This is a genomic window from Paracoccaceae bacterium, from assembly GCA_033344815.1.
GTDB lineage: Bacteria > Pseudomonadota > Alphaproteobacteria > Rhodobacterales > Rhodobacteraceae > Roseobacter.
In genome coordinates, this window is the sequence record JAWPMR010000001.1 from 519,045 (window position 1) to 576,715 (window position 57,671).

54 protein-coding genes and 1 pseudogene (2 of these 55 cut by a window edge) are annotated in these 57,671 nt (G+C 54.8%); 20 read left to right on the forward strand and 35 right to left on the reverse strand.

The genetic code is table 11. The annotated features are described in order from the left end of the window. The 3 genes from R8G34_02460 to R8G34_02470 all read right to left on the reverse strand — a co-directional run. Positions 1-253, reverse strand: partial view of a cytochrome c peroxidase gene (locus R8G34_02460; GenBank protein ID MDW3221742.1) — the 5' end (the start) only. It extends 875 nt beyond the left edge of the window; 253 of the gene's 1,128 nt are visible here — the first part of the coding sequence; its start codon is at positions 251-253; the stop codon falls past the left edge of the window. 11 nt (positions 254-264) lie between these two features. After that, positions 265-1,341: a cytochrome c peroxidase gene (locus R8G34_02465; protein MDW3221743.1), complete on the reverse strand. Its 1,077-nt coding sequence runs from the start codon at positions 1,339-1,341 to the stop codon at positions 265-267. 323 nt (positions 1,342-1,664) lie between these two features. Next, the gene (locus tag R8G34_02470) at positions 1,665-3,866 is read right to left on the reverse strand and encodes a PAS domain S-box protein (protein ID MDW3221744.1); all 2,202 of its coding nucleotides are present in this window, start codon (positions 3,864-3,866) and stop codon (positions 1,665-1,667) included. A gap of 78 nt (positions 3,867-3,944) precedes the next feature. On the opposite strand from R8G34_02470, the gene R8G34_02475 reads away from it, so the two are divergent. The 3 genes from R8G34_02475 to R8G34_02485 all read left to right on the forward strand — a co-directional run bounded on the left by R8G34_02475 (position 3,945) and on the right by R8G34_02485 (position 6,936). Then, positions 3,945-4,652 carry a response regulator transcription factor gene (locus R8G34_02475; protein ID MDW3221745.1) on the forward strand — a complete coding sequence of 236 codons (708 nt, stop codon included), beginning with the start codon at positions 3,945-3,947 and terminating at the stop codon, positions 4,650-4,652. Between the two features lie 170 nt (positions 4,653-4,822). Beyond that, on the forward strand, positions 4,823-6,013 hold the full coding sequence (locus R8G34_02480; GenBank protein ID MDW3221746.1) for an LLM class flavin-dependent oxidoreductase: 1,191 nt from the start codon (positions 4,823-4,825) through the stop codon (positions 6,011-6,013). A 668-nt stretch (positions 6,014-6,681) separates the two neighbouring features. Then, the gene (locus R8G34_02485; protein ID MDW3221747.1) at positions 6,682-6,936 is read left to right on the forward strand and encodes a hypothetical protein; all 255 of its coding nucleotides are present in this window, start codon (positions 6,682-6,684) and stop codon (positions 6,934-6,936) included. A 375-nt stretch (positions 6,937-7,311) separates the two neighbouring features. Here R8G34_02485 and R8G34_02490 read toward each other — a convergent pair. Continuing rightward, a pseudogene (locus tag R8G34_02490) lies at positions 7,312-8,468 on the reverse strand (IS5 family transposase). 303 nt (positions 8,469-8,771) lie between these two features. On the opposite strand from R8G34_02490, the gene R8G34_02495 reads away from it, so the two are divergent. Both R8G34_02495 and R8G34_02500 read left to right on the forward strand, forming a co-directional pair. Further along, on the forward strand, positions 8,772-9,014 hold the full coding sequence (locus R8G34_02495) for a hypothetical protein (GenBank protein MDW3221748.1): 243 nt from the start codon (positions 8,772-8,774) through the stop codon (positions 9,012-9,014). 127 nt (positions 9,015-9,141) lie between these two features. Next, complete coding sequence (locus R8G34_02500; protein ID MDW3221749.1) at positions 9,142-9,639, forward strand: hypothetical protein; 498 nt, start codon at positions 9,142-9,144, stop codon at positions 9,637-9,639. A 9-nt stretch (positions 9,640-9,648) separates the two neighbouring features. Here the strand turns inward: R8G34_02500 and R8G34_02505 are convergent, their stop codons facing one another. The 8 genes from R8G34_02505 to R8G34_02540 all read right to left on the reverse strand — a co-directional run bounded on the left by R8G34_02505 (position 9,649) and on the right by R8G34_02540 (position 18,813). Next, positions 9,649-12,438: an AsmA family protein gene (locus tag R8G34_02505; GenBank protein ID MDW3221750.1), complete on the reverse strand. Its 2,790-nt coding sequence runs from the start codon at positions 12,436-12,438 to the stop codon at positions 9,649-9,651. 383 nt (positions 12,439-12,821) lie between these two features. After that, positions 12,822-12,986, reverse strand: coding sequence for a hypothetical protein (locus R8G34_02510; GenBank protein ID MDW3221751.1), 165 nt, complete (start codon positions 12,984-12,986; stop codon positions 12,822-12,824). An 807-nt stretch (positions 12,987-13,793) separates the two neighbouring features. Beyond that, complete coding sequence (locus R8G34_02515; protein ID MDW3221752.1) at positions 13,794-14,048, reverse strand: cupin domain-containing protein; 255 nt, start codon at positions 14,046-14,048, stop codon at positions 13,794-13,796. A gap of 152 nt (positions 14,049-14,200) precedes the next feature. After that, positions 14,201-15,874: a mechanosensitive ion channel gene (locus tag R8G34_02520; GenBank protein MDW3221753.1), complete on the reverse strand. Its 1,674-nt coding sequence runs from the start codon at positions 15,872-15,874 to the stop codon at positions 14,201-14,203. Between the two features lie 44 nt (positions 15,875-15,918). Then, on the reverse strand, positions 15,919-17,232 hold the full coding sequence (locus R8G34_02525) for a mechanosensitive ion channel family protein (protein ID MDW3221754.1): 1,314 nt from the start codon (positions 17,230-17,232) through the stop codon (positions 15,919-15,921). A gap of 339 nt (positions 17,233-17,571) precedes the next feature. Further along, complete coding sequence (locus tag R8G34_02530) at positions 17,572-17,805, reverse strand: hypothetical protein (GenBank protein MDW3221755.1); 234 nt, start codon at positions 17,803-17,805, stop codon at positions 17,572-17,574. A 364-nt stretch (positions 17,806-18,169) separates the two neighbouring features. After that, entirely contained in the window at positions 18,170-18,577 is a 408-nt protein-coding gene (locus tag R8G34_02535) for a hypothetical protein (protein MDW3221756.1), read from the reverse strand. Positions 18,578-18,684: 107 nt separating this feature from the next. Then, positions 18,685-18,813 carry a hypothetical protein gene (locus tag R8G34_02540; protein ID MDW3221757.1) on the reverse strand — a complete coding sequence of 43 codons (129 nt, stop codon included), beginning with the start codon at positions 18,811-18,813 and terminating at the stop codon, positions 18,685-18,687. Positions 18,814-20,232: 1,419 nt separating this feature from the next. Here R8G34_02540 and R8G34_02545 point away from each other — a divergent pair. The 4 genes from R8G34_02545 to cls all read left to right on the forward strand — a co-directional run bounded on the left by R8G34_02545 (position 20,233) and on the right by cls (position 24,215). Continuing rightward, a complete protein-coding gene (locus R8G34_02545; GenBank protein MDW3221758.1) occupies positions 20,233-20,538 on the forward strand; it encodes a hypothetical protein in 306 nt (101 codons plus the stop codon). Positions 20,539-20,752: 214 nt separating this feature from the next. Continuing rightward, positions 20,753-21,193, forward strand: coding sequence for a hypothetical protein (locus tag R8G34_02550; protein ID MDW3221759.1), 441 nt, complete (start codon positions 20,753-20,755; stop codon positions 21,191-21,193). An 878-nt stretch (positions 21,194-22,071) separates the two neighbouring features. Then, positions 22,072-22,782, forward strand: coding sequence for an endonuclease/exonuclease/phosphatase family protein (locus tag R8G34_02555; GenBank protein MDW3221760.1), 711 nt, complete (start codon positions 22,072-22,074; stop codon positions 22,780-22,782). Beyond that, positions 22,779-24,215 (forward strand): cardiolipin synthase, encoded by a 1,437-nt coding sequence (gene cls, locus R8G34_02560; protein ID MDW3221761.1) that lies wholly within the window; start codon positions 22,779-22,781, stop codon positions 24,213-24,215. Before R8G34_02555 ends, cls begins: the two co-directional genes overlap by 4 nt. Before the next feature lie 259 nt (positions 24,216-24,474). Here cls and R8G34_02565 read toward each other — a convergent pair whose 3' ends face one another. After that, complete coding sequence (locus R8G34_02565) at positions 24,475-25,860, reverse strand: DUF3179 domain-containing (seleno)protein (GenBank protein MDW3221762.1); 1,386 nt, start codon at positions 25,858-25,860, stop codon at positions 24,475-24,477. Between the two features lie 656 nt (positions 25,861-26,516). Then, complete coding sequence (locus R8G34_02570; GenBank protein MDW3221763.1) at positions 26,517-26,819, reverse strand: hypothetical protein; 303 nt, start codon at positions 26,817-26,819, stop codon at positions 26,517-26,519. Between the two features lie 12 nt (positions 26,820-26,831). On the opposite strand from R8G34_02570, the gene R8G34_02575 reads away from it, so the two are divergent. The 6 genes from R8G34_02575 (at position 26,832) to R8G34_02600 (ending at position 32,662) form a co-directional block, all read left to right on the forward strand. Then, entirely contained in the window at positions 26,832-27,011 is a 180-nt protein-coding gene (locus R8G34_02575; GenBank protein MDW3221764.1) for a hypothetical protein, read from the forward strand. 265 nt (positions 27,012-27,276) lie between these two features. Further along, a complete protein-coding gene (locus tag R8G34_02580) occupies positions 27,277-27,543 on the forward strand; it encodes a hypothetical protein (protein MDW3221765.1) in 267 nt (88 codons plus the stop codon). A gap of 217 nt (positions 27,544-27,760) precedes the next feature. After that, positions 27,761-28,435: a hypothetical protein gene (locus R8G34_02585; GenBank protein MDW3221766.1), complete on the forward strand. Its 675-nt coding sequence runs from the start codon at positions 27,761-27,763 to the stop codon at positions 28,433-28,435. Between the two features lie 1,544 nt (positions 28,436-29,979). Next, positions 29,980-31,311, forward strand: a complete 1,332-nt coding sequence (locus R8G34_02590; GenBank protein ID MDW3221767.1) for a DUF5930 domain-containing protein — start codon at positions 29,980-29,982, stop codon at positions 31,309-31,311. After that, on the forward strand, positions 31,301-31,804 hold the full coding sequence (locus R8G34_02595; protein ID MDW3221768.1) for a polymer-forming cytoskeletal protein: 504 nt from the start codon (positions 31,301-31,303) through the stop codon (positions 31,802-31,804). The genes R8G34_02590 and R8G34_02595 overlap by 11 nt, the downstream gene beginning before the upstream one ends. Before the next feature lie 270 nt (positions 31,805-32,074). Then, the gene (locus R8G34_02600; GenBank protein MDW3221769.1) at positions 32,075-32,662 is read left to right on the forward strand and encodes a VPLPA-CTERM sorting domain-containing protein; all 588 of its coding nucleotides are present in this window, start codon (positions 32,075-32,077) and stop codon (positions 32,660-32,662) included. Between the two features lie 178 nt (positions 32,663-32,840). On the opposite strand, the gene R8G34_02605 is transcribed toward R8G34_02600, so the two are convergent. Both R8G34_02605 and R8G34_02610 read right to left on the reverse strand, forming a co-directional pair. Beyond that, complete coding sequence (locus R8G34_02605) at positions 32,841-33,386, reverse strand: peptidylprolyl isomerase (protein MDW3221770.1); 546 nt, start codon at positions 33,384-33,386, stop codon at positions 32,841-32,843. Further along, complete coding sequence (locus R8G34_02610; GenBank protein ID MDW3221771.1) at positions 33,379-33,885, reverse strand: peptidylprolyl isomerase; 507 nt, start codon at positions 33,883-33,885, stop codon at positions 33,379-33,381. Before R8G34_02610 ends, R8G34_02605 begins: the two co-directional genes overlap by 8 nt. A gap of 127 nt (positions 33,886-34,012) precedes the next feature. Between R8G34_02610 and R8G34_02615 the strand changes: the two genes are divergently transcribed. From R8G34_02615 to R8G34_02635, 5 genes are all read left to right on the forward strand, one after another. Next, a complete protein-coding gene (locus tag R8G34_02615; GenBank protein ID MDW3221772.1) occupies positions 34,013-35,200 on the forward strand; it encodes a phosphoglycerate kinase in 1,188 nt (395 codons plus the stop codon). A gap of 141 nt (positions 35,201-35,341) precedes the next feature. Beyond that, positions 35,342-35,641, forward strand: a complete 300-nt coding sequence (locus R8G34_02620; GenBank protein ID MDW3221773.1) for a septum formation initiator family protein — start codon at positions 35,342-35,344, stop codon at positions 35,639-35,641. Positions 35,642-35,788: 147 nt separating this feature from the next. Beyond that, positions 35,789-36,793 carry a pyruvate dehydrogenase (acetyl-transferring) E1 component subunit alpha gene (gene pdhA / locus R8G34_02625; GenBank protein MDW3221774.1) on the forward strand — a complete coding sequence of 335 codons (1,005 nt, stop codon included), beginning with the start codon at positions 35,789-35,791 and terminating at the stop codon, positions 36,791-36,793. A gap of 3 nt (positions 36,794-36,796) precedes the next feature. Then, the gene (locus R8G34_02630) at positions 36,797-38,179 is read left to right on the forward strand and encodes a pyruvate dehydrogenase complex E1 component subunit beta (protein ID MDW3221775.1); all 1,383 of its coding nucleotides are present in this window, start codon (positions 36,797-36,799) and stop codon (positions 38,177-38,179) included. Positions 38,180-38,191: 12 nt separating this feature from the next. Then, positions 38,192-39,508 carry a pyruvate dehydrogenase complex dihydrolipoamide acetyltransferase gene (locus R8G34_02635; GenBank protein ID MDW3221776.1) on the forward strand — a complete coding sequence of 439 codons (1,317 nt, stop codon included), beginning with the start codon at positions 38,192-38,194 and terminating at the stop codon, positions 39,506-39,508. A 72-nt stretch (positions 39,509-39,580) separates the two neighbouring features. Here R8G34_02635 and cysE read toward each other — a convergent pair whose 3' ends face one another. The 19 genes from cysE to fabF form a co-directional block, all read right to left on the reverse strand. After that, positions 39,581-40,390 carry a serine O-acetyltransferase gene (gene cysE, locus R8G34_02640; GenBank protein MDW3221777.1) on the reverse strand — a complete coding sequence of 270 codons (810 nt, stop codon included), beginning with the start codon at positions 40,388-40,390 and terminating at the stop codon, positions 39,581-39,583. A 769-nt stretch (positions 40,391-41,159) separates the two neighbouring features. Continuing rightward, on the reverse strand, positions 41,160-45,110 hold the full coding sequence (locus tag R8G34_02645) for a glycoside hydrolase TIM-barrel-like domain-containing protein (protein MDW3221778.1): 3,951 nt from the start codon (positions 45,108-45,110) through the stop codon (positions 41,160-41,162). Beyond that, complete coding sequence (locus R8G34_02650; GenBank protein ID MDW3221779.1) at positions 45,110-45,556, reverse strand: peptidase; 447 nt, start codon at positions 45,554-45,556, stop codon at positions 45,110-45,112. Before R8G34_02650 ends, R8G34_02645 begins: the two co-directional genes overlap by 1 nt. Continuing rightward, the gene (locus R8G34_02655; protein ID MDW3221780.1) at positions 45,553-46,440 is read right to left on the reverse strand and encodes a DUF2163 domain-containing protein; all 888 of its coding nucleotides are present in this window, start codon (positions 46,438-46,440) and stop codon (positions 45,553-45,555) included. The genes R8G34_02650 and R8G34_02655 overlap by 4 nt, the downstream gene beginning before the upstream one ends. Then, positions 46,440-47,072, reverse strand: a complete 633-nt coding sequence (locus R8G34_02660) for a DUF2460 domain-containing protein (protein MDW3221781.1) — start codon at positions 47,070-47,072, stop codon at positions 46,440-46,442. The genes R8G34_02655 and R8G34_02660 overlap by 1 nt, the downstream gene beginning before the upstream one ends. A gap of 18 nt (positions 47,073-47,090) precedes the next feature. Continuing rightward, a complete protein-coding gene (locus R8G34_02665; protein ID MDW3221782.1) occupies positions 47,091-47,747 on the reverse strand; it encodes a phage tail tape measure protein in 657 nt (218 codons plus the stop codon). Then, entirely contained in the window at positions 47,737-47,946 is a 210-nt protein-coding gene (locus R8G34_02670; GenBank protein ID MDW3221783.1) for a phage tail assembly chaperone, read from the reverse strand. Before R8G34_02670 ends, R8G34_02665 begins: the two co-directional genes overlap by 11 nt. Then, positions 47,943-48,260 (reverse strand): gene transfer agent family protein, encoded by a 318-nt coding sequence (locus R8G34_02675; GenBank protein ID MDW3221784.1) that lies wholly within the window; start codon positions 48,258-48,260, stop codon positions 47,943-47,945. Before R8G34_02675 ends, R8G34_02670 begins: the two co-directional genes overlap by 4 nt. Before the next feature lie 2 nt (positions 48,261-48,262). Beyond that, positions 48,263-48,676, reverse strand: coding sequence for a phage major tail protein, TP901-1 family (locus R8G34_02680; protein ID MDW3221785.1), 414 nt, complete (start codon positions 48,674-48,676; stop codon positions 48,263-48,265). Positions 48,677-48,704: 28 nt separating this feature from the next. Next, positions 48,705-49,115: a DUF3168 domain-containing protein gene (locus R8G34_02685; GenBank protein MDW3221786.1), complete on the reverse strand. Its 411-nt coding sequence runs from the start codon at positions 49,113-49,115 to the stop codon at positions 48,705-48,707. After that, positions 49,112-49,450 (reverse strand): phage head closure protein, encoded by a 339-nt coding sequence (locus tag R8G34_02690; protein MDW3221787.1) that lies wholly within the window; start codon positions 49,448-49,450, stop codon positions 49,112-49,114. The genes R8G34_02685 and R8G34_02690 overlap by 4 nt, the downstream gene beginning before the upstream one ends. Then, positions 49,447-50,046: a head-tail connector protein gene (locus tag R8G34_02695; protein ID MDW3221788.1), complete on the reverse strand. Its 600-nt coding sequence runs from the start codon at positions 50,044-50,046 to the stop codon at positions 49,447-49,449. Before R8G34_02695 ends, R8G34_02690 begins: the two co-directional genes overlap by 4 nt. Positions 50,047-50,206: 160 nt before the next feature. After that, positions 50,207-51,385, reverse strand: coding sequence for a phage major capsid protein (locus R8G34_02700; protein ID MDW3221789.1), 1,179 nt, complete (start codon positions 51,383-51,385; stop codon positions 50,207-50,209). A 67-nt stretch (positions 51,386-51,452) separates the two neighbouring features. Next, positions 51,453-52,010, reverse strand: coding sequence for an HK97 family phage prohead protease (locus R8G34_02705; protein ID MDW3221790.1), 558 nt, complete (start codon positions 52,008-52,010; stop codon positions 51,453-51,455). A 38-nt stretch (positions 52,011-52,048) separates the two neighbouring features. Further along, the gene (locus R8G34_02710; protein ID MDW3221791.1) at positions 52,049-52,270 is read right to left on the reverse strand and encodes a hypothetical protein; all 222 of its coding nucleotides are present in this window, start codon (positions 52,268-52,270) and stop codon (positions 52,049-52,051) included. Continuing rightward, positions 52,263-53,441, reverse strand: a complete 1,179-nt coding sequence (locus R8G34_02715; protein ID MDW3221792.1) for a phage portal protein — start codon at positions 53,439-53,441, stop codon at positions 52,263-52,265. The genes R8G34_02710 and R8G34_02715 overlap by 8 nt, the downstream gene beginning before the upstream one ends. 167 nt (positions 53,442-53,608) lie before the next feature. Continuing rightward, complete coding sequence (locus R8G34_02720) at positions 53,609-54,835, reverse strand: terminase family protein (protein ID MDW3221793.1); 1,227 nt, start codon at positions 54,833-54,835, stop codon at positions 53,609-53,611. A 656-nt stretch (positions 54,836-55,491) separates the two neighbouring features. Then, a complete protein-coding gene (gene mltG / locus R8G34_02725; GenBank protein MDW3221794.1) occupies positions 55,492-56,658 on the reverse strand; it encodes an endolytic transglycosylase MltG in 1,167 nt (388 codons plus the stop codon). Then, on the reverse strand, positions 56,658-57,671 hold the 3' portion of the coding sequence (gene fabF, locus R8G34_02730; GenBank protein MDW3221795.1) for a beta-ketoacyl-ACP synthase II. Its footprint extends 246 nt past the window's final position; only the last 1,014 of its 1,260 coding nucleotides appear in the window; its start codon lies off the right edge, out of view; its stop codon occupies positions 56,658-56,660. Before fabF ends, mltG begins: the two co-directional genes overlap by 1 nt.

The following is a 57,671-nucleotide window of genomic DNA, read 5'->3' on the forward strand; positions in this document are numbered from 1 at the left end:
TCTTGTCCTGCACGGCCCAACCCGCTTCGGGGCGGTGGCAAGAGGCGCAGGACATCTCACCATTGCCTGACAGGATCGGGTCAAAGAACAGTTTTTCCCCTAACGCGATTTTTGCAGGCGTTTGCGGGTTGTCCGCCGGGGCTGTTGGGGGGTCCAATGCGGCCAGTTCCGAGGGGCGATGCCCATCCGCCAGAGCCGCGCCGGAAATGCAGGTGGCCAGAAAAAGCGCGGAGATCCGAGTTTTATGTGTCATGATGACCTCCATCAGTTGGGTTGCTCACGCCAGTTTTCGATCACTTCGTAGTCAAAATCGTCTTCGCGCCACACGTAGGCATCGGTATCGAAACTCTCGCCAGACAGGCTTTCCAGAAACGCGATCAGATCGGCTTTTTCGCTGGGCACCAGGCCGATGGGTTTCAGGCGCGGATCTTTCAGAGTGTCATTGCCACCGCCCGCATCATAGAAATCAACCACATCGCCGAGCGTCGCCATCGAGCCGTTGTGCATGTAAGGTGCGGTCCATGTCAGTTCGCGCAGCGAGGGGGTGAGGAAAGTCCGCTTGGTGTCGGAACTATGGGTCCGGATATAGGCCCCCAGATCCTCACGCAGGTTCATATAATTCTCAACGCCCATGAATTTGGCATAGGTGACAAAGGCGGAATGGCGCATGGGATCCGCCCAGATATCTGGGCTTGTTGCCACACCCGTATTGTGCGGCTGGTCATCAGTGAAACGCGATCCGGAATGGCAGGCGATGCACCCGCCCTTGCCCTCAAAGATCCCCTGCCCGCGCGTTGCGGCCGCCGACATTTCGCCGGTGTCAAACGGCGCATTGCGCGACTGGATCGTCTTCATGAAATCCATCAACGCATTGCGAGCGCCGCCATTGGAAGGCTCCGACATGCCAGCGGCAGCGAACATTTCCACATAGATCGGATCCTGTTTCATGCGTTCCTGCATGATCCGCATGTCCATGTTCATCAGATAGGTTTCGGTGATCATCTCACGTGCGACATCGTTCAGGTTGGTCCCCAAACGACCATCATGCATCCAGGCGTCACGAAATCCGACATTCGCCAGGGTTGGCGCGTTTCTGAAATGACCCGCTCCGGTGTAGGCCTGTGACAGCGCCTCGCCGTCGGTAAACGCCTTGTCGGGTTGATGGCAGCTAGAGCAGGACAGGGATGTGTCGCCCGACAGGCGCGTATCATAAAACATGCGCTTGCCCAACTCGGCGCGCGCGGCGTCCACCTCTATGGCGGGGTCTGGTGTGACATCCTGTGCGTTTCCCGCACCCGCCCCCAAAACCAGCACGCAAACCGCTTGCAGTGTTCGTTTCATCGAGCTCTCCTTCTTACTGGGCATGTGTGGCCTAGCGACTGTGCAGCGACTGGATACGTGCCAGCCGCCATCATGCGGCGCACCAAAGCACCGACTTGAAAAAAGCTTGAAAGTTCAGACAGATATTGCCTTCACTTTTTATTTTTGAATTGGGTATTTGCGAAATGAACCCGCCACTGTGGCGAGAGCCAACCGTTCCCCTGAGCAAAGGTTAACAACCAAAACCGGGAAAGATGTTGCGCGCAGGATTGCGGTTTGTAACAAATTGCGACGATTTGTTGCGATGACCCGCTGCTTTTCGCAAACGATCCGCACTCAGGAAATCAATTCAATAAGATACGTATTTGCTGCGCAAGTGTTGCAGGTTGTACTGGTTTGTCGATCATCACGGGAGCCGGTCCCGGAACTGTAACCTTGCGCGGTTTGTAAGCAGAGCAATAAATCACCGGGATGTTTTGGTGTAACGCGCGCACCGCCCGCACCAGTTCTTCCCCGCTCAATCCCGGCATGACCATATCGGATATCACCAAATCAAACCGTTTTGGGTCTGCTCGAAACCTTTCCAGCGCCGTCAACGGCGAGGAAAATGCCTCGACCCTATAACCAAGCCGCGTCAGAAGACGGCGAAACGTGGCAAGGACCTCGGTTTCGTCATCCACAAGCAATATACGCTCGCTCCCCCGGGGCGTTGAATCGTCTGCAGAGACCGCGCTTTGATCTTCTGCCACAGCGCCCGGCAGAATGATCGAAAAACAGCTACCTGCGCCAAGGTCGCTGGTGAAAGAAATTTCGCCGCCCATCTCGTTGACCAGGCCGTAAACGACAGAAAGCCCCAGCCCCGAGCTTTTACCCAACGGTTTGGTCGTGAAAAACGGCTCAAACAAATGCCGTTGTGTTTCGGAGGACATGCCGGGCCCATCATCTTTTACCGTCAAACAGATCCATCCGTCCGCCCGTTCTGCCGCGTCCTTGGGGGCACTGCACGGGGCCACAGACAGATCAATCCGTCCCTCGGCCCCTTCCATGGCTTCGGCTGCATTTCGGCACAGGTTCATCACAATCTGGTGTAGATGGGTCTGATCCCCGCGCACAAAATGCGGCTCCCCCTTGGGGATGTATTCAATTGTGATCATCGGCGGCGTGGACGCTTTTAGAAGCCCCGTCACCTCCTCAATGATTGTGCCAAGATTCACCGCACGCATCTCACTGGGCTCGCGGCGCGCAAATGTCAGCAATTCGCGCACGAGACTCTGGGCGCGGCGCGCGGCGATATCAATCTGGGCAATCTCGCCGGCCAGATCGCTGCCCTCGGAGGCATCCAGCGACGCCAGATGGGCCGACCCGACGATGGTCGTCAGAATATTGTTGAAATCATGCGCGACCCCGCCAGCCAATTGTCCGACAGCCTCGAGCTTTTGGGCGCGCACCACCTGATCATGGGCTTGCCGCTTTTCGGTGATGTCTTCGCCGATTGCGATGTAATTCTGAATGCCGCCTTCGGGCGACACCAACGGCAGAATAGTAGTATCCGCCCAATAGTTCGTGCCATCCTTCTTGCGGTTCCGAAATATGCCGTGCCAGGCTTCGCCCTTGGCCAGCCCAACGCGAATGTCACGATATACATGGTCTTCCGTGTCACCGGATTGCAAGAACGCCGGAGTTTGCCCTTTCACATCCTCCAGCGCCCAGCCCGTCAATTCAGCAAACTTGCTGTTTACATATTGAATGCGGGCCTCGGTATCCGTGATGATAATCGTCGCCGGACTTTGCTCGACAGCTGTGGCCAGACGCCCTTCAGACGCTTCCAACCTTTTGCGTTCAGACAGCTCTTCAGCCAAATCCGCCACCGCATGCCGCAAATCACGAAATAATAAGAGCAAAAGCCATCCCACGACCATTGCAGCCATCACAAGCGCGGCAATTGACAGAAATCCGATCCAGATCAGCTGCTGTCCCTGCCCCACCGCAGCCAGCAGTCGTCGCGTACTGCTGGCCTGCAAACCTGCCCATATCCTTTCCAGATTGGCCAAACCCGCGATGGCCGCCTGATCGTCGACACGAACAAGTGCGTCGGTCGTTTCAGCCGACCACGCGGCCTCGGCAGCGCGAATGGCAATCGGCAGCTTTCGGGCATATTCATCGATGGTGCTTTCAATGGACTGAAGGGCGTCCTTTTCCGCGCTCGATAACTCGAGGTTGCGAAACCGGGATAAAATGGCGTCGAGTTCCGAGAGTTGTCTTTCCGTAATCTCCAGATACACCGGATCCTGGCGCAGCACGAAATTCTTGTAGTTGTGGATCACACCGCCATAGCCCAAAAGCTCGCGCACTTCGCTGAGCAGGATGCCTTTGCGCTCCGCCCCTTCCGAATATTCAAGCCAGCTTTGACGTATGTCATTGAACTGTGCCTGCGTCAGAACACCCAGTGCGCCGCCCAGTAAAACAGTCACCACAACAAGCGCCATCGCAGACAAGGCCGCCCTGAGCGGGTGTCGCATCGAGACGTTTGCTGCGGATTTGGTCATGCCGACAGCCTGTCGCGAGTTGCGGTGCACCACAAGTTAAAATACGGTTAGCGCGCAGGGTGCGGGAGTGCGACAGACATGGAACAGAAGATTCTGGTTGTTGATGACGACCAGCAGGTGACATCTTTTTTGGACCGGTTTCTTACCCGCCACGGTTACAGGGCCGCGACCGCGTCAACGGCAGCCGAACTGTTCAAAATCCTCGAGACGGAACAGTTCGATCTGATCGTTCTGGATCTGATCCTGCCGGATGAGGACGGATTTGACGTCGCAAAACGCATTCGCGGTGACACGGACACGCCCCTGATCATGCTCACCGCGCGCGATGAGGTGTTTGACCGTATCGTTGGGTTGGAACTGGGGGCGGATGACTATGTGACCAAACCCTATGAGCCGCGGGAATTGCTGGCGCGGATCCGCTCTGTCATGCGGCGTTACAACACTGCACATCCGCGGGGCGGCACCGCGACAAATGTACTGCGCTTTGACAATCTGGAAATTGACCTGATCCGCTCGGTTGTGCGCAACATCAGCGATCAAAAGGAACTGGGGCTGACAAGCACGGAATTTGCGCTTCTGCGGGCGCTTGCGGATGCTCAGGGAAACGTTCTGAGCCGCGAACAGATCCTGGCCAGCGTATATGGTAATTCCGTGCAGATCACGGATCGGGCAATAGATGCCCATATGGTGCGCTTGCGAAAAAAGCTGGGCGGCGCCAGCCAAAGTGACGATCTGATCCGCACCGTTCATGGGGTTGGCTACAAGCTGGCGGCTCTTGTGGTGTGAATATTTGCATGGATGCGCCCATCTTGCGCGCCAAGCCTGATCCTTGTGAGAAAAACGCCTTATTCTGGGTTTACGTTTCCACCCAGAATTGAATTGGCGTAAATGAAACGTTGCGTTAACCTTTCCGGAGCCGAGCGCAATCTGCCTTGGCCCAAAGGGAGGAAGACCGAATGACAGATCGTATGCGTTTTGGCATATTTCTGGCCCCGTTTCACAAGCCGGGCATCAACCCCACACTCGCTCTTGAACAAGACCTTGAACTGGTCGAATGGCTGGACCGATGTGATTACGACGAAGTCTGGTTTGGCGAACATCACTCAGCCGGATCCGAAATCTCGGCCAGCCCGGAACTGATGATTGCCACATCGGCACCGCGCACACGGCGCATCAAACTGGGCACCGGGGTTGTATCGGTCAGCTATCACAATCCCCTGTGGGTCGCCGAAAAGATCGTGCAACTCGATCATCTGACACGGGGCCGGGTCATGTTGGGCCTTGGGCCTGGCTCTCTGCCCACAGACGCCGCGATGATCGGATTGTCGCAAAAGGACACGCGCGGGCTGCTGGCGGATGGGCTTGATGTCATCACGCGGTTACTGCGCTCGGATGAACCCGTGAATTTTGAAAATGACCGCTGGACGTTGAAAGACGCGCGATTGCATCTGCGCCCCTATTCCAACTTCGATCTCGCAACAGCCGCTGTGGCCTCACCGACAGGGCCAAAACTGGCGGGTAAATACGGCACCGGGATGATCTCCATCGGGGCCACAACTGCTGCCGGCTTTGATGCGCTTGCCTTGCATTGGGATGTGATCGAGGAAGAGGCCAAACATTACGGTCACACGCCGGATCGCTCCAAATGGCGACTTGTCGGGCTGTGCCACATCGCGGAAACGATGGAACAGGCCAAACGTGACGTGGAATATGGCATTGAACACTGGTTCAACTATTTTCAGGAAATCGCCGCCTTCCCGCAAATGTCGATGCCCGGCCAAAACGCAAAGGAGATGATTGATTTCATAAACGACAGCGGATTTGGCGCCATTGGCACGCCAGAAATGTGCCGCGCACAAATTGACCGTCTGTGGACGCAAAGCAATGGCGGGTTCGGTGCCTATCTGATGCTCGCTCACAACTGGGCAAATTTTGATGCCACACGGCGCAGTTATGAACTCATTGCACGAGAGGTTTTCCCGCATTTTCAGGGTCAACATCTCTCGACAATGAATGCCGCCATGCGGGCGCAGAAAATGCGTCCGGAGCTCGCCGAAATTCATGCGAAAGCGGTCGAAACAGCGCAGAACAACTACGCCGTCGAAAAGGAAACACGTGCAAAATCGGTCAGCGAACCGGCTGAGTAACCATAGATGGTCGGCTTGGGTTTCCAAGCCGACCAGCGTTAGCGGTTTGTTTTTAGCAAACTATGCTTTCACGCTCCGCCGAGCATCCTGCAAACCGCCTGTGGATGCATCAGATGGCCCTCCTTAGACAGTGGCCCTGTTCCCAGACCTCCAACGCGATTGTGTAGATTTGCCCAATCTCTCGGAACACTTTCTATAAATTCACTGACTTGGGGTGGACGACGCTTTTTGTGACGAACGAAAAACGCGATAATCAACGCAAGTTCAGAATACCTCAGTACGCCGAGAAGTTCTGCAGTGCCCGCAACGCCTGTTGCTCTTTCGGAATGGGCGGGTCCAGCTTTTATGGTCGGCGGGATGCCTTCCAAACGTCTGGTGGCGCGGCCTGACGATTGCCAGGTCAGTTCCGAAGTACCCCGCCAATCAAACACCTGCTGAGATCTTCAAGACCTCCCGTAACTGCGCGACAGGTATTACCTGAGGTCCTTCCGGATCGTCTGGTACTGGGCGCACCATACCGACATCAAGATCGACCGGCAAAAGGTGAAGGGTATTGAAGCAGCATCGCGGTTTGCTCGCAACCGTGGCACTGAAGGTTCGCTGGAAAAACCGGAAAATGCAATCGGGATGCTCGGTATCCAGTGTTACCCATTCATCGACCTGAATGAGTGCATCGACGGCCAGCGACCAAACGAAGTCCGGCGGTCGAGGCCACCGCACGCACCACATCAAGCGGCGCTCTGGAAGCCTTTGCGCCGCCGCGCAGCCTAGTCGCGTTTCGCCAGATGCATTCCGGTATCAGCATCGAACTGGTTCTGTCCAATTGGAGGAATGACCTCACCGGGCGCAATGCGGAGATCGCAATCGGGCATGCCTACCCCGACCCGCCTGATCGGGCGGCAAACCGCATCGCCAATTTTTAACTAGTGTTCTTTGCATCTGAAACCTATCTGCATATACTTAGCCTGATTGAGGCACCGGCGGATTGAGCAGAGGCGTCTTTCATTTGTTACGAGGCGACCGAACGCCTCGTTTCGCGACCGCCCAACATGGGCCTCCCAGCAACGAAGAAGAGTTTTGGCATCACCACGACGACGGGAAGTGCGAAGTTGAATTTAACCCGCCACGGCGCAAACATTGCACATCTGCCAGTCGTTACTTCTAAGGCCCCTAACAGGCTGCTGAAAAAGTTGTGTTTTTGAGTAGTTTTGGACCCTCTTTGTTAGGGCGGTTGTGCGGTTTTCCATTGCTAGTGGGGCGCAGCACTATGATCTGTCACCGCATCCATTTTCTGGCTGTTATGCCACCAGCAGCCTTGGTAACCTCGCCAGATTGTTAGCCACCATCGTCATAGTGAACTTGGCGCGGACCTTTTCGATACCTCGATGAACAGTCTGGGTCATTCCGCCGACGGTCTTGGCCCAGTCGAACGGTTCTTCGATCTTCTTTAGTGCTTTTTGAGACAGAGTGTAGCCGGGGTGCCGGGTGGTTCGACCGTCGATAGCAGAATATCGAGCCTTCTGCACGATATGCGGTGTCACGCAAGCCTGCCGCAGTTCGGCGACAAAATCTGCGTTGTCGTATCCCTTATCCGCGCCAAGCGTGAGCTGCCGCATCAAACCAGGTGCATGGCGGTGGACCATGTCAAGCGCGGCTGTGCGCTCGGCGCGTCCGGTCGCGTCGATAGCTAAGCCTGCACGATCATTCCGTTTCGGTTTTCCATCAACGTATGCCCCATGAAGCACAGCACAGCGCCCGAGCCGGATGATTTCTTGTAGAACCGCGCGTCCTGATCTGTGACCGAGGCATGGGTGGCGTTTGATCGTTTCTCACCTTTGAAGCTAATGTCGGCGTTGCGGGATTTGCTGTGCATTGGCGGGGTCTCGGGCATGTAGGGTTTTTCGGATTTGGCTGGGGTTTTGTCAGATGGCGGCGGCGGGTCATGCGGATTGCTCCCTTCCGGCAGCGCTTTGGGTTGAAAGCTCTTCATAGAAGCCCGTGCCTTGATGAGGGTACCATCGACCGAGAAGTGCTCATCCGACAACGACGGCGCGACCTCGGGGTGGGCCAAAATCGCGGCCATCACCTTGCGGGACATATCTGTGGTCAGTAGCCAATCGCGGTTCTTGGTGAAGACCGTTGCGACCCAGACTGGATCGTCGATGCCAAGCCCGACAAACCAGCGAAACATCAGGTTGTAATTCATTTGTTCCATCATCTGCCGCTCAGAGCGGATCGAAAACAGAATTTGCAACAAGCTTGCCCGGATCAGCCTCTCCGGCGCGATGGAGGGGCGGCCTTCATCGGAATAATGCGCCGCGAAATCAGTATCCAGACCGCGAAGCGCGTCATTCACAATACGCCTGATCAAGCGCAGTGGGTGTTTTGCTGGTATCCGCTCTTCGAAATCAACATAACTGAATAAGGCACCCATCGTCTCGTCCGATCCACGCATTCGCAACTCCAGTATCCTCCAAAACATTTGAATCACGGGCGAAAAGCCATGTCGATAAGGGGTTTTTCAGCAGCCTGCTGAAGGCCCAAAAAACGAGTTCTACCAACGATCCCGGCTCTCAGCGTCCTGACCTGGCGTGTCACGTATCGGGGCATGCAAACAGGTCGCCGCATACGACTGAGCCTCGATCAACTCTGCTTTGATTTGGGGCAAGACGGCTGGCCAAGCCTTGTTGCCAAAATTAAATCGTATCCAGAGAGCCCGCACGTTTCTATGGCTCCACCGCCGAAAAGGCCGCGCGCCATGACTTATCTCATAGTTCATGAGCTTGAACTGCCGGGCTCCGGCTTCGTGTTCCCAAAGATCCACATGCGTTGGGATATCCCGTTCATTGAGCCATCTACCGATCTGGCTAATACCAAATTCATAAACGGTTTCACCGAGGTCGATGGTTTCATTCGCGCCTTCCTGAATGTCTTTTGTCTGATGTCAGACAGGTTCAAACTGCCGACCAAGCGCAAGCTCGCGTCTCGACAAGGACGTTGAAAGTGTTGTTGAACATCCCGAGATCGCACTTTAAATTCTGCGGAAACAATATACACTTTGCCTCTATGCTAGTTCTGGTTTCGAGTGAGAATCCGGATGAGCTCGCTCTTACGCTTCGGAGTTCCATTTGAGGTTTGTCTTTCCGATACTCTTTCTCTTGATCTTGCCAGAATTGGTCATCGCCAACCAGCTATGGAAGAGCCTTGGCGAGTGGACGATCCAAGTAAAGACTGATGATGCCAGTCGATGCTTTGCCTCCCGAAAACTCGGAGACGGTAGTGAAGTCCAATTGGGAGCCGAGCCGACTTTGGATGGCGGATTTTTTGCAATTTACAATTCCGATTGGACGCATATTTCTGACGGGGTGACGGGCGAAGTCGAATTTGACTTTGGTCGTTCTCGATTTGGCGGGGCAGCGCTCGGAAAAATCGAAAACGGCATGCCTGGCGGCTACGTCTTTTTCAACAATCCAGCCTTCGTTCAAGAATTTGCACGCAGGCAAACAGTCCGCATCATCGGCAGTGGCGGCGCGCAATTCGAGCTTGATCTGACAGGAACAAGCCGGGCTATCCGTGAGGTTCTCGCGTGTCAGGACGCCCAGCCCGTGCCAGTAAACAGCGAGTGACGCAAAATCCTAACGCAGTTGGAAAATATCCGGCCGACAAGGTTCGCGGTCAGCAGGCATTTCATCTGCACCGTCAGCGCGTACGCTCCGAGACCCACCAATATCAAGTTTGAAACGCGGATCCGACAGTTTTCCCGTTACGTCAAATGGCCAAGCCGACCGTGCGAGCGGTTTGCCTACAGGACGGGGCTCAGCTCTGACGGCAACGGTATCCCGTTTCAGGTCGACAGATCCCTTGGCGACCAGTTGGACACTTTCTGTTTCGGCAACAACCGCATCAAAAGATACACCTTCGCCGTTGATGTCGATGGGAATGTCTACGCAAACCACATTTGTGTAACCCTGCCTGAGTTCTTCCGAGAAAAGCCATGGAAAAACACCCAGACCGGCAAGCTCCAACAGGCTTGTGGCGACCTGACCGTTGCGCATCTCGATCTGGGCCGTGCCCACCATCGTCTCGAGAAAGACGGTCGCAGAAGAAAGGTTACCTGAAACATTGAACCGTCCGCTTAAATCTCCATCGGCGTCGAAGTCAACATTGACCTCTTTCAGTATTTCTCCAAGCGTCCAGCCCGAAGTTGATCCTGAAAGTGAAACATACTTTGGGTTTTCCATTGCGTCTGCATTGGCTTCAAATTCGAAAACTCCCCCACCATAAGAGAACTTAACAGGCCCGAGGCGCGCTTTGCCGCCCTCAGATACGAAATCACTCGACAGGCTGGTAATGCCTTGGACGCCTTGGATCTTCTTGAATTCCAACCGTCCATAAAGGTCCGTGTTTCGCAAAAAACTGTCGAAATCAGTGAGATCTCCCGCCGACGTGTCTGTCTTGTTCTCGCCGTCATCCGCAGCCGGGGTATCTTTGGTTACTTCGTCCGCTACGCTGGCTTCGGGAAGCACCAAAGGCTGTAACGCGACCTCGTTGGCGTCAGGCGTCGCAGCATTTTCTGAAGACCCGGATTGTTGCCCGATTTTGCCGAGTTCACGCAGCCCGGCCACGGCATTCTGCAAATCGCTTAACACCAAATCGTCGCTGACCATTGAAATTCGCAGCACCTGACGATCGTTTTCCTCTCTCGCCGTTACTGCGCTTTTAACTTCCGAGGTTCCGGCTGCAAGTCCCAAATCGCCGGACCAACCGCCCGCCTCACCCCGCGCTGAAACATCGAAAGCAAAAGCACCGGTGTCAACGGGTTCGAGGCCCAAGGCTCGCAGGAAATCCGCCCCGCTCGCAATCCCCAAACTGAAATCCGCCCGCAGATCGTCCAACGCTCTCACATCGCCGGTATGGATATTTGCCTGCATACGCCAAACGTCAGTATCAACAGCACGCGCCTGCAGTTTTGTCAGTGCCAGCGCCCCGGCCGAGTCATCCAGTGCGAATTCCGCCTCAACACCGCCAAATGCGTCCGCAGCGCTCGCATCCAGGCCCGTCAAAACCAGCGATGCCGGTGCGTCGATCCGACCCTCCAAGTCAAGATCCTGCAGGTCGAGAACATTATAGATGTTCCCATTCGCCACCAATATCGGGCTTTCTTCTGGTCCCGCTTGCAGAAAAATGTCCTCGAGAGCCAGTGTGCCTTCTTCCGTGCGGCGAATTTGACCGATGGAAACCGGCCCAACTTTCTCCAACCCCTGTTCAAAAGCGTTGGTCGAAAGAACCAAGCCGTCCAGTTCCAAAGCGTCTTCCCGCGTGATGATCCGGCTTGAAATTTGCGTGAGCTTCAACTCAGAAAGCTCTTTTGCACGCGGTGGCGCATTGTTTTCACCGTGTAGCCGTGCATCAAATGTCAAGTCAACGCCAAGCAGTTTGGTTGCATTTTCAATGCGCCCGTTGATCGATATCAGCTGTCCTTCCTCCAATTCCAATGCGGCACTCAGGTCAGAGAATTTGGTCCCACCCGAACTGTTGTCGATCTGTGCCTTCAAAGTGCCCGATCCGTCGAAAGACCGTTTGAGCTTCAAAACATCCAGCAAGTCTCCCGCGCCTGCCACGTTGATGTCGAGCTGGCCGGTGAAACCCGTTGCGTAATCTGACCCTGCCGGTGCGCCGTCAAAGGACAGAGAAACAGAACTGAATTCCGCATGCGTCTCAAAGGGGGCAGATTCCGGATAATTCCCTTCAAGCACAAAGGGTTGCCCATTTACCATACCGGTGCTCGAAACCTTTAAAGTCTTCCCGGCATCAAGCTGTTCAAGAGTAAAATCGTCGAGCAAAAATGCAAACTCGAAACCGGTAATCTCATCATCCACGACCAGGCCAACATTGCTCAACGAGACAGTCCGCGATTTCAAAAACGCAAGAAGCCCTTCTTGTCCCGCGTCTGTGTCCCGATTTTGCGTTGCCGATGTGTCCGGTGCGTCAGCCGACCCGGAAGGACCCGGGGCCATCGAGGTCATTTCACGCTCACTGAAGCTCGTTGCGCCATCCTCCCGCACAAACAGATTCACCTGCAGACCGTCGACAAAGAGATTGTTCAAATCCAGACGCCCGTCCAGAAGCGCCAACAGATCAATGTCAAAGTCCAGACTATCAAGCTTTGCAAGATCTACTTCAGTCAGGTTCTCACTGGGAATTTGCACGCCCTTTGCGCGAATACGGCTTGTCGGGCCTACGGCAACACTCACGTCTCCGTTTACGAGAAGCGGTTGGCCAATCTGTTCGGTCAACAAGTCGGAAACCAGAGCACTCCGAAACCCGCTAAAAAAGGGAACCGCGAGGACGGCCCACGCCAACCCGATCAGGATCAAGAGAAGAGCGATGGCGGCCAATGTTATGCGTGCGATCGGCTTCAGCATTCCGACCCTTCCTTGTTTTTAGCGTTCCGCGTCAGATCGCCAGCATGACATCCGCAATGGAAAAGGCAAACCCAAGATGCGTTGATTTTACGCCGTAACTACACCTATTTTTCGGTCAATTCCGGAATACGCAAAGACGTTTCAAGTACAGCCGGTTGCTCATGCGGATCGTCTCGCGATGATCGAAAGGTCGCTCGAAGTTCTCTACTGCATTGGGATCAGCTTTTGCGTCGTTCCGACCGCCGCAGTGATTGCGGCGTCAATCACGTGGCTGGCCGTTCGTGACTTGGGCGTTGTTTGACGCAAGGAGAGTTGCGTCCCGCGACCGACCAAGTGTCAATAATCTCTTCCAGTGCGGCACGCCTCATTTCAGATCGGCCCCATCACTCGCCACGCTTTTGTCGAGAAAATGCCGACGCCGCTGGCTTGTGTTGATCTCTTTGGAACATGAGCTTAGCGCCTCGGGTTTTTGACCCCGCCGGATTGCGCTTGATGCGCAGCATCGCCAGCCCGGCTTTTTCCAAACCTTTATGAAATCCTTTGTTCACTTTACCTTCCCTTGTGAAGCTGGGCCATGGATGGGCCGGTCGCATGTGTCGAGGATGCAGGACCTGATGTAAGAGATCGCGCGACTGACAAAGAATGCGCCTTTGTCCGCGATGGATTTGGAGACAACGGGCGACTGCCGAGCGCGCCGTCATGGTTCGACCCAGAATCGGAGTCGAGGACATCCCTGAAGCGGCTTGGCCGCGGCACCTGAAGCACGGCGCGCCAGAATATGTCCCGTGAAGCAAGGGCCCCGCGCATATCGTCGGGGCCGTGCAGAGCGGATTGAGAAAGCCCCGGCATCACGCTGACCCGCATCTGCCCAGGATGACGTCGGAAGATCGGACAGATTAAACATTTCAAAACGGCTCTCATCACGAAAACCTCAGTTTCGAAAGGTTCAGGACAACACAGCAAGCGCAAAGCGCAACCCATGGAAGGTTCAGAGCACCACCACTCGCCTTAGCTAGCCACTGCCCGACATGCTCCCAAGTGCGCCCCGAAACGCCACTCAGAAATGGCCCAGAATTTGCGGGTGCGGTGGCGGTATGAGACATCCCTTTCGCCCTGCACCGACGGCGCAACGATTGAGGAATAACGTCCCCCCACCCCCCCTCCAGAAACACCGAATTTCGCTTCCGATGACGAAATTGCATCCGCGTGGTGGATGTGCCGGTATCAACGTTTTTTAAGATCAGCGCTCTTCATGGTCTTATTTGACGGTGCATGCTTCAGGGCTTTTCAGGCGCCGTCAGCGCTTTCGCGGCCACCAAACCGAGTTGGGCGCGTAAGTGTTGACCCAGGAAAGTTTAAGCTTGCAAGACCATTAAACGCACGGGCACTTCGCCCACAACTTCCAACATATGACGGGAACCCGCCGCTTTCGGAACGGAAAAAATTTGCCCTGCTTCAAGGTGCCTTACATCATCCTCTCGCGCCATGATGCGTAGTGAACCACTCAGGACGACTGCTGTCTGATCGATGTCAGGGCTACGGTTTGCACTTTTAAATCCGACAGGTAATTCGACAAAGACCATGCGCCGGCAGTCCGTTGGCTCAGACATGCCAGACATGTTTTGCAAGAGAGCGTGATCGCCGAATTTAAACCCGACAGTCTTCGATCCAAGACTTGGGCTGCCGGCCTCATCTGAAAGGAGTTCCACTACTTCTAACACCTATTACTTTCCCTTCTTTTCCTGAACGTGAGGACGCTTTTTCAGTTTGGTTTTCGTACGGCAAGTTCTCCGTTCCAGTTTTCAGCGGGTATCTTTGCCTCTGCAGGGTCGGCTTCATAAGATGGGGTCATGATCTGCACACCGTTTTCATTAAACACATCTACAATATTGCGATGCAGATCAGACAGGATACGCGGCATGCTGGACCCTCTCGTCGTGAACGCATTGATCTGATAATTGATCGCATAATCCGCCAATTGCGACCACAGTACAAAAGGCGGCGGTGCTTTTTTGAGGTCGCGTGTGCGATGGGCGGCCTCGATCAACATCGCCTCCACCTTGTCCTGCGCCTCTTCGTACCCGATCCCGACGGTGGTGTGGACAAGCAATCCGCGCCCGTCAATCTTGCGGGAATAGTTCACGACTTCGGAATTCAGAAGCTGCGCGTTGGGTATGCTCACCATTTCGTTTTTGACTGATTTGATCAGGGTTTCCATCATTTTGATTTCCACCACATCCCCTACCTGATTGCCAACTTTGATACGGTCTCCGATATTTGTACTGCGTCGATAGATGACAAAGAGACCGGCCATCATGTTGCTGACAACGGTGTTGGACCCCAGAGAGACCATCAGACCTGCCAGAATGGTAAGACCCTGAAATGCTCTGCTGTCTGAACCTGGGATGTGAGGATAGGCAAAAACAATCGCAATCGCGATGATCACAACGCGCGCAATGTTGAACGTTGGCCTGATCCAACTCTTTTCAAAGTCTTTCCATTCGATTGTGCCGGCTTCGATATTGTCCATCAAGAGCCGCAAGCCTCTTATGAGGTACCTTGTCACGAACAGGATTATTACCAATGTGATCAAGTCAGGCAGATAGCCGGCAAAACCGACAATGACATCGATCAGGGGTTGCGACACATATGTCAGCAGCAATTGTGCGAAAGGTCGGGTCTGGGCGAAAGACAACAAAACAAAGGTCAAATAACCGTAAAGTATAAAGAAATATGCGATCCACATGAACAAGCTGACCGCAAACCCGATCAACTGAGCAACAGCCTTTCCTTTTACGACAGCGTTGGTCGCCTCTTCTACTTGAGTGAATTTTTTGATCGTAAGACGCTGAATCCATTCAATGGGTCGCAACCGCCCTTTCAGGAACAAGATCGTCAGCACCGCAAATCCAACTGTCCAGACCACTGCAACCAACGCGCTTTCGACCAGCGCCTCGTTCGATCTGCCTGATCGGTAAGTGGCAATTGAGGTTTTGATGGCCTCTAGATGTAGTTCTCCCAATATCTCAAGTTCAACTTGCTCATACTCTGCATCAGCTTGTGTGGTGATCGTCAGAAGACGCCCATTTGCCAGAACCGCAAAGCCCAGCTCGTTTGGGGTCAACTCATATTCAAGTTCGATGAATTCGGGCAGCTCAGCTGTTTCGAGTATCCGCCTTACGATAGCTGCCGCTCTTTCTTCGGCAGGCAACGCGCTGAAACCTCGCACCAAGAACAGCGTTTCCCCGTCAACGACCACAGGCGCTGCGAATACGTCGCTGGGAAGTTCGGTGCTCGCATCAGATGCATCGTCTTCCAAGGCACTTTCCTGCGCGGATAACCCAGCAGAAAACAGCGTGAATAGCATCAATACAGATGCTATGACAAATGCGGGTGCCTTGAGTTGAAAGCTTTTCTGACCAGTTGGTTTCGTCATCACAAACGCGTCCTATTTTGCTTGGGCATTGCAATGACCATCTGTTACGCCTTTGACGATGCCACAGTCGGGACCGGATCTTGGTGAAAAAGATGTACGTCGCGCTGTGGGAAAGGAATGGTAATCCCTTCTTGGTCAAATTGCTCTTTTGCCTGCCCCGTCAAATCCCAATAGACCGTCCAATAGTCATCTGATTTTGACCACGGGCGGCAAAAGATGTTGACGGAATTGTCGCCAAGTTCTCCTACAAATATCTCGGGTGCCGGATCTTTGAGACACTTCGGGTGGGCCGCGACCAGCTTCTGCAAAACGTCGATCGCCTGCATAGCACTGTCGGAGTAACCGATACCAAAAACCAGATCCACACGCCGCTCGGGCGAAGCGCTGACATTGGTTATGACGTCTCCCCAGATCTTCGAGTTCGGGACAACTATGATTTGATTGTCAAATGTACGGATCTGGGTTGAGACAACCGTCATTTCGTCCACAAAGCCGGATGCGCCGCTAACCTCAATGTAGTCGCCCGTGTCAAAGGGTTTCAAAATCATGATCATCAACCCGCTGGCCAGATTGCCCAGCGTATCCTGCATGGCAAACCCAAGGATGAATGTCAGGCCACCAAAAACCGCAAACAACGGGGTGACGTTAACGCCAAATACGCCCAGTACGATCAGAATTCCCAAGCCAAAGGTCGACCAGTAAACGGTATTGACAATAAACACCTGAAGCAGGCGAGAGAGATTATGTATCCGTGCCAGACCACGGCTCGCGCCACGGCGCAAAAGGCGCGCAATGAACATCATCGCCCACAGGGCTATGAGGAATCCAACAATCTTGAGCAAAAATGCGAGCCCGCCTTCCGCGGAGAGTAACCATCGCGTCCCCAATCGGAAAAGCGTGCGTGGATCGGTGGTGCGTACCGCTTCCAACTTCAGTGCATTGAGATAGGTTTCATGGATTTCAGTCTCTTCAACAGGCCCACCCTTTGAACGCCAGGCTTCGATCACCACGGCATAGCTGTCCTGAACTTCATTTTGTTGGTCCAGAGCATTTGTCAGCTCTTCACGTGCAACTGCACTGCGCGCCTCATCGGCCGTTTCCAGTTCCAGATTGAGAACGGCGATGTTTTGCAAGACAGATTTGATGTTGCCTTGCCAATCGTCTGCCAATTCTGCCAGTTCGCTGACTGTCATCGGTACTGTCAGGATCTCGAGTTGCCTGGCAGTCGTTGTGATTGCGGTGGGTTCCGGCGGCGTATATTTGGGAACAACCTGGTCCTGTGCCTCGGTTTTTTGGCCCAATCCGATGAACACGCCGACACAGAAAAATAGAACTGACGTGGCACGAAGAAGGGTCATTGAAAACTCATTTTTTGAAAAAATTCGATCAAACGCTGCCCCTTTTTGCCCCGAAGCGTCGATCAGCGAAGATGTAGAAACCCTCCGCATCGTTGTTTCTTGACACGAACATAACTCACTTTTTTGTGATAGGCGATAGCGAATGCCCTGAATGTCGTTGATACACCGGAGACCTTCCACAGGCCGCCGAACCCGGGTTGATCCACCGGATTCGTCGGTGCTGCAAGTCGATGCGTAACCCGATCCCAGGCATCACCGACTTGTCCTCAGACCCTCTCAGTTTCCTCAAGTCTTGAATCTCTGTGGTCAGTGCCGAAGTGTCTGAATGGTCCAAACGGTTTAATGCCCCCCCCCTGTCTTCTGCGTATCCGATGTGCGGTCGGCTGGGTCTGCGAAAGCAGTGCCAATTCCAAAGAGATCATCAGAGAACCCCGGTCGCCACCTCAATCCCGCATTCATTGCGCGCAGTGCAATGGGCGCCCCGGCATTTGCCCAGCCCAAGCGGCCAAACAACATCAAATTTCCGTTCAGGGTGACATTGCCTGGCAGCATCGCCCATGTCGTGCCTGGCACGCCCGCGTCATCACGGACGTCTACACGATAAAGCCCTAAACATGCATTGGTCAGATGCCGTTGGTCTTTTGCGCACGTCCAGGCCAATCCCGGCGTATTTGAGCAACCCTGCCACGCCCTGAAACCACTCAACGGCTGTCAATGAGCCATTTACATCACTCAAGGCACCAAGCGCATAGATCTGATCGGTGATTTACTCACCGGCAGCGCCCCTAAACCAGGATCGAGGATCTTCAGACCTGGGCTGAATACTATTGAAAACGTCGAGAAGCCTGTGCGCGGATTGACCTGACCAAGGGTGAACAACGAAACTCCGCTACCCTGTGATCGGCTTGATCTGGGACGCATCGCGCCCGAGGTTCGTTCACATGGCGTTGCGCATCTCGTCCGGTCCATCTGCGATAGTCGCAAATGCATAACGGTAAAGGTTTGCGTGCGTCTGGTCCGCAGCCCCCATGGCCATGAAGTCTGCTTGTCCGATGATCTGTGAGAAAGAAGCCCCCGCAGGATAGATGCGCGACCCTTCGACACAGCTTTCGTCAATGACTTGCTTGAGACCGCCGGCAATCGACCCAACACCCATTGCGCGCCCGGTTGGAAAGCCGTTCATCAGGTTTTCCTCGGCAGAGAGGCGCACCATCGCGCCAGTCCTCTGCCAGTTCGCAGTCTCAAAACCCGGAACGCCACGACCCTGCGGGCAGTGGTTGGAATGCGTGTGGCTTTCGATCAGACCGGGCATCAGCGTACGCCCTTCTGCGTCGATAACATCCACCTTGTCACTTTGTGTTCGACAATTTCTGTGCCAATGCCCTTGTTTTCAGCTCAAAACGTGAACCCACCCGAAAAATCGCCAGATGGGGTGAAAACACGAGTCGTTTCTTAGATTTCGGCTTCCACTTCCCACGTCCCCACTTCCTCGATGTCTTTGGCGACGCGGTGGATCTTGTTGCGCACGACGAGCACGTCGAGGTTCTGCAACGCGGCGGTGACACCCTCAAAAACTACCACATTTGTGAATAATGTGACCTCTCAAAGCGAGGTTCAGGTCTTGTGCAAGCCTAACACGCGCGGTTATCGAGAGCGCACCGGCGAATATCGTTGCTTTGATCAATTGCGTTACGGGTTTTATGTCTCGGATAATTTAGTACGCGGGGCACCGAGGCATGATCACCGCACGCGACGCTCAGTTGGGTGTATTCTTGCGGATAACGCTGTCTTTCCTGTTGATCTTGATGGACGCCACATTCTGGCCGCTTGGCGGGGCGTCAAACCACTGATACGCAACCCCAACAAAGTGGATATCTTCGAGAGGATTGCCATCCAAGATCAAAATGTCCGCTAAGCGCCTTCTTCCATGACGCGGAGTCTATCCTGAGGATGCAGATTGCCCCGCTCCATAAGTGCAGCCAAATCTTTATCGTTCTAAATCAGCAACTTGATAGCCGCGAAGTTTCCAGAACAATTGGCCACGACATACGTGCTGACATCTATCGACTGAAGCAAAACTCAAGTTTTGCAAACGCTCTCATCGCCTTTACGTTGGATACCCCATCCTGCCCAAAAAAAGTGTCCTAAGGAACAATCCAAACATCGTTTTTATTGATGGCCTGCGCAGGAACCTCGGTCATCACCAGCGGGTACTAAAGTTTTGCGGTGCCGCCTCGACAGGCCGAAGGATACCTGCGTCATTGCAAACATTTGCGAAAACAAAACTGTCCCGATTAGCGGCGATCTTGACCGAAGTTTCCAGTTCCTCGCGGAAAAATAAGCAGTGTGCAGCGGACTGGCCGATGAAGGTACGCCGCGGCCAGTCACAGCGTAGATCGTCGTTGCTCCCAGACGAAGGGCTGCGCGTGGCACCTGCGGAATTCTGTCGGCCAGATATTCGAGGTGCTGTTCGAAGAAGGAGGGTTTTGCGCCCTCAAAGTTTGGACGTGGTTCGTTGTAGAAGCCATGCTCACCAAGGTCCGGGGCCTTTGAAATTGTAGGCTCGGACGGCTAAGTTGGCGGTTGCGCGGCCGTGCCCCGGTTGATTTCTTCCCGTAGGCCCGCCGGCTTCGCGCATGTAGTGAAGCCGTGCAGTAGCATCCTATCGGCTTTTACTGTCTAGACTGCACCCCCGCACGCCCAATCACAATGGTCGTGTAAGTCCGCAGTTGGCTCTGCAATTGTCATATGAACAGGCGCATAGAAGAAATAAGGCATCAACGCCTTTGCGCCGCGTTGTAGTTCCGTGCATTGGCATCCTCAATGCGTGCCTCGTTCAAGCCATCAAAAACATTGACGTCGGCCAAAAGGATTGGAAAAGCGCCGTCCCGCGCGCAAGCAATTCATAAAAAAAGAATTGCAGCAGCGCAATTTCGCACCTGATGACCTAAAGACGACAAACAGCAAAAGTCCAACCCGAGCGGTTTTGCCAGGTGTTTCATGTGCGAGGGGGCCCGCCCGTTTTTATCGAATGGTTTGGATCATGAGGTGCCGGTTGCAAAACTACTTGAGCGAAACGAACTGGACGATAGCCAGATCCGGACAGGCGAAGAATTCATACGGGACCAACACTGCTATGATCTGATGCACGGTGTCGCCACAAAAGTGCGCGACCCTTGGCGAAGTTCTCAGCACATTGGTGACCGACGTGGGATGGATCTCAACAATGGCCAGGTATGTTTGCAAGCTGACGGGACAACGACGCAACTGACCACCACCTCGTCGGACGTCTCCGCTGCGGTATGAGGACGTTTGTTATGCGGGATTCCTCATGCGGCTGTGCCACGAGAGCTGTGGGGCGGATTGGCGACCCTATCAGTTCCGCATCCGGCGTTTTGATCCCTCCGAGGTCCCCATACAAATGTATGACCAGTCGAAAGCAACACAGTACAAAAGGCCTGGGGTGCATTTCATTCCCCCCGCGCGATGGTCGCTCTTGAGACATGACGCTGGACTGGCCATGCCACACGCCGCCGCCCACAAGGGTCATTTTCCGGAACAGTCAAAGCGTCTGATCGATAAGCACCTTGAAAAAACCGACGTGTCATTGGACCACTTCCGCGCGCTCACAAATCAGAACCCGGGCAGACAGAAGCGCGCCCTGCAAAAACATGAAACCGCGCTCTACAAACTGTTCGAAGAGCACCGCAGGAAAAGAGCACTTGCCTTGATTGTCCACAGCAACTTGCCGCAAAAGGAAATCGGCGCGCCCGTCGGCATCACAAAAGAGCAGGGTTTTTCCCGCAAGTGCAGGGCATTTACAGGCCAAATCGTTCCCGATAACGAACAGCAACACGGTGAGTTGGATTTGCTTTGGCTCCTTTTGGACGACTTTTCAAATGTCGCCGTGCTATGGCAGTGGAAGCCAAGAGAGAGGGCCCGCTCGATTATTGGTCCATGAACAGTTTTCTCTGTGATCGCACCATGGGCTGCTTTCTCAACTCTCCTAACGAGCGGCGGAACCGGGGACAGTGGAAGCAATCCAGAAAAGGAATTCCCCTGTGCAGCGCGACCGATCTGCAAGACGCGATTGGCTTCGTCAGAGGTTGGCCTGTCTAAACCGAGTTCAATCCCCAGAATGCACCAGACCTGCGTTCAGAGCCTGACACGGTGGATCTTTAAGCATACTGCTGTTGGTCCCATCGCGGGATTTCACGTCCAGGGTAACCCAGTGTTTTCGCTGTGTCGCCAACAACATTCCTTTCTCTGGAAGTCGAGAATGACATCCTTTTTGCGAACAGTCCCATGACCATAAGGCGCTCTGGTCCCGACATCGTTCTGGCACGGCTTTTTGAGTCCCAAGGTTGCAGAGCAATAAGCTTTCATGATTCATGCACAAAAAAGACATGTCGTCCCTATTGGTTTTACTTGCATACATCGTTGCGCCGGGCGGTTTCAATTTCACGCTTCGGTTGCCGCTTGGCCCAATGTTCAAAAGGAAGCACCTATTGCCTTCGGGCGCGAGCTACGCATTGGCAAGTTCATCTTCAGATGACACAAGTTGCGCGACAGATTTCTGTCCAAAACAGTATTTCGCTAATAAAGACATTATGCGCCGGGATACTGGAAAATAGAATGTAACGGGCCGCGTCCTTGCAGGCTGATCAGCCCAATTGGTCCAACCGCCACAAAACCGGCAGTCTTTTTCTTGCGCATCAACGGCCCCGCGTATGCACTTGAGTGAACGACTTGCTGTTTCGCTCTTGCCAGATGAATGTAGAATTGCATTCAGACGGCCAAATGCGCCGGCGCAAGGACAAATGGAGTTGCACAAGCGTTATGACCGCGGACTTGGGTGAAAACAGAACGGTGAGGATCGCAAGCTACAACATCCGCAAGGCCGTCGGGCTCGATTGGCGCAGGGACCCGCATCGAATTGTCGATGTCATCAGCGAAATCAACGCAGATATTGTCGTTTTGCAGGAAGCCGACAAACGTCTGGGCCAACGCCCGGGTGTTTTGCCATTGGACCGTCTATACGCGGAGCAGAATTACGTTCTGGGAGCCATGAATGCAGGAGGGCAAAGCCATGGCTGGCATGGCAACGCAATTTTGTACCGCAAAAAAGTGGTATCCGCGCCGGAGACCGAACGCATTACGCTGCCAGCGCGCGAACCGCGTGGCGCAATTGCAGCGCGTTTTCAGGATGAAGGTTTTGCGGTCATTGGTACCCATCTTGCCTTGACTGCCGGCGTGCGGCGGCGCCAAATTCAAACGCTGTGTACACGCGCGGCGCATTTCGAGATGCCAACCGTAATCGGCGGTGATTTCAACCACTGGGGCAGAAAACTGCCCGCCGGAAACCACCCCGTGATCACGCCGGGCCCAAGCTTTCATGCCAGTCGCGAAATAGCCGCACTTGACCGGTTTATCTTGTGCGGTGCGATCAGACCAACCGGCTCTTTTGTCCATAAATCAATCGCTGCACGTCAGGCGTCAGATCATCTCCCCGTTGTTCTTGATTTTGAAGTCGTGAAAGGTTCTGCGTGATCCTGGCCCTTCTCGCGACCCTGCATGCGTTGCTCGTGTTGGCGTTCACGACACGCATTTTGCTGAGGGAGGACCTGTCACCTCCTGCGCGTCTGGCCTGGTTCATTGTCCTGAATGTCGTCCCGTTTTTCGGTGTGACTGTCTACTTCCTGTTTGGTGAAATTGACATTGGCCAGCGCGCGACGGCCCACCATGAACGGGTCTTTGACGAAGTTTCCAAACGCGCGACCCACTTCATGGGAACGCAATCCTCCAGCAAATCGATGATCGTCCCTGACTACAGCCCCGCATTCGCCTATGCGGCCTCGATCAACGGATTTCATCCTGTGCCCGGAAACAAGGTCGCGCTGATGGAGAATGCTTTGGCTACCCGCGACGGCATGATCCGCGACATAGATGCAGCCAAAAATCATGTGCATGTGCTCTATTACATCTGGCTGGACGATCAAACCGGCACAGAGCTGGCAGAAGCTCTGATCCGTGCGGCGTCACGCGGTGTGACCTGTCGTGCCTTGGCAGATGGCCTTGGATCGCGCGCCCTGATCGAGTCGCCACTTTGGCGCAAAATGCAATCAGCCGGTGTCGACGTTGCCGTAGCGCTCCCGATCGACAAGCCGTTCCGCACGATACTGACAAGTCGGATTGACTTGCGCAACCACCGAAAGATCACGGTGATTGATGGTCGGGTGACCTATTGTGGCAGCCGAAATTCAGCGGACCCTGAGTTTCGGATTAAACCGCGATATGCGCCCTGGGTGGATATCATGTTGCGATTTGAGGGGCCCGTTGTGGCGCAAAACCAGGTTCTGTTTGTGGCCGACTGGACGATTGCCACCGGCGATACCATCGAACCGATTCCTGTAGACATATCGCAGTCCCCCGGCGGTTTCCCCGCACAGGTCATCGGCGATGGTCCCACCGTGCGCCGCGGGGCGACGCCTCAGTTCTTCTCTATTTTGATCGCGAGTGCGCGACGGCAGATCACCATCTCCACACCCTATTTCGTTCCTGATGCCACGTTGCTTGAAGCACTTTGCGCCGCTGCTTTTCGTGGTGTTCAGGTGACCCTGATTTTCCCTGCGCGCAATGACAGCTGGGTGGTCGCGGCCGCGAGCCGCAGCTTTTATCGCAGGCTGCTCATGGCGGGATGTCGGATTTACGAGTTTCGGAACGGGCTGCTGCACGCAAAATCCTTGACTGTTGATGAAACAGTCACGGTTGTCGGATCAACGAATCTGGATCTGCGCAGTTTCGATCTGAATTATGAAAACAACATCTTGTTACAAGATGAAGCAACAACAACAGAGGTTCGCGCGCGTCAGGCGGATTATATCGCGCAATCAGATTGCATTCGGATCGACACCGTATTGGCCTGGTCTCCGTTTCGCCGCGTGTGGCACAATGCAATCGCAACGATTGGCCCGATCCTGTAGCTCCGGTGTGTGTTCTGCTCGGTGTTTCGGCCGATTGCATTCTGGCACCGATTGGGGGCCCGCTGAGGTTCGGTGGTTTTGCAATAAACCATTGTGAACTGCTGCTGTGATTGAAATCGCCCTCTCCGGGGTATATTTGCCTGGACCGCTCAAGTTGCGGCAAAGCAATTCCTCCAAGGGGTGGTTTGCATCATTCAACAATCAGAAAAATCCAAGCGGGCAGATACTCCAGACTTTCTTGCCCGCACCACCGGACGTCCTATTGCGACCAAAGGTCGGTTTGAGGGTAAAACTGTGACCAGGCGAACCAGAAGGCCTGATGGCTGCCCACATCGGATCCATCAGCATCCACCGCTCTGATGCCACCGGCATCCAGTTCCAGCCGGACGTTCTGGTAAGCAATCTCATCGCCCTGTCTCAGAGCCAACAGTGCTTTGCTGCGCTGAAACGCCACTGGCGTGCCTGAACTTGTGACGACACCAATAACATCCTCATGCACGGACAGGCGCGGATCGACATCACCCACCGGAAAGATCGGGCCGTTGGCATCCCGACCATTGCGGAAATCGGGATCGCGACCCAGCGCATATTTTTCCAGCAGCACCGTGGTTTGAGGATGTGCTTCTTTCCATGTCCCCCAGTCGGTGGTCACAACCGTTGCCTGCTGTAATTGCAGGTTCTTTTCGGCCAAAGGCCCTGTGAGAGCCGTCCCCAGAAACGTATCAAACACCGAGAACGTTGCGAGGTCATACATTACCTTGTTGGACCGGCTCAGCAGCCCCGATGTGCGCAGCACCGGGCGGTCGATGCCCTCTGGCAGCCCATCCGTAAAATAGGCCTGCGCGGCGCCGCATAAAGTACAATAGGGTATGCCCAGATCCCGACCGCCCAAAGTGTCATTGACCATTTCGCGCACTTCCATGATGCGCCTTGGATAAGCCCGGTATTCCCCATTCACCTCGATGCCAAATACAATGTCATCGTCTTGCAGCCACGTTGCGTCTTTGGCGCTGCTGACGTCAGGGTTGTCTGCCGCTGGAATGCAATTGCACTGCTCATCCGTGGTATCAAAGGGGCGATCATCAATCAGCACACCGCCCCAGGATACCAACCGCCAGTCAATATCACCCTCCACAAAGATTTCATCCCAGCCCGGAATGATACTGGTAAAGATGGCCCGCTTTACCCGCAAATAGTCGGGAGGCGCCGGAATGTCCCATGCGATCAGATGATCGGTTAAATTGCCCCAGCTGTTGGTGCCGGGCAGATCCTTTCCCAGCAATTCAGAGGCAACGGTGTTGAGATCCGCGCTCAATGCACGCCCATTGGCAAAGCGCATCAGGTCACCGACAATCCAGGCGATCCGGGGATCTTTTGACTCAGCGATGTCGCTGAGGGCGAGTGTTTGATCCCTGCCCCAGGACGATTGCAAGACACTATCAACAAACGCCACCTGAACAGCCGCTTGCAGAGTTTCGGACATCGGCCCTGTCGGCACGGCAGGTGGGTTGCCATATTGCGCCGTCACATAGTCCGGCAAGGCGTCGGCATTCTGAGCCCGCGCCGTTTGAAGCCAAACCAAGGAAATCGCGACCAACCAACCAATGAAAACCAAATGAAAACGCGCGCTGATTGCTAATGCCATAAACTAGCCCTTCGTGGATCAATTTGAATCTCAGACATAAATGCAGAAAACATCAGTGCCCGTGCCACGTGGTTTTCTAACAGGTCTGATCTGAAAGGCGGTCAAGCGCACACAGCACCGACAGCTTTAAGGTATCAGCTCATGGCAGCGCCAATCACGTCTCCTCAGAATTCGGTGAAGTTCGGTGATGCGATCGCCGTTTTACGCAATTGCACGAAAGGAGAATGACCTATTATGGTTTGTTGGGTGTAAGGCTTTCTCTTGCATAATGCAGTCCAGCCGACGGTCATTCACGTCGAAATCAAAAAACATCATCAAGCCGGACCCATGAAGAAAAATTCTGCCCAAAGGAGCATTGGCTCAAAAGCTCAATTCACATGCGGCACCATGGGACAAGTGCCGCAGGCTTTTGAAAGCATGAAAGTTGATCTGCCAGTCCTGATGCGCAGGCTCAACTGGGAAGACAGGGGTACGCTAATGCCGCGCAGGGCTTTTACACTAAGACGTCAACCCATTCGCGAGAAGGTGAAACCCGGAGTGTTGCCGCGCTTAGCCCGCACCGGCGACAGACAGCAGCGGATGCGTCTGAGTTATGACAGCTGAGTGTCCAAGGTCCCCGCGCAGAAAATGCCCCGTCGGGTGACGCAACACGGCGATTACGGATCGACCCCATGGGTGCAGACAACGTTCACGAATCTGAAAGAAATAGTACTTTGGCGACCCCAACAGAATGCCTTGGCACGTTTCAAGTCAACACCGGCCAAGCGGCAAACGGCGCCGGGCTGCAACCAAAGATCGCAGGGCTTGCCAACAGGGCCATTGTCGAGGCGTAGGTCGAGCTCATCAACAGCGTCATCGCTGGCACTGACATGGTCGGCAAAGTTAATGACCCAGAAGGCAATGCCGTTCGCGACGCTTTTCAATCCAAGGCATCGTTTTGCAGCGATAATAAGCAGCATTTCGACCTCGCGGTGACACATGAGGGATGCGGCAGTGCGTACATGAACGACAACATCCTTTCGGTGAATGCGACCGCAGTCCGCTATCGGCGTTTCCTGGGTAAAGGAATCGACTTCGACACGATAGTATCGGAAACCGTGGCCACCAGTTTTCTGACCAGCCCCCGACTGGCGGCTCATCAGATTGCCTAGAACGACCCCGCTCATGCGGCATTTAACAATAACACGAGCGCCAAATCAGGTTTCAACGCACGCGATTGATCCGGCAGGAAGACATCGAACTGAATTTGCGTCAGTTCGAAACATCTTGGAAGTGAGCAGGCTGTGGGGTGTTACCGTCTTGAAGGATGGAAACTTCGTGACGTCATATCACGAAATGGGCGACCTATGACGACTTGGGCTGCGCCAGTTCTGGTCTCGAACACATCATCCACCCCCCCCCGAAGGGCTGACGGACTTGGCTTCAAACGCAGCAGGTGCCGACGCCTCCGACGCTGCCGTGGACAGCCTGTCAGGTGGTGGGTTTGTCGTCACTAAATCCTCAGACTGTAGTGACATTTATCTGCGCGCATTTTCAAACACGGGAAGTTTTCAAAATCAGGTGACTGTGACAACCCAACCAGACTTTCAAGACAAAGTCGTGGTCGTGGTCAAGGCCCTGAATGATGGCGACTACGTCAGTGCAATGCCGACTCAACCGCGGACGGCCTTCTTTGTCGGGTAAAAACCACAAACGTCACCGAGATCGACACGAGTGTAACGGGTGCATTTTTTTCAGAAGGAAGGGTTTGCCAGGCGAGATATTCGCTTCCGTGGGGATCCGCGTCCAAAAAAAACGTCAATCTCGAAGGCGATCACATCGAAGCGCGCAGTTTTGCAATATCTAAAGTTGTCACAACTGATCCCACGGCTTCCGTTGTTTTGAGGGCTCCAAGGACGATTTGATACTTGGTCAACGTCGGAAGAACAGCACCACTTTCTCCAGCGGCAATAGTTGCTTTGACGACACCGGTAATGATCCGATCCCTGTCGGTGCCAACACGACTTTAATCAACGCCGTCGAGCCTCTGGACGGCGGTGCCCAGATCGGCACCCTCAAAACAGCGGGCTTTAACGTCGTTTATACAGTGAACCTGATCGCCGGGGAGATGGGTGTTATCGATGCGCCTGCGATTGCTTTCAAATCCCTCAAACATTCTCGAAATCTCGTGAACGGTCGTGGCACCGATGCCATTGCCGGCACAGGGGGAAGTGACGAGATCAACGGCGGTGGTCGTCACGGTTGCATCTTGGCCGAAGCGGGTCATGAAGAACGCTTGTGGGGCAGCGGCCACAAGTCGTCCAAAAAGCGCAGAAACGGTCGCAACATATGCTTTGGTATCGCGCCGCCCTGCCTGAGCCGTGCCCTGAGGGTTTGGCGTCAGAAGCCTGCTCACGCTGGCAATTTCGCGCATGGCGAAAGAGATGGATCAATGAGTGCTTTGTGTTGTGATCGATGCGCGCAGCCCAAACGCGCAGATTTTTGCGATACCTTTTCAGGGATGGTTCGCTTAAGGGGAGCCAATTCCTTGATAACGGCTGCACTATTCAGACGCGTCTTTGATAAAAACTCATGATCCTTGATCTTATAGGGAACTTGCGATCCATTTTGACACTAACCTGTCTGTCGCTTCGCCGCATTCGATCCACCCTCGGACAACCGTTGCGCGTGCGCCGGTCTGTATTTTCCGCACGGTTTGTAAATCCACTCAGACGGGCTCAGTGCGTTTCAAATTCGAATACCGTTTAACCGAAGACGCGGAAATTAGGTCAATGTCTCCTCGGTCGCATCAGACCTTGGTGGATTCACTGCACCGGGTGATGGCACGTATGATTTCCGGCCTCAGAAACTGTCGGTTTGAGCAAGGGTGCCTCAGAGGGCATACATGAACTGCCTGCCACAGTGAGTGATGTCTAGATGTTCCTTGGACCCTGCATTTATGTATTTTGTCTTTTCGTGGCGCTGATGTCTTACACGCCTGACCAAATTGGGAAGTCGCGCGTCATGAGTGTCATTAGGTTGTTGGCACTTTAGGCTCATGCCCCCGTCAGACTTACAGGATGCTGATCGGTCGTTGGTCCATCTTTTCTTCTCTCGCAGTCCATCCACCCATCGTGTGATTGGCGTACTTCCGTCTCGCACCAAGTGCTAAACGGTCCATGCGACTGGAATGAACAGCTTACGCAATCGGCTATTTCTTTGCATCGATGTGCCGACCAGTTTGGCTTTGCCGACAGTTGCAATTTGTCCCGACACGACCCCAAGAAAACGGACGCATCGCGCCATTTGCCAAGTACGTCGCCCTGAGCGACAGCGGCGACAAGATGAGTATGATCGTTGACCCAATGCCAGGAAACCCAATCAGGCGTCACAAGCCTCGTCTTTTTGAGCTACAGATTTGATCTCGGCGTCCAGTCCAGACACTTGCGCGTTGATTTAGCACCAACTCGTTGGCCACGCATTCAAGCGTCTCCAGTATGCGCGGAGACAGGTTACTTTCGACATGATCTGCCAGGCCTTCCAGAGATTTTGCGAAAACGTGAAGCCCGGAGCCATTTCGGTACAACGCTCCGTCAGAAAACCTGAACCTGATTGAACAAACTTCCTAGAGTGTGAACCAACCGCTCACACAGAAGATGAATCGCTTGTAAATCCAATTGTTCTTTCGACATGAGAGCTGTGGAAGACAAGGAACTCGGAGCGTTCAAGTCGTTGCCAAACCGGAATGCGGTGCCGCCGTGATCCATGGGTCCTGATCGCGCCGTGTCTTTCCTGAAATGCTGGCACTGCTGGCATGCTCAATCCCTCAATTGTATTTTGCGAAGGGGTTTGAAATCTGCAAACTCGAGCGTTTTCCCAAACTGCTCGGAATGCGTAACTGCCGACGCAATCAGCACTTTTTCGCTCATTGCCAAGTCCGTCAAACTTGGAAAAAGCCCGCTCAACGCCCTTGCAAACAAGCAGCTTTTTGCCGATTTGCAACATTTCCACGCCAAGTTGCATAGCTCTGACCAAACGGGCTTGCCCCGATGGAAGTGTCTTATTAAGCACTTCTTTGCAAATCGTTAGTTACGTTCATGATCATGAACACCTTGATGAAACAGACAAAGGGACAGCTTTGTGCGGACACGTTTGGCGATCAAATTTCACGGTATGCTGGAGAGGCATTTCCCTGAACGTCGCGTGTTCCTGAAATCTGATACCGATACCAGATTCATTCGTTTGCGCTCAGAAACTCAACTCATTGCTGTTGCTGGTACGGCCGTATTCATTGGTTGGACAATCGTCGCGACGGCGATTTTGCTGATGGATAGCATCGGCTCGGGAAATTTTCGCGATCAGGCCAAGCGGGATCAACAAACCTATCAGGCACGCTTGAACGATTTGTCGGCGCAGCGTGATGGGCGCGCTGAAGAAGCGCTTGCGGCCCAGCAACGTTTCAACGCGGCATTGGACCAGATTTCTGCCATGCAATCGGAACTGCTGGAGTCCGAGACGCGCCGTCATGAGTTGGAGACGGGCATCGAGGTCATTCAGACAAGCTTGCGCAATACGATGAATGCGCGGGATGCTGCGCGTCAGGAACTTGCGTCGCTGCAAGATGAGGCTGCCGACACCGCAACGCCCACAATTGCAAGTGCAACTGGCACGGTATCTCCCGTCGATTTTCTTTCCGAAGCTCTTGCACGTACCGCAGCAGAGCGTGACGAGGTCATTGCAGACGCACAGGCGGCATTGGACCACGCCGACGATTTGACGCTTGAAATTGCCTTGATGCAAGAAAACAACGACCAGATTTTTCGCCAGCTTGAAGAGGCGATGACAGTGTCTGTTGCGCCGCTGGACAAGATGTTCAAGGCCGCCGGCATGCCACCACAGCGCATATTGGACCAAGTGCGCCGCGGCTACTCCGGTCAAGGCGGTCCGCTGACACCGCTGTCATTCTCAAGTCGGGGCGAAGAGCTGTCGCCTGACTTCCTCCGCGCCAATAGGTTGCTGGAGCAGATGGACACGCTTAATTTATACCGCATCGCCGCCGAAAGAGCCCCTTTCGCTCTTCCGGTAAAATCCGCTTTCCGATTTACCAGTGATTATGGTTTCCGACGCGATCCCAAAACAGGTGGGCGCAGAATGCACCGAGGTGTGGATTTTGCAGCGTCCGCCGGCACAGATCTATACGCAACCGCAGATGGAAAAGTCATTCATGCCGGATGGCAATCCGGATACGGCCGCCTCATCAAAATCCAACATGACTTCGGAATTGAGACAAGATACGCACATCTTTCAAAAATTCGCGTCAAAGTTGGGCAAAGGGTCTCGCGTGGCGATCATATTGGTGATATGGGAGCATCTGGACGGGTGACCGGCGTGCACCTCCACTACGAAGTGCGAGTCGGTGGGAAAGCTGTAAACCCAATGATCTATATCAAGGCTGCAAAAGATGTTTTCTAAGAGCAAAATCAACGAACCAGGCCAAAAACCGGCGGAACCAACGTCGACACCGGCAAAACCGCCCTCCTCCTCCGCACCGGCCACACCGGCGCCGAGCGAGTACAAGCCAAGCCCGCCAAAGGCCAAGCCACCTGCCTCTGTCCTATCGGCAGACCTGCATGTGACGGGCAATATGAAAACGACCGGCGACATAAATGTCGAAGGCACGGTCGAGGGTGATATCCGCGCGCATCTACTGACGATTGGTGAAACAGCGACCATCAAGGGCGAAGTGGTGGCTGATGACGTGGTCGTAAACGGTCGTATCGTAGGCCGCGTCAGGGGCTTGAAAGTGAGGCTGACGTCAACAGCGCGCGTCGAAGGTGATATTATTCACAAGACAATTGCGATTGAGTCGGGTGCACATTTTGAAGGGTCCGTACAACGTCAGGATGACCCTTTGAACCCGGGTGCAAAAACCGCGCCAGCGAAGAAAGCTAACCCGGCGTCCTAAATCGCTACTATGACTGTTGGAAAGGCGGCGCTTTAGCGGCGCCTTTTTTGCATTTTGACCGGAATTGACACTGAAAACCCAACAATACGCCTTGAAACAATGACTGCTGTTTTCAGGAATTGTCTCCTAATTCCGGTTAAGAGATATCATTTTTCACGACCCTAGATGGAATCGCCACCGGTTTAGGGTTAATTCGGAAAAGATGTATTGCATTTGAATAAAACGTGACGTAGTCCGCCGCTTGGTTTCTAGTAACAAAGGTTCGAGTAAATGCTTAAATCAGCTTTTCCAGCAATATGTCTAACAATCGCAGCGGCGATCGCGTCGCCTTCGTCGGCAGCGACGTTCAATAACGTCAAGGGCGTCGTCATCGAGGGTGGCGTAGCACCCGCAGCAAGCGCACCGCCTCCCGGACTCAAAATTGGGGATTTCAACTCCGCACCGGGCAACCCTCTTTTGAACGTGGTCGGCGACACTCAGATTTACGGTGGCGTCGCGCACCGGTTTCCGGGCGAATACACGGATGCGTGGGCCATGGATTTCGGCACCAATGTGTATGACATCGTTTTCAACTGGGTCAAAAAATCCAGGGATTTCGATGGCCAAATTCTCGTAAACGGCGTGAGCACCGAATTGTCAGAATCCGGTTCATTAAGTCTCGGCAGATACACAGGACTCGTCACATTTGACGTGGATCCGATTTATGGCCTGTTCTCGCCGACAAGAAGCAACGGTCGCTCGCATGAAGTTGCAACCTGGGACCTGCAGGTTTCGACAGTTCCACTACCAGCGGGTGTCGTTCTTATGCTGTCTGTTCTTGCGGGATTCGGCATTATGCGGCGTCGCAAGGCTTCCTAAACCATCCAAAAGAAGAGTCAAAAAACGCCTCTGACCATTTGGGAGAGGCGTTTTTTTTTCGACGTGAAACTATTGACCAAGTTCACAAACTAACGCGGTTTCATACAACGAAAACGCGCTGGCACCGCAAAGCGGGCACAATGCGCCGCTTTGCCAGTCTATCCAGCGTACGCTTGCATCAGTCAGTCACGGTGACCTTTTCCATCGTATCTGGCGCGCCTATGACAGCGCCGTTTGGACCCGCCCCCAGCTTAATGGCATCCAGAACCTCTAATCCTTCAGTCACTTTGCCAACAACGGTATATTGTCCGTTCAGGAAGTACCCTTCATCAAACATGATGAAGAACTGGCTGTTTGCGCTGTCGGGGTTCTGCGCCCGGGCCATCCCGACGACGCCCCGGTCAAACGGAACATCCGAGAACTCCGCAGGCAAATCCGGCTGATCTGAACTGCCGGTACCCGCGCGGCGCATGTCTCCGCCTGCCTTGCCGTGCTGAACATCTCCGGTTTGCGCCATGAACCCTTCGATGACTCGGTGGAACACGACGCCGTCATAGGCACCATCCGCCGCCAGTGTCGTAATCCGTTCCGAATGCCCGGGTGCTACATCCTCAAACAGGTCGATCACGATGACACCATTGGCCTCGCCGGTGACCTGAATTTCGATCCCTGATGCGGCGGCCGGGCCTGCCAACATCATTGATACCACAACCGCTTTATACATCCGCGACCACCTTCATGGAGACAATACGATCCGGTTCCGCAGGCGGTTCGCCCTTGGTGATCGCGTCTACATGCTCCATGCCTTCGATGACCTGACCGTAAACGGTATACTGGCCATTCAGGAAATCATTGTCCTTGAAATTGATAAAAAACTGGCTGTTTGCGCTATCCGGGTTTTGCGACCGCGCTGCACCAATGGATCCGCGAGCATGTGGAATTTTGGAAAACTCCGCAGGCACATCCGGCAGGTCCGACCCACCCGTCCCCGCCATCCTTAAATTGAACCCGTCTTCCATATCCCCGTGCTGCACGTCACCTGTCTGCGCCATGAAGCCGTCAATGACACGGTGAAACGCCACGTTGTCATATTGCCCGGACCGGGTGAGTTCCTTCATACGCTCAACATGTTGCGGGGCGACGTCGGGTAGCAACTGAATGGTAACTGTGCCCCCCTTCAATTCCAGAACGATAGTGTTTTCAGGGTCTTTGATCTCGGCCATTTGGCGCTCCTTCGATAATAGCTTGCCGATTACCTAAGGCGTGGCGACCAGATTGCCAAGCAAGTCCATTGACCTCTGAGCCGATAAGCGCAAAACACACCGCAATGGCGCATGAAAGGAATGGACGATGGGTTGGAAGACACTGGACGATATGGACCTTGCAGGCAAACGCGTCTTGGTGCGCGTGGACATCAATGTTCCGGTAGAAGACGGACACGTCACCGATACCACCCGGATTGATCGCATTGTCCCGACCATCAAGGACATTGTTGCGGGCGGCGGTCTCCCCATCCTTTTGGCGCATTTCGGACGGCCCAAGGGTCAATATGTGCCGGAAATGTCCTTGCGCGTGACCCTTCCCGCATTGCAACTGGCGCTCGGCCAAGAGGTTGTGTTCGTTGAACGACCTGATGTCGATGCTCTCAAAGCCCTACCCGCAGGCTCCATCGTTTTGGTAGAGAACACCCGCTTTGCTGCGGGTGAAGAGGCGAATGATCCTGCAATGGCAAAGTTCCTCGCCAGCCTCGGTGACATCTATTGCAACGATGCCTTTTCAGCCGCTCACCGCGCACATGCTTCAACAGAAGGCGTCGCGCACTTGCTGCCGTCATGTGCCGGGCGCTTGATGCAGGCTGAACTCTCCGCCTTGGAAGCCGCTCTCTCCCACCCGGAACGCCCGGTCGGTGCTGTCGTGGGGGGCGCGAAAGTATCGAGCAAGATTGCCCTTTTGGAGAATCTTGTGGGGCGGCTGGATCTGCTGGTCATTGGCGGCGGCATGGCCAACACATTCCTTGCCGCACAAGGCGCACGTCTGGGCGCATCCCTGCAAGAGCCCGATTTGATCGATACCGCCAAAACCATCATGGCGCGCGCGCAGGAGGCTGGATGCCGCATCTTGTTGCCGGTAGACGGGCGCGTCGCACGAGACTTCAAGGCAGGAGCAGCGCATGATGTAATAGCGCTCGGGCCTGACGCCGTTCTGGACGCCGATCAGATGGTCCTTGATGCGGGGCCGCTCAGCTCCAAAGCCGTGTCTGACGCCTTCGCCGATCTCAAGACCCTGATCTGGAATGGGCCGCTCGGCGCATTCGAAATGGCACCTTTCGATCAGGCCACAAATGCTGCAGCAGCAGATGCCGCGCGGCTGACCAAAGCCGGGGCATTGATTTCGGTCGCGGGTGGCGGGGATACGGTTGCGGCTCTCAATCAAGCCGGCGCAGCGGAGGATTTCACATATATTTCGACCGCCGGCGGTGCCTTTCTGGAGTGGATGGAAGGCAAGGAATTGCCAGGGGTCGCAGCCCTGACATCCTGATGGCAAGAGGTGTGTCAACGGACAGGATCGGCAAAAATGCCAGCTTTACAACGGTTTTACGACAAAGGGGATTCCCTTGATATCTCCATTGTGCCATAGTTTCGTCACGCCCGTTAAGAGGCGATCATGAGGCTACGAGACATGTCACCCACATCCCGGCCCGCTTTTGGCACATTTGTGTTTTGCGCCCTTGCCATGGGCTTGGGCACCTATTTCACATTTGCCGCCGTCCAGGGTGATTTTGGCCTCTTTCGCCGGGCAGAGATTGTCGCAGAAGCCGACGCACTGCGCGATCACCTGGATCAAGTCAAAACGGATGTGGCACGTATGGACAACCTGACGCGGCGGTTGTCGGATGGTTTTCTGGATCTCGATTTGCTGGATGAGCAGGCCCGGTCCGTTTTGGGGATGATCCGTGCGGATGAAATCGTCATCCGCTAGGATAGATATCGTTCGAAACAGGGCCTCTGAACCCTTGCAGCCCATGCTCTAGATTGCCCCTCGCAATAGCTTTACGAATCCGATAAAAGATAGTTTAACGCTAAACTATCTGCCCGATCATGGGCGCGACGAGGGAGAACCGCTCTGATGGCACCACGAAAACCAGCCAAGAAACCAAATGTATCTGCGGAGGATCTGAAAGCCTACTACCGCGATATGCTGTTGATTAGGCGCTTTGAAGAAAAGGCCGGGCAGCTCTACGGAATGGGTTTAATTGGCGGGTTCTGTCACCTCTACATCGGACAGGAAGCGGTTGTTGTGGGGCTTGAGGCAACGGCCAAGGACGGCGACAAACGTGTTACATCCTATCGTGACCACGGCCATATGCTGGCCTGCGGCATGGACCCCAAAGGCGTTATGGCGGAGCTGACAGGGCGCGAGGGCGGCTATTCCAAAGGTAAGGGTGGCTCCATGCACATGTTCTCCAAGGAGAAACACTTTTATGGCGGTCACGGTATTGTTGCCGCTCAGGTGCCGCTTGGCGCGGGCTTGGCATTTTCCGACAAGTATAAAGGCAACGACAATGTGACCTTTGCCTATTTCGGAGATGGTGCTGCAAACCAGGGCCAGGTCTATGAAGCCTATAACATGGCCGAGATCTGGAACCTGCCGGTGGTTTTTGTGATCGAGAACAACCAGTACGCGATGGGCACCTCCACCAAACGCTCCACGCACTCTCCCAGCTATTGGGAACGCGGCGCCGCCTATGGGATCAAAGGCGAAGAAGTTGACGGCATGGATGTGCTGGCCGTGAAAGCCGCCGGTCAAAAGGCCGTCGAAACCTGCCGTGCGGGCAAAGGCCCCTACATCCTGGAAATCAAAACCTACCGTTACCGTGGGCATTCCATGTCAGATCCTGCAAAATATCGTACCCGCGAAGAAGTTCAGAAAATGCGCGATGAACGTGATCCGATCGAAAACGTCCGCTCCCTGCTGCTCACCGGAAAACACGCCACCGAGGACGACCTCAAATCCATCGATAAGGAAATCAAGGAAATCGTGAACGAAAGCGCTGAATTCGCCAAAACCTCGCCGGAACCCGCGCTTGAGGAACTGTGGACCGATATTTACGCAAAAGCTGGGGAGGCTTGATCAATGGCTACTGAAATTCTCATGCCCGCCCTGAGCCCGACCATGGAAGAAGGCACACTTGCCAAATGGTTGGTCAAGGAAGGCGACACGGTCTCCTCCGGTGACATCATGGCGGAAATTGAAACCGACAAAGCAACGATGGAATTTGAAGCCGTGGACGAAGGCATCGTCGGCAAAATCCTCATCGCCGAGGGCACCGAGGGTGTGAAAGTGAATACCGCAATCGCGATCCTGCTCGAAGAAGGTGAAGATGCCTCAGCGATGGACGCTGCGTCTGCCGCACCGCCAGAGGCAGCGCCCGCTGCCGATGCAGGCGGCGAGGCGTCCGCGACAGCGGCCGCCGAGGCGCCTGCCCCTGCTGCGCCGCAGACTGACACGTCACCCGACTGGCCGGAAGGCACGGCACTCAAGGAACAGACGGTGCGTGAAGCGCTGCGAGACGGCATGTCCGAAGAGATGCGCCGTGATGACAGCGTCTTTCTCATGGGCGAAGAAGTTGCGGAATACCAGGGGGCTTATAAAATCTCGCAAGGCATGCTGGATGAATTTGGCGACAAACGCGTCATTGACACACCGATCACGGAACATGGGTTCGCCGGGATCGCCACAGGTGCTGCCTTTGGCGGTCTGAGACCAATAGTGGAGTTCATGACCTTCAATTTCGCCATGCAGGCGATGGACCAGATCATCAACTCTGCGGCCAAAACGCTTTATATGTCCGGCGGCCAAATGGGCGCACCTATGGTGTTCCGCGGTCCTAACGGTGCCGCTGCGCGCGTCGGCGCACAACACAGCCAGGATTATGCGGCTTGGTTCATGCAAGTACCCGGTCTCAAAGTTGCGATGCCCTATTCCGCGTCGGATTACAAAGGCTTGATGAAAACGGCCATTCGCGATCCGAACCCTGTGATTTTCCTGGAGAACGAAATCCTCTACGGACGTACCTTCGATGTGCCGGACCTTGAGGATTATACGGTACCGTTTGGCAAAGCCCGCATCTGGCGCGAAGGCGACGACGTCACAATCGTCAGCTTTGGAATCGGCATGCAATACGCGCTGGCCGCGGCGGACAAACTGGCAGAAGACGGCATTTCTGCAGAAGTTGTCGACTTGCGGACATTGCGTCCGATGGATACCGGAACCATCATTAAATCGGTCATGAAAACAAATCGTTGCGTGACCGTCGAAGAAGGCTGGCCGCAAGGATCCGTGGGGAATTACATCAGCTCAGTAATCATGCAGGAGGCATTCGACTATCTCGATGCGCCTGTGATCAACTGTACTGGCAAGGATGTTCCAATGCCCTATGCGGCCAATCTCGAAAAACTGGCGCTGGTGACCACGGATGAGGTCATCGCGGCGGTCAAACAAGTCACGTATAATTAAGGAGCGCGCAAGATGCCTACAGAAATCCTCATGCCCGCCCTGAGCCCGACCATGGAAGAAGGCACTTTGGCCAAATGGCACGTCAAGGAAGGGGACACCGTGTCTTCTGGTGACATCATGGCCGAAATTGAAACCGACAAAGCAACGATGGAATTTGAAGCCGTAGACGAAGGGACCATCGGAAAGATCCTGATCTCTGAAGGCAGCGAAGGCGTGAAAGTGAACACCGCCATCGCGATCTTGTTGGAGGACGGTGAGAGCGCTGACGACATCGGCAACACGCCAGCTCCGGCGGCGCCCGCAACCCCGACAGAAAGTGAAACGGTTCCACAGACCGCTTCTGCACCTGCTGCCGCCGCAGCGCCTGCGCCCGCCGCACCACAGGCGGCTGATGGCACTCGCATTTTTGCTTCGCCTCTTGCACGCCGATTGGCAGCAGAAAAGGGCGTTGATCTGAAAAATCTCAAAGGTTCCGGCCCGCATGGGCGTATTGTTAAGGCGGATGTCGAGGGATTGAGCGCTGCGGACGCAAAACCGTCGTCCTCTGCCGCACCTGTGGCCCCTGCCGCCTCACAGGCCAAACCTGCCATGGCGACTGGCCCGGCTGCTGACGCAGTAATGGCGATGTATGAGGGGCGCGAATTTGAGGAAATCAGCCTCAATGGTATGCGTAAAACCATTGCAGCCCGCCTGACCGAGGCCAAGCAATCCATTCCCCATTTCTATTTACGTCGCGATATAGAGCTGGATGCACTGCTTAAATTCAGAGGTGAGTTGAACAAACAGTTGGAAAGCCGGGGTGTAAAACTGTCAGTCAACGATTTCATCATCAAGGCAAGTGCACTTGCGCTGCAGGCAGTCCCCGAAGCGAATGCCGTTTGGGCGGGGGATCGTATCCTGAAGCTGAAACCATCAGATGTTGCTGTGGCGGTTGCAATAGACGGTGGATTGTTCACGCCCGTTCTGAAAGATGCAGAGATGAAATCGCTCTCCGCGCTGTCCGCCGAAATGAAAGACCTTGCAGGTCGTGCACGCGACCGAAAACTTGCTCCCCATGAATATCAAGGCGGTAGCTTTGCAATATCAAATCTGGGCATGTTTGGTATCGATAACTTCGATGCAGTCATAAACCCGCCACATGGCGCGATTCTTGCCGTTGGTGCAGGTGTCAAAAAGCCTATCGTCGGCAAAGACGGCGAATTGAGCGTTGCAACGGTCATGTCGGTGACTTTATCGGTTGATCACCGCGTGATCGATGGGGCGCTCGGCGCGCAACTGTTGCAATCCATCAAGGAAAACCTCGAGAATCCTATGATGATGCTGGCCTGACAGAGCGCATCGTTTGACATGAAAAAGCCGGGACCACTGGGTCCCGGCTTTTTAGCTTCTGGTTCGATTGATTTAATTTCGAGGACCAAGCATATGGTTCATCGAAATAGCAGGTTGGTCGCATCCCGCCTCTCCGACGATGCGCGCCGGAATTCCGGCTACTGTCTTGCACGCCGGCACTTCTTCTAAAACAACAGATCCAGCGGCAATACGGCTGCATTGCCCGACACGGATATTTCCCAGAACTTTGGCGCCCGCGCCGATCAAAACTCCATCCTCAATTTTTGGATGGCGATCTTCTTCTTCCTTGCCTGTGCCTCCCAAAGTCACAGAATGTAGCATGGAGACATTGTCACCAACCACAGCAGTTTCGCCAATTACGATCGAATGGGCATGGTCAATCATGATGCCTTTTCCGATGCGCGCGGCGGGGTGGATGTCCACACCAAATATCTCAGACACGCGCATTTGAACAAAGTATGCCAGATCACGATGACCTTTTGTCCATAAATGATGCCCGACGCGGTAAGCCTGCATCGCCTGGTAGCCTTTGAAATAGAGGATCGGCTGAAGCAGTCGGTGGCAAGCTGGATCACGCTCGTAAATCGCCACAAGGTCTGCGCGGGCCGCCTGAACAAGATCGGGTGCCTCGGCATATGCTTCCTCAACCATCTCACGAACGACCACCATCGACATCTCATTTGAGGCAAGCTTGGCGGCGATCCGGTACGACAATGCTTTCTCGATACTCTTATGGTGCAAAATGCAAGCATGCAGGAAGCCGCCCATAAGAGGCTCATCCTTTGTGGCTTGACGTGCCTCGCTGCAGATCTGGTCCCAAGCCGGGTCAACAGCGGAAATATTATGTTTGGGCTTTGCCATAACGATGATCCTTTCTGCTTACAGGTTTAACTTATCTACTAAGGAAAACCCAAACGCAAATTCGTGATGGCACCCATATCAGAATCCGATGGAGTCACTTTGAATTTGAAAACCGCATACGCTGTCTTAGGCGAGCCTCCGACAGTCGGAACGTGAAATGTAACATCCAAAACGACGTGACTTATTCGGGTGAGGGCACAAGTCGACGAGCGAGTTGTTTGGATGATTTGGAATGACGCCAATGCAGCGCAAAAACTGGGATTTCTTGCCTTGGAAGCGATCACACGTCCGCGCCTTCCAAGGAGAATCGTGTCGACTTACTCGCATTTCAATTGTGCGACGGACAGGCCGATTGAAAGGGTCCAGGAGGTCAAAGTCAATCAAGACCAGCGCTGCAGCAATATGGGCGAGAGAATTTTATGATAAAAGGGATGATCCATGCCAGTCCATAGAACGTCCAAGGTATATCAAAGCCGTCTCACAATGAGCGCAGAAGCCAAGAGTCAGCTAACAATCCCTATCGTCTGCGCGACCGTATCGCTGAAACGGGAATGTTTCGCCACCCGCGGTCAAAGCGCAAATAGAGCTGGCGCCGGACGAACCAAACCTCGCTTTGTTGCCAACCCAGACCACAGCCTGACAATTCAAGGGCGAATCGATGCCCAATCTGCAATTACCGCAGAGGCATCGAAACAAGTTGGATCCAGGTTCAGCGATGCCTCCCAAACAAAGCGGCCTGAAGGCCCACCTATTAATCGATTATGAAGTCTTAGCCTGTCACATCCAAATCCTGCGATAGCCCAGCGCCAAATACAGCGGACAATTGCGCCACTTTGATCTGATAAGGCAGAGATGCTCCATCCGCCACTTGCTGGGTCGCAGAGTAAAGCCATTCTTCCTTGGAAACTATGTCCTCACGAATAACGATCCCATTCTTAACGACTTGTACGCGATAGCGTTCGGATTCCTCCGCCAGAGGAATTTCAAGAACATCCCAACTGTCACCGTCAATTCGCGTCCTTCTAATCCAGGATGCGTTCAAATCTCCGACTTCATCAAAGCGCGCGCTCAGATGAGCCGGTGAATAAGGGCGTTCTCCGTTGCCGTTGAATGCCAGCGTCCCCTGTATGAACGATACATCGTCAACAGGCCGCCTAGCAGGACCGATCCGATAGGTTTGGGACACCCGTCGTAAGTTACGGCTCAAATCAATTTGGTCTGGCAAGCCGTTTAGCAATACGAACCACGACCCGGTGGGCCAGACAGCAGGCATTAAACCATCACTACCAAGTTGCCCCCTAAGCCTGGAGCTTAGCTGATAGGTATCTGTATCAACCAGCTCTGCCTTACCGAACTGAAAGATCTCCCAATTGTCCGCGCTCGCATCTCCAATTGCCGCCAGATTTGCGCCGGTCAGTAAGGCTTCATGCTCGACTGAACTCAGTGAACCACTGATGAGTTTGACTTCCAACGGTACGCCATTATCCAGGCGGCCTGATGGGGCAGCCGTCAAATTTGATTGCGTAATCCCCATTGTTGATCGCGCGGGGACCTGATTCATTAAGCGGTAATTGCTGTCACTCGATGATTGATATATGGCCACAGCCCCGGGCCATGGGTTTGCAGTCACAGCCACGTGAGGCGCATGCGGCACCTCATCACCAGTAAGTAAGGGCAGATCAAGAAAAAGAGCCGACACCGGAACAGGCGGTACAAAAGCTTTTGGGCTCGGGATGTCGTCAATCATCTCAGCTGACGTGTAAACTTCAGGCTCGATGCGCACAGCCTCAACAATTTGCAGCATGCCTTGTTCGACACTATCTATCCGGTACAGGGCGCGGCCTTCGGATTGATCTCCTTTGAGCTCAACAACGTCACCAGCTCCTATTGTAAGGCAAGAAGGTGGTAAAGCGAAACGGATCGCCTCGCGCGCGACACGCGCTTCTGTCAGCCAGCGCTCCGCGACTTGCCGTCCTTCACCACGGGTCAATGCAAGGGGTATCTCCGATGTCGAAACCGAATGCGTGCGCTCATCTGCCAATACAGATTCTTCGGCAAGCACGTCAAACTCAGCATCGGCTTGCACAAAGCGGAGCCTGACACGTCCGGCCATCTCAGCCTGGGCAGATCTGGATTGCTCGACCGCACCGTCCAATTCCTCACTTACGGCCAACACGCTGTGTTCTAGTGGGATCGGAACTTGACCCTGTCGCATTCGGAATATCAACAGCCCATCGCGCTCCACTGCATCAAAGGAATATCGAAGCATCAGTGGTTGCAAAGACGCGCGCGCATCGTTCACATCACTGACGGTGTAACCGCGCACAGTACCGTACAGACGACTGGTATCGAAGTTGGTCAAACCTGCTTTTCTGCAAATTTCTCCGACCACGGAAGCGAGCGGGCGTGCAGATGTTCGCCCATTGATCCAATGGCCTCGGGCATAGTTTACAGCATCCGTCCACAGGCTAGAATTATTTGGAAAATATGGATACGGGCGCGCATCCCAAGCCCAAACAAAGGCGCGGTCCATGTTGACCATCGGCAATCCATAAATGGCTGAGATGGGGTTGTTTTCCTCTTTTGCCCAATATGACACCATGGCTCGAATGTACTGAGCCTGAATAAAATCGTCGCGCGCGCCATTGGAGTACTTCGGCAAACTGCTTTCAGATGATTTCATGTCAATAAACTTGTTGGGTTGGTTCGTGCCCTTGTCAATCGAAGCACAACCCATCTCGGTAAACCAAACCGGTTTAGACCCCGGAACCCATGCAGTCGGGGAGTTCGATCTGGACCCGCCTACCCGATCATGATGCGCACTGGACCACCAATTCTTGATATCTTTGTATCTGTAAACCCATGGTTCTCCGTGCGCACCATCTTCGATCGCTGTTCGATTCTGTGCCGCGGCAGCCTCATCTGATGCATAGAACCAATCGTAGCCCTCCCCGCCGGCAATATTGCTTTGCAGATAGTCCAAATCATAAATTGATCCTGCACCAACATCCAAATGAGCGTCCCCATCGCGCCAATCGGATATCGGCATGTAATTGTCTATACCAATGAAGTCGATATTGGGATCAGCCCAAAGTGGATCAAGGTGAAAATAGCGATCATTCGATCCATCTTGCGGCTGATACCCAAAGTACTCACTCCAATCGGCAGCGTAACTTATTTTAGTATGGGGTCCCAAGATGGCGCGCACCTCAGCAGCAAGCGCACGCAGCTTTTGTACCGCAACAAAGCTGTTCCCCGCACCGCGTATCTGGGTCAGCCCACGCATTTCAGAACCGATGCAAAATGCCTCAACACCGCCAGCGGCCTTGCACAGAGCGGCATAGTGCAGAACGAAGCGAGAGAATGTCCATTCACTTGGACCAGCATAATAAACTGAAGGTCCTGCGGTTGAAAAATGATAGGCCTTTGCATTACCGAAGAATGCATTGACTTGCGCATCGGCGCTGGGTGTCCCATCCGGCGATCCTGCAACACCTGGCGCGCGTGACAGGGTTATTCTACCGCGCCAAGGCAGTCTGGGTTGGGTATCTCCAGGCGAATACGGATTCGGCAGCGCGTTAGTGCTCAATTGATCCATAAGTATAAAGGGATAAAACATCACCTTTTTTCCAACAGCGCGCATGGCTTGAATTGCTTGAACAACTGAAACATCAGTTGGTGTGCCGCCATAAATTGGCCGCCCATCAACGGTGGGCATCGCCTGGGCTGAAGACCTGGTCAGACCAGCAACAGACCAAGGCATGTTTTCACCATCATAGAGTTTTTTTTCAACTCGTGGACGAACGGCACAAGACCCACAGCGCAAGTCGCTCCCAAACCATGACACGACAAGAGATGTCCCTTGGCAATTTGGTAAATCCTGAACAAGACTGTCCAGCGAGACAGAGAAATCGGTTTTCTCATTTGGGGTGTTGATGTTTGCGCTCCACCGACTGCCGGGTCCACTGGTGTAGTGAACAGGCGTGGTTGCAAGCGAGTATTCGCCAGTGCCTGGAATTATCGCGACACTCTTTATGGCGTAAGTTAATGCCAGTTCGACATCTTCCTCATCTCGCTGCTCTGGCCGCGAGACTTCGAACGAAAACTGGGGAATCCGGTTGCCAAAACGTTCCAGACCAAGGTTTTCGATAACAACGTAAGCTGTGCCCCGATACGCCGGAACATTACCTGGGCCTTCGATCGCTTCGATCGCAGGATCGGGCAGTTGACTAGCGCCACCCCGATAAATGCGCAAATTCAGATCATCCGGAGCAATTTCCTCGCCGTTTGCCCAAATACGGCCAATTCGAGTTATCTCGCCCTCACAAATGGCGACAGCCAAGTTCACCGAATAAGAGTAGCTGCGGGTTTGTGTTTGGGTTTGCGGTTGACTTGAGGATCCCTTGCCGCCTCCACCTCCGCCGCCAGATACAGTAACAGTTTCCAGAAAGTCAGACGCCCATATGACCTGGCCACCAAGACGCATACGACCATACACTTGGGCAAGCGCTTCACCTTCGCCAACACTTGATATCCGAAAACGGTCGACGCGCCCCGTTTCTACGACCTCGGATCCCTGCCCCAACAGCTTTTGGTCAATGACCTTGCCTATTGTGGCTCCGACAGCCCGACCTATAACCGCCGTTGAAAGACCGGCCACGGTCCCGCCAATGGAGCCGCCGACTGCTGCGCCGACCGCTGAAAGAACTATCGTTGCCATCAGGAGGCCTCCTCTGGAAATTTAAAGCGGGCGACGACACGGCGCCGCCATGGAAAGCTCAAAGAATTTTCGATGACACCGTAATTGGAATAAGCATGAATGAAGCTTGCCTGTTCGCCTATTCTGCCGGCAATTCCGAGATGTTTTGCAACGCCACCGGCACGCATGCGAAAAAGCAAAACGTCACCCGGTGCCTCGACGTCCAGATCCTTGGGTTGGAGATGGCGCAAGGCAGCATCCCACAAACGCTCTTCACCTTGTGGCTCGGACCAGTCCATGGAATATGCGGGAACCGCTTCGGGTTCATTGCCATGTAGTGATCGCCATATGCCGCGCAAAAGTCCGAGGCAATCTGCGCCGGCACCTTTTACTGCGGACTGGTGAATATATGGCGTTCCAATCCATGTTCGCGCTTCTGCTACGATTTGGTTTTGCAGGGGTGTCATCTTCGGCTTCCCCCTGTGTTTGCACCTGTTGATTTTGGAACAGCCAACATCCAATCCTCACTCGGAACATCAGGAAAGCCTTGAAAATTCAGAAGGTTAAAAAATTTATTGCGGCAGGTAGCACTGCGTTTGTCACAGCCAACGGTCAGGCGAACCAAGCTACCTGGCTCCAGGGGGCTTCGTATCGGCTCCCAAAGCTCAACGATACGCTGTGTACCCTCGAAACGGTCCTGTTTGACCATGCCCCATAACCCCGATGCGGAACCGGAAAGAACCTCCAGTCGTCCACGGGCAAACCAACTGGTTTCAAAAGTATCAAAAAAGCCCCATTTGAATACTCGGGATTGCGACACTTCTTCGATTGCAAGTTCGATGGAGTACTGTGCTCCGGAAAGATCAACCTTGCAGGTGCTATCTCCCAAAACCGCCGTGCATGGTTTTTGATATACCCTGCCCAAAGGACGGTTCAGGGCTTCGGTCAAACCTCGTAGCTCCGCCTGAAAACCGTTGTCCGCGCGGCGCAATTCGCCGATCGTACCGCGAAACTGCAGCCATCTCTGGCTTACGTCTTTCCAGTTCAGCAACCATGCTTCAACTTCTGCTTCATCAAACCGGCCCTGCTCGATCTCATCCTCGCGAATTGAAAGATCACTCAGCGCACCCAAGGCTTCAGTGTTGTCAACTGAAAGACCTGTGCTCTGGGCCAGAGACAACGCACTCAACCCAGTGTCCGCACGAAACGTGATCCCGTCGAAACTGATTTCGCGATCATGATCTGTAAAGCCAAGCACGATACCGTCTTTTCTTTTGATCGCCCATGCATGCGCGACAGTGGTTAATCCACCTTCGAGGTGTGCTTGAAGACCCGCATCAATTTCCGACATCAGATCCGTACCTCAACAATGGGGACATTCGGTACTTCACCCGCCTTAAAACTCGCGATGCTTGTTTGAATTCGGTCCGTATCAAAGCGAACTGGAACGTCAAACTCAAATCCGGCTGTAACCTCGGCACCGGTTGGAGGCGCCTGTTGAAGCGTGACCAAACCACTACTTGCATCCACTGAATAGTCCGTCCCAACCGTCAACTCACTCCCGGCAACACCAACGCGCACCGACCCCTCCACCGGCTTGCCGATAGGGCGCGAGTAATCATACGCTCCGGATTGATAGGTTTTGATAAGCGGAAATTCGAGCCGCACGCCATCACCAGTTCCCAATGCCTGATCAAAGGCGGAAACATCCTGCGAAGGTTTGGCAGATCGATAATCCGACCAGTCCTTCCATCTAAAGGCGAACAGCTGGCCAAAACGCGCTTCAAAAAAGGAAATCAGCGTCTCGATGTCATCCAATGACCTCATGCCCATTCCCGCGTCATAGCGCCTACGCGAATGCGCCCAGGGAGAGTTACGCTCTTCATAACCGTTGCTGATTGTCACAACATCGGTGCGTCGCTCGGGACCACCGACCGAGCCAAAGCTCAACGTGGCTGGAAATCTGACTTCATGGAATTGCATCTCTCTGCTCCCCTCAATTTAGCGATTACGTTGACCACGTCCCAAGGCACGCGACATCTGGGCTGCGATCTGACCTTGGCTGCGTTGGAAGCCTTGAACGTCCGGCGTGGTAATATTCATCACAACAGTGCCACCCCCACCACCAGCGCCACGCACGCCAAGCTTGCCGTCGGGGCCGCGCGCAAGCGGCATGATGGCCTCAGGCCCCGCCTCTCCCATCACGCCCATGCCGCCGCGCATTCCGAACGGCGTAGCACCACTTACAATCCCGCCGGTCGCAAAGGGCATTACGCGCCCCTGACTGAACGGTGCACCGTCGGCAAAGGGCAGAATATTGCCAACCAACCCATCGACGCCTTGAGCCAGCAATCCACCCACATGGCTGGTGACGGGGCTTATTGCCGCGTTGTATGCGGTGTTGGCGAGGCTTTCAGTCAAGGTCGTCAACGCGTCTGAGAGGTTCAACCCATCAAAGACGACGCCGTCAAAAGCGCGACGCAACCCTTTGCTCAGACCACGCTCAAGAACCGCAATATCCCTGCCGGTTGCTTCAAGCGAGGTTTTCATACGCCTCAGCTCACTATCAAAACCGGTCACCAAAACGCTTGTCTGCGAAAGAGTGTCGTTCAGATCATCGGCGCGCTGTTCAAAATCGTCAAAGCCATCATCCATCATCGCCCTCATCCTTACTTTCTTTGTCCGGGTAGACCGCCATCAATGCATCAAGACCGGTACTCAGCAGCGGTCCTGTCTTTCCGGGTTCGTCCAGCATCAATTGGAACTCTGCTGGCGTCAGCGCCCAGAACGCTTCTGGGGACAATCGCAAGCCTCGCAGCCCAACTTTCATCAAAGCTGGCCAATCCAGCGTGCTCATGCCTCAGCGACCGTAAACGCCCGCGTCAGCAATTCAGCTGCCGCACGTGCAGCGGCGATTGGACCACCTGCAATTTCTGCGTGAAAAAGCTGTTCGTCAGTAACATCGCATTTTCCACCTCTGAGGCCTGCCCGCAGCAACGCCAGCACGTCCTGACTGGTAAATGTGGCGCTCTCAAAACGCTCAACCATTGCCATCAGCGAACCCGTTTTCAATTCGGCTTCCAACTCGGCCAAGGCGCCAAGCGTCAAACGCATCACGTGGGTTTCCCCGTTAATGCCCAAGGCCACATCGCCCCTCCAGGGATTAGCCATAATCAGATCGCCGTGAACGTCAGCGAACCGGCACTGGCCAGGGACAGCTCATAGGTTGCTTCGCCATTGTGGCTGCCACCGTATTCAATCGACGTTACCTGAAACGGGCCTTCGACAATCCCAAAATCCGGGATCACCACCTGGAAACCCGGCGCTTCACCATCAAAAAACAACTGCCGCGCTCGCTCATCCGTGTCAGCGTCGCGGAACACACCGGATCCGCTGATCGAAACCGACCGCACACCCGCCCCGGACAGCAATTCGCGCCACCCCCCCTTGCTCTCCAGACTGGTGACATCGATTGTCTCCGCATTGAAGCTGACCCGCGTCGCACGCAACCCCGCCAAAGTGGTAAACTGGCCGTCGGCCGCCATATCGACCTTGATCAAGAGGTCTTTTCCGTTCTGAGCACCCATGGGTTATCTCCTGTTTGAAATCAAAAGGTTATTCATCTTCGACACGGGCGCGAAACCGCATCCGAATTTCTCGGACAGCGTTTTTGTCAACGCGTCGCGCTTCCGCGCGCTGAAACCGCAGGTAAACCAGACGACCCCTGCTTAGTGAAAGATCCGCATCCTGCAGAGCATCCGATACCGCCGTGGCAACTGCCTTGGCACCGGAGAAGCCTGGCTGAGAAGTGAACACCGAAATATCGAGGGTATGCAGAGCACCATTCCCGGTCTGATCGGATGCGTCACGCACCTGCTCGCCGCCCAGTCTGACATAGGTATCCGGCAGATTTCCCGTTGGTACCGCGTCGTAAACATCGGTTCCAACGAGCGCGGACAGCGTCGCATCCGTGACGAGAGCATCATAAATCGCGGTCTGCAATACACCTGAAAGAGCGTAGCTCATACTGCTGTCTCCTGTGTTGCAAAGCAGGTGATATAGCGCCCATCGGCATCATCTTCGGCAACCGCCTGGATCATGAAAAACCGTTCGCCATCGCGAAACCGCTGTTCTGGTTTGGGTCGGTTCGGTGCTCCGTCGGGCGCGCCGCGCACGATAATCCGGTAACTCACAGCCGAAATCGAAGCGCCAGATTGCGCCGTCTCGCGACCGGAACGCGCTACAACCTGCGCCCAAAGCGTTCCAAGAGCCTGCCAGGTTTCAACGAAACCTCCGGAACCATCAGGGGCCATTTGCGGATCTTCGAGGATCAGCTTTCGGTTCAGGCGCGGAGCTTTCATCGCCGTGCTCCCGATCCCAACCGCATAACCTTGTAGCGCTCTATCAGGCTGGACACGCCAAATGGCATGCAGCCTTCGCTGAGAGATGTTTCATGACGGTACTCGTAGTAATGCGAGGCCAAGAGCAAGACAGCTTGGCGCAAGTCCACGGGCAAATCACTCCACACCGTGCCATATCCTGCCTCAAACTCCAGAACCGCTGACCCACCTTGCGGGATTGCGGGCAAACTGGCACCAACGGACCGCATCCGTGGGTGTTGACTGTCGCGCTCCAACCAATAGTACCCGGATGGGATTTCTGCTTCGCTGCCATCGCGCGCAACCATCGCCACCCGTGTCAAGCTCGCAACCGGTGCCACAGGCAAGACCTGTGCGTCCCGGTCACGCCAGAACGTCAGGGACCAGCTAAAAGGTCGGCTCAACAATATCTTACCTGTGCGTGCCTCGACGGCGGCCATCGCGGCGCGTAAAAACCCACTCAGAACTTCGTCCTGCGTGCTATCTTGACCAAAGCTGGTGCCAAGCCGCAGATGTGCTTTGAATTCATCGACTGGAAGTGCAGCATCCGGCACCGTCGTCTCTTCGATCAACATCATGGAATGTCTCCAATTACTTGCTCCCGATCACTAAGGATCCGGGCGCGTACCCATCTGCATTGCTCGGTCGGAGGGGAGCAGCTAGACAACACATATGTTCCGGCACGCACCCGGACCGAAGCACGGGGAGTTTCCCCGGCTCCGGCTTCGGCACTCCGGTTTAGGAGGTGCCGAATTTCAGCAGCTTGATCGCGGAAAAATCGCTGACATCCCCACCAACGCGCTTTGTGGCATAGAAAAGCACATGTGGCTTGGCACTGAAGGGATCACGCAGAACGCGCAAGTCAGGGCGCTCGGCAATTGTGTAACCGTTAGCAAAGTCGCCAAAGGCAATAGCCATCGCGTTGTTGGACGCGTCCGGCATGTCTTCAGCAATCAGCACCGGATACCCCATCAAACGTGCAGGCTCTGCGGCGGCCAGACCATCAGACCACAAGAACCGACCATCGTTGTCTTTGAGTTTGCGCACAAGGCCAGCAGTTTTTGAATTCATCACAAACGTTGCGTTGGCACGGTATTCAGCACCCAGCGCGTAGACCAAATCAATGATGGAATCCGCCGATACGTCACCACCCTGTCCGGTTGGGATGTACCCCAAGTTGCCCCATGCCCAGACATCGTTGTCTACAGCCGTATGGGTCAGGAAGCCTTTGGGCTTGTCTGCACCATCGCCGGTTACGAATGCAGCTGCCTCGGCACGCGCAAATTTATCCGCGATACGGCTGGCCAACCAGGATTCAATGTCGAATGCGCTGTCATCCAGCAGACGCTGGGACGCCTTGGGCAAAGCGCTCAATTCGTGTAGCGGAATAGTGATACGGTCGAGTTGGGGCGTATCACTTTCTACGGAGGACGCTGTCTCGGAGGCCCAGCCAGCACCGACGTCGGTGTGATCCACCAGCACGTCATAGGAGGTGGCTTCAACATTGACTACAGCTGCAATGGATCTGATCGACGCGGTTGCGTTCAGAACCGATTTCACCGACTCCGAAGTCTGGGGGTCCACAAGGTAACCACCATCCGAATTCACGGCCGAGGACAGTGATTTCACGTCCATTTCCAGGCCACGCAGGCCATCATCATCACCCGAACGCAGGTAGGCGTTAAACGCTTTCTGATGCGGTGCGCCAGCATCAATGGCGCCACCAAGAGGGCTACGTTGGGGGGTGTGTGTTTTGCGGTCCAGCATGCTCAGTCGCTCTTCTGTTTGTTGAAGTTTGGTCTCAATATCGGTTTGGAAACTCTTGAAATCATTTACAAAGCCGGTTACGGCCTGTCTGACGTCCTCGGCAGGGGACAAACCTTCCCCGCCCGCCGCCTTTGCTTCGGTCTTGCTCATTGGCAGATCCTCAATGGTGTAGTGTTAAAGCCGCAGGTCCCCCCACGGCCGGGACGAAAGGGGCGCGTTAGCGGCGCGCCAGATCAGCGCGCGCGCCTGCAAAGACCGCGGCCATGTCACGCAGGGAACGATCAAATTCGGTGTCCTCCGATTTGCCCGCAACCCGCGCACTGGGAAGCATGGGGAAGGTCACCAGCGACACTTCCCAAAGCTCCAGTTCCTTCAAGAGCCGCTGGCCCTTGGTGTTCTTGATGGCTTTCTTGGTGCGATATCCGATGGATAATCCATCGATCGCGCCTGCCTCAATCAACGCGGCGGCCTCGCGGCCTTTGGCAACGCTCTCCAGCAACCGCCCCTTGACCCAAAGCCCGCGCACATCTTCGCGCACCTCATCCCAAATTCCGATTGGTTGGGTTGGATCATGTTGCCACAGCATTTTGACTTTGGTGCCTTTGGTTGTCAGGGCTGCCAAAGATGCCGCATAGGCTCCCGCCTCAACCACATCATTGCCCTGATCCACGGCACCAAACAGACTTGCATAGCCGCTGATCACGCAACCGTCTTCCACTTCCAGCGCATCACCAAAACGGGCAAATTTACGCTCCAGCCTGGCATCGATATCCATGGCCTCACTCCTCATGATAACTTTCTTCGCCGTCCCGTTCATGGCACGGCAACCAAAACCGATTGCAACGCTTGACCGAGAAACATCGCGACAATTCCATAGACCGTCAGCCACAGCCTTTTCTCGAGTCGTTCCATCATTTCCTCGACCCGGTCCAAGCGCCGGATCAGATTGTCATGTTGAATCTCGGCGACACGCTCATGCGCCTGCAGCTTCAAACCTGGCGCGCATTGAAATCTTTCAAAATCCGCATCACTCATCCGCACTCACCGTTGGCAATCCCAGTAGCGACCGCTTTTCCGCCTGACTAAGGAAGTCCGCCTGCGCGACCCGGCTCCATTGCGCATCGCGCTCCGCGGCAAGTGCAGGCACCTGATCCAAATCGGGTTTCAATACGAGTTGCTCGCCTGTGTAGGCTGCGATCCAGTTCGCGATCGCCGCGGTGACACGCGTTGCCAGCGGCAAAACTGTCAGGCGATAGAACGCCCGGTGTGCCTCTTGATAGTTCGCGTATGTTGCATCTCCCTGAATGCCCAAGAGCATCGGCGGCACCCCAAAGGCCAGAGCGATCTCGCGCGCTGCGGCTTCCTTGGTTTTCTGAAACTCCATGTCCGAGGGGGAAAAGCCCATCGGCTTCCAATCCAATCCGCCCTCAAGCAGCATTGGGCGACCTGCGTTGCGCGCGCCCTGATGGTGGCTTTCCATTTCGCTGACCAGACGGTCATATTGATCATTGGCCATTGTGCCTTGCCCTTCAGCCCCCCGGTAAACGATCGCACCCGATGGGCGTGCGGCGTTGTCCAGTAAGGATTTCGACCAGCGACTGGCGGAATTATGCACATCCACTGCCATCGCCGCTGCCTGCATCGGGGTGAAACCATAGTGGTCATCCTGAGGATGGAAGCTTTTGATATGGCAAATGGGCACCTGCGTAGCCGTGGCATCAAACCGGTGTTTGCGCCCGCCAACGGCATATTCGTAAGCGATGGGCCAACCATCATTGCCTGGCACAACGCTCATACGATCAGAGCGCAAGACATGCAGCTCGATAGGCAGAGCGCTCTCATCTGCAACCGCCTCGACATAGCCATTCCCAGTCAGCAGCAACTGCGCGTACAGCGCCTCAAGCAGTTCCGCGCGGCCCTGCATCGGGTTTGGACGCGATACGAGATCAATGATCGGATGGGCGTCATAGCGCTGTTCGTTGTCCTGCAGGACCAAAGGCAGGGCTGCCGCTGCTTCTGCAATCAGCTTGACTGACCGAAACCCGACAGGGTTGCCTGAAAATCCGGTGCGGGTCAGTGACACCGCGTCCCGCGGGCTCCATGCGACGCGCCCAGAGGTTTGATAGGCCACGACAGGCCCGGTGGCACTCGCTTTCTGCTCAAGCACCTCCGGTGGCGTGCCGCGCTTTAGAAAGTCAAAAACCATGTCGTTTGCTCCTCATGTGGTCGCTCGCATACCAAATACACCTGCGCCAGGTTTCACAGCGCAGGGCTGATCTTGCAGCCACGAATATGTCTGATTAGGATTTCAAAGATGCGAAGCTACCGTACGGTGCTCTTAAGCCCTTTGATTACGTCAAAAACGCGCGCTGGTTACAAAGAGCGCACGCGCGGAGCCCGCCAGTTGGCGGCAGGCTCGATCATCAATTCATGCAAGGCCCAGACAAGCGCATCCACCCGGTCGGGCGAGCCCTTGCCTTCGTAACCCTGCAAGGTCATGCGACACATCTGATCTTCGAGCCCATCCAGCCCGGGCATATGACGCACGCGCCCTTGTTCATAAAGGGCAGCTATTGGCTCTGCCCGCGCAACCTTGCCGCGACTGGCGTGCACGCTCTTATAGGGAACCAGCGGATCCACCTGGCGCAAGACTTCTGCAACCATCTGCCCGCCCTGATTAACTTCGGCGATCAAACGGTCCGCGCCGTATTGCTCCATCGCCGAAATCGCTGCTTGCGCCCAACCGGCGGGGGATGCACCGGCCACGGTGCAATCCGCCAGAACGACCGCGCGCCAATCCTGTGGCGCACCGCCCATTTTTACCCCTGCGACCACGATACCGCATTCATCCGAGGCCACCCCACCGGTCGTAGAGGGGTCGATTGCCACAACGATCCGGTCTAAATCCGGCATGTCCATGACGCGACATTTTTCGATGCCTGCCGAGGACCACAAAGCGCCCTCCGCGTCTTCCAGTAAAATACCGTCCAGTTCCTGACGTCCAAGGCGTGTTCCCTTGTAACGCTCGCGCACCTCTTCAAGAAACGAGGATGCCAGGTTCGCAGCGTTCGCTTCGGTCGGGGCCTGCGTCAGCACGGTTGAGGGTGACTTCAGCAGCTTTTTTAAAACACCCACGTTGCGCGGTGTTGTTGTGACACAGACCTGCGGTTTCTCTCCAAGCCGCAAGGCAAATTGTAACATATCCCATGTGTCTTCGGCCTTTTTCCACTTGGCCAGTTCATCCACCCATGCGGCATCAAACTGCGGCCCTCTGAGCCCTTCTGGATCAAATGCAGAGTGAACCGATGCAATTGCACCATTTGGCCAAACCAGCCGTTTGCGCCCCGCCTCCCAAACGGGTCGCCTGTCGGGCGGCGAACAGGCAAGAATGCCGCTGTCGCCAAAAACCATTACTTCGCGCACCTGATCAAAGGTCTCACCCACCAATGCGACGCGACGGGAGCGCCCTTCATCTGTGGGTTTGGACCCTTCAACCTGTGCGCGTACCCATTCGGCGCCTGCGCGGGTCTTCCCCGCCCCGCGTCCGCCCATGATTACCCAGGACCGCCAGTCTCCCTCTGGCGGCAACTGATGTTCCATCGCCCAAAATTCGAACAAGTAAGGGAGAGCCAGAAGCTCTCCCTCCGTTAGATCATTCAGAAATTGGTCCTGTAGGTCGCGTGCAGCGGAGCCGATCCAGCTTGCACCCAATACTAGCCCGTGCTCTTTCGAGATCGAGGGCGTAGCCCCCACGGACGATTCCTGCGTGTTTACTGCGACATTCGACAAGGCGGTTCTCCACTTTCTGGCAAGTCTCCAAGAGCGACACGGCCTGTGTCACGGTCTTGGACCCCTGCGCCGTCACTGCACCATCTGTTTCGCGGACCCGTTCTTTGAGGTCTTGAAGTTCATTACGCAAATCTTTGATGGAACCGATGACCGAGTTTAACAGGTCTTCGGTTTGCGACTCTACGAGCTCTGGGGTGATTAAAGTCATTCAGGTCTTTACCTCTCATGCGCGTAGTCTCCGCACGAGAGAAACGAAAAAACGACCCTGCGGGATCACTCCCGGGGTCGTCTGCCCACTTCTTCTAGCATGTCACAAGTTATACGTTCAACCGTGCGCAAAGTCAAGAAAATTCCAGTGAAACCAAAAAGATAACCGTACGGTGCAGTTAACGAAAGTTAATTTCAACTCTCCAAATCCACGCCACTACATCGTTTAGACGGGCTTCAGCAGACCTTGTTTGCAACGCTCAATTGCCGGAGGTTTGGTTGGCCCTTTCCGCCTCGATCTGACGCCACTTGGCCACGTTGCGATTGTGCTCATCCAGCGTTGTGGCAAAGGCATGTCCGCCCGTGCCGTCCGCCACGAAAAACACGTATTCCGTTTCCAAAGGCCGTGCCGCCGCCTGCAGACTTTCTGTCCCCGGGTTCGCAATCGGTGTCGGTGGCAAACCTTCGATCACATAGGTGTTCCAAGGCGTTGCTGCACGCAATTCGCTGCGGCGCAACCCGCGCCCCAGAACGCCCTGCCCTTTGGTTACGCCGTAGATCACCGTGGGGTCGGTCTGCAGACGCATCCCCCGGTTCAAGCGGTTCACAAAAACACTGGCCACCTGCCCGCGCTCTTCGGCGACCCCGGTTTCTTTTTCGATAATCGAGGCGAGCACCAACAATTCCTCAGGCGTTTTCACAGGCAGGTCTTCATCCCGGTTCTGCCACGCCTGCGCGACCCGCAGCTCCTGCGCAGATTGCATGCGCGCAATGATGTCCGCACGATCATCGCCCGGCCGTACCTCATAACTGTCCGGGGCCAGCGACCCTTCGGGCGGCAATTCGGCAACTGCGCCCTCCAGCACATCCATTGACTTCAGGCTTTCCACAACTTGCCAGCTGGTCACGCCTTCGGCCAACGCCACGCGAAAGCGTGTATCCGCCTGCGCTTTTTTCTCGCCATAAATTTCGGGTGTGTCTTCTTCGGCAGGCGTAAAATTCGCACGTTCCGCAAATCGATTTGTCTCCGGATCCAATTCGCGCACCTGAATGCCAAGGCGATTGACCCCAATGCGGTACACCACTTCGGTGCCGCAGGTGCTGGCACCGCCACGGGTCACGATATCAACAATGTCTGCCATGGAAGCGCCGGGATCGAGCAGGTAGCTCCCGGCCTTCAACTGGGTTGTCTTATCCGCATAATCCGCACCCATCCTGAAAATCGCCGGCGAACTGACCGCACCTTGCTCCTCCAGATCGACGCTGACACGGCGCATGTTGGTTCCACTGGGCACCTGCAAGCAGATCGCCTGCTGCAGCGGCCCCGCAGCATCATACTGCCCCCGACCCCACAGGATCACGCCGCCCATCAGAAAAAGCAGCACAATCAGCATGGTAACCGCGTTGGACGCGATGTGTCGCCACATCAGCTTACCTTTCCGAAAATCACGCTGGCGTTGGTGCCCCCAAAGCCAAAGGAATTTGACAAGGCCACATTTACTTCCCGCTCGCGCTTGGCATTTGGTGCCAGGTCAATCGGCGTTTCAACGGCGGGATTGTCCAGATTGATTGTCGGCGGCACAACCTGATCGCGGATCGCAAGGATCGAAAAGATCGCCTCGATTGCTCCCGCAGCTCCCAAAAGGTGCCCGGTCGAGGATTTCGTCGAAGACATCGTAACGTTCGCCGCGTGATCACCCATCACCCGTTCAACGGCCCCCAACTCGATTGTATCGGCCATGGTCGATGTGCCATGCGCGTTGATATAATCGATGTCCGTTGGTGCCAGCCCGGCATTGCGCAACGCATTGCGCATGGCGCGTTCGCCGCCTTCGCCGTCCTCGGAGGGAGCCGTGATGTGATAGGCGTCCCCGGACAAGCCATAGCCCAACACCTCGGCGTAAATCTTCGCGCCGCGCGCCTTGGCGTGCTCATATTCTTCCAGCACAACAACGCCCGCACCCTCGCCCATGACAAACCCGTCCCGGTCCACATCATAGGGTCGGCTGGCCTTTTGCGGGTCATCGCCGCGTTTGGTGCTCAATGCCTTGCAGGCGTTGAAACCTGCGATTCCAATCTCGCAAATGGCCGCCTCGGCGCCTCCAGCGATCATCACATCCGCATCACCAAAGGCGATCAGACGGCCCGCATCCCCAATGGCATGCGCTCCTGTGGAACAGGCGGTGACCACCGAATGGTTCGGGCCCTTGAAGCCATACTTGATGGACACCTGACCGGAAATCAGGTTGATCAAAGCGCCCGGCACAAAGAACGGCGACACCCGGCGCGGCCCTTTTTCATGCATCATCACAGCCGTGTTTGCGATGGAATTCAAACCACCGATCCCGGATCCGATCAAAACGCCCGTGCGTTCGAGGCTTTCCGTGTCCTCGGGCTGCCATCCGGAATCTTCAACGGCCTGCTGCGCTGCCGCGAGGCC

Bases quoted from the DNA above. Each gene is read 5' to 3' on its own strand.
- R8G34_02660 (MDW3221781.1), bottom strand. From the start codon at position 47,072: ATGCAATTCCATGAAGTCAGATTTCCAGCCACGTTGAGCTTTGGCTCG.
- R8G34_02495 (MDW3221748.1), top strand. From the start codon at position 8,772: ATGACTTATCTCATAGTTCATGAGCTTGAACTGCCGGGCTCCGGCTTC.
- R8G34_02650 (MDW3221779.1), bottom strand. From the start codon at position 45,556: ATGACACCCCTGCAAAACCAAATCGTAGCAGAAGCGCGAACATGGATT.
- R8G34_02710 (MDW3221791.1), bottom strand. From the start codon at position 52,270: ATGAGTGATGCGGATTTTGAAAGATTTCAATGCGCGCCAGGTTTGAAG.
- R8G34_02645 (MDW3221778.1), bottom strand. From the start codon at position 45,110: ATGGCAACGATAGTTCTTTCAGCGGTCGGCGCAGCAGTCGGCGGCTCC.
- mltG (MDW3221794.1), bottom strand. From the start codon at position 56,658: ATGTGGCGACACATCGCGTCCAACGCGGTTACCATGCTGATTGTGCTG.
- R8G34_02515 (MDW3221752.1), bottom strand. From the start codon at position 14,048: ATGTCTGAGCCAACGGACTGCCGGCGCATGGTCTTTGTCGAATTACCT.
- R8G34_02525 (MDW3221754.1), bottom strand. From the start codon at position 17,232: ATGACCCTTCTTCGTGCCACGTCAGTTCTATTTTTCTGTGTCGGCGTG.
- R8G34_02695 (MDW3221788.1), bottom strand. From the start codon at position 50,046: ATGATGTTGATCGAAGAGACGACGGTGCCGGATGCTGCACTTCCAGTC.
- R8G34_02465 (MDW3221743.1), bottom strand. From the start codon at position 1,341: ATGAAACGAACACTGCAAGCGGTTTGCGTGCTGGTTTTGGGGGCGGGT.
- R8G34_02615 (MDW3221772.1), top strand. From the start codon at position 34,013: ATGGGTTGGAAGACACTGGACGATATGGACCTTGCAGGCAAACGCGTC.
- R8G34_02520 (MDW3221753.1), bottom strand. From the start codon at position 15,874: ATGACGAAACCAACTGGTCAGAAAAGCTTTCAACTCAAGGCACCCGCA.
- R8G34_02690 (MDW3221787.1), bottom strand. From the start codon at position 49,450: ATGAAAGCTCCGCGCCTGAACCGAAAGCTGATCCTCGAAGATCCGCAA.
- R8G34_02670 (MDW3221783.1), bottom strand. From the start codon at position 47,946: ATGAGCACGCTGGATTGGCCAGCTTTGATGAAAGTTGGGCTGCGAGGC.
- R8G34_02610 (MDW3221771.1), bottom strand. From the start codon at position 33,885: ATGGCCGAGATCAAAGACCCTGAAAACACTATCGTTCTGGAATTGAAG.
- R8G34_02600 (MDW3221769.1), top strand. From the start codon at position 32,075: ATGCTTAAATCAGCTTTTCCAGCAATATGTCTAACAATCGCAGCGGCG.
- R8G34_02565 (MDW3221762.1), bottom strand. From the start codon at position 25,860: ATGGCATTAGCAATCAGCGCGCGTTTTCATTTGGTTTTCATTGGTTGG.
- R8G34_02675 (MDW3221784.1), bottom strand. From the start codon at position 48,260: ATGGCTAATCCCTGGAGGGGCGATGTGGCCTTGGGCATTAACGGGGAA.
- R8G34_02705 (MDW3221790.1), bottom strand. From the start codon at position 52,010: ATGGATATCGATGCCAGGCTGGAGCGTAAATTTGCCCGTTTTGGTGAT.
- R8G34_02655 (MDW3221780.1), bottom strand. From the start codon at position 46,440: ATGTCGGAAATTGATGCGGGTCTTCAAGCACACCTCGAAGGTGGATTA.
- R8G34_02720 (MDW3221793.1), bottom strand. From the start codon at position 54,835: ATGGAACATCAGTTGCCGCCAGAGGGAGACTGGCGGTCCTGGGTAATC.
- R8G34_02685 (MDW3221786.1), bottom strand. From the start codon at position 49,115: ATGAGCTACGCTCTTTCAGGTGTATTGCAGACCGCGATTTATGATGCT.
- R8G34_02470 (MDW3221744.1), bottom strand. From the start codon at position 3,866: ATGACCAAATCCGCAGCAAACGTCTCGATGCGACACCCGCTCAGGGCG.
- R8G34_02680 (MDW3221785.1), bottom strand. From the start codon at position 48,676: ATGGGTGCTCAGAACGGAAAAGACCTCTTGATCAAGGTCGATATGGCG.
- R8G34_02475 (MDW3221745.1), top strand. From the start codon at position 3,945: ATGGAACAGAAGATTCTGGTTGTTGATGACGACCAGCAGGTGACATCT.
- R8G34_02605 (MDW3221770.1), bottom strand. From the start codon at position 33,386: ATGTATAAAGCGGTTGTGGTATCAATGATGTTGGCAGGCCCGGCCGCC.
- R8G34_02700 (MDW3221789.1), bottom strand. From the start codon at position 51,385: ATGAGCAAGACCGAAGCAAAGGCGGCGGGCGGGGAAGGTTTGTCCCCT.
- R8G34_02715 (MDW3221792.1), bottom strand. From the start codon at position 53,441: ATGGTTTTTGACTTTCTAAAGCGCGGCACGCCACCGGAGGTGCTTGAG.
- R8G34_02635 (MDW3221776.1), top strand. From the start codon at position 38,192: ATGCCTACAGAAATCCTCATGCCCGCCCTGAGCCCGACCATGGAAGAA.
- R8G34_02545 (MDW3221758.1), top strand. From the start codon at position 20,233: ATGTGCGAGGGGGCCCGCCCGTTTTTATCGAATGGTTTGGATCATGAG.
- R8G34_02550 (MDW3221759.1), top strand. From the start codon at position 20,753: ATGCCACACGCCGCCGCCCACAAGGGTCATTTTCCGGAACAGTCAAAG.
- R8G34_02620 (MDW3221773.1), top strand. From the start codon at position 35,342: ATGTCACCCACATCCCGGCCCGCTTTTGGCACATTTGTGTTTTGCGCC.
- R8G34_02665 (MDW3221782.1), bottom strand. From the start codon at position 47,747: ATGATGGATGATGGCTTTGACGATTTTGAACAGCGCGCCGATGATCTG.
- pdhA (MDW3221774.1), top strand. From the start codon at position 35,789: ATGGCACCACGAAAACCAGCCAAGAAACCAAATGTATCTGCGGAGGAT.
- R8G34_02555 (MDW3221760.1), top strand. From the start codon at position 22,072: ATGACCGCGGACTTGGGTGAAAACAGAACGGTGAGGATCGCAAGCTAC.
- R8G34_02570 (MDW3221763.1), bottom strand. From the start codon at position 26,819: ATGCTGCTTATTATCGCTGCAAAACGATGCCTTGGATTGAAAAGCGTC.
- R8G34_02480 (MDW3221746.1), top strand. From the start codon at position 4,823: ATGACAGATCGTATGCGTTTTGGCATATTTCTGGCCCCGTTTCACAAG.
- R8G34_02630 (MDW3221775.1), top strand. From the start codon at position 36,797: ATGGCTACTGAAATTCTCATGCCCGCCCTGAGCCCGACCATGGAAGAA.
- cysE (MDW3221777.1), bottom strand. From the start codon at position 40,390: ATGGCAAAGCCCAAACATAATATTTCCGCTGTTGACCCGGCTTGGGAC.
- R8G34_02595 (MDW3221768.1), top strand. From the start codon at position 31,301: ATGTTTTCTAAGAGCAAAATCAACGAACCAGGCCAAAAACCGGCGGAA.
- R8G34_02505 (MDW3221750.1), bottom strand. From the start codon at position 12,438: ATGCTGAAGCCGATCGCACGCATAACATTGGCCGCCATCGCTCTTCTC.